Annotated in this window: 46 protein-coding genes and 1 pseudogene; 25 read left to right on the top strand and 22 right to left on the bottom strand. The window is 45.2% G+C overall.

Annotation, left to right across the window (positions count from 1 at the left end):
• Positions 1–19: 19 nt before the first annotated feature.
• Positions 20–1,765 (bottom strand): leucine-rich repeat domain-containing protein, encoded by a 1,746-nt coding sequence (locus B5D06_RS02485; RefSeq protein WP_078736456.1) that lies wholly within the window; start codon positions 1,763–1,765, stop codon positions 20–22.
• Between the two features lie 442 nt (positions 1,766–2,207).
• Between B5D06_RS02485 and B5D06_RS02480 the strand changes: the two genes are divergently transcribed.
• Positions 2,208–2,624, top strand: a complete 417-nt coding sequence (locus B5D06_RS02480; RefSeq protein WP_078736455.1) for a hypothetical protein — start codon at positions 2,208–2,210, stop codon at positions 2,622–2,624.
• 130 nt (positions 2,625–2,754) lie between these two features.
• Here the strand turns inward: B5D06_RS02480 and rhuM are convergent.
• Together rhuM and B5D06_RS02470 are read right to left on the bottom strand one after the other, a co-directional pair.
• A pseudogene (gene rhuM, locus B5D06_RS09045) lies at positions 2,755–2,898 on the bottom strand (RhuM family protein); the annotation flags it as partial.
• Positions 2,899–2,914: 16 nt separating this feature from the next.
• A complete protein-coding gene (locus tag B5D06_RS02470) occupies positions 2,915–4,201 on the bottom strand; it encodes a glycosyltransferase (RefSeq protein WP_078736453.1) in 1,287 nt (428 codons plus the stop codon).
• A gap of 554 nt (positions 4,202–4,755) precedes the next feature.
• On the opposite strand from B5D06_RS02470, the gene B5D06_RS02460 reads away from it, so the two are divergent.
• The 9 genes from B5D06_RS02460 to B5D06_RS02420 all read left to right on the top strand — a co-directional run bounded on the left by B5D06_RS02460 (position 4,756) and on the right by B5D06_RS02420 (position 16,685).
• A complete protein-coding gene (locus tag B5D06_RS02460) occupies positions 4,756–6,561 on the top strand; it encodes a hypothetical protein (RefSeq protein WP_078736451.1) in 1,806 nt (601 codons plus the stop codon).
• A gap of 273 nt (positions 6,562–6,834) precedes the next feature.
• Complete coding sequence (locus B5D06_RS02455; RefSeq protein WP_078736450.1) at positions 6,835–8,139, top strand: acetyl-CoA hydrolase/transferase family protein; 1,305 nt, start codon at positions 6,835–6,837, stop codon at positions 8,137–8,139.
• Positions 8,140–8,260: 121 nt separating this feature from the next.
• Positions 8,261–9,076: an SDR family NAD(P)-dependent oxidoreductase gene (locus B5D06_RS02450; protein WP_078736449.1), complete on the top strand. Its 816-nt coding sequence runs from the start codon at positions 8,261–8,263 to the stop codon at positions 9,074–9,076.
• A 209-nt stretch (positions 9,077–9,285) separates the two neighbouring features.
• Positions 9,286–9,945 carry a CRISPR-associated endoribonuclease Cas6 gene (gene cas6 / locus B5D06_RS02445; protein WP_078736448.1) on the top strand — a complete coding sequence of 220 codons (660 nt, stop codon included), beginning with the start codon at positions 9,286–9,288 and terminating at the stop codon, positions 9,943–9,945.
• A gap of 8 nt (positions 9,946–9,953) precedes the next feature.
• Positions 9,954–10,544, top strand: a complete 591-nt coding sequence (locus B5D06_RS02440) for a hypothetical protein (RefSeq protein ID WP_078736544.1) — start codon at positions 9,954–9,956, stop codon at positions 10,542–10,544.
• Positions 10,541–12,682, top strand: coding sequence for a CRISPR-associated helicase/endonuclease Cas3 (locus B5D06_RS02435; protein ID WP_078736447.1), 2,142 nt, complete (start codon positions 10,541–10,543; stop codon positions 12,680–12,682). The genes B5D06_RS02440 and B5D06_RS02435 overlap by 4 nt, the downstream gene beginning before the upstream one ends.
• Positions 12,679–13,998, top strand: a complete 1,320-nt coding sequence (locus B5D06_RS02430; RefSeq protein ID WP_078736446.1) for a hypothetical protein — start codon at positions 12,679–12,681, stop codon at positions 13,996–13,998. Before B5D06_RS02435 ends, B5D06_RS02430 begins: the two co-directional genes overlap by 4 nt.
• Positions 13,999–14,012: 14 nt before the next feature.
• Positions 14,013–15,068 (top strand): CRISPR-associated protein Cas7, encoded by a 1,056-nt coding sequence (locus B5D06_RS02425; protein ID WP_078736445.1) that lies wholly within the window; start codon positions 14,013–14,015, stop codon positions 15,066–15,068.
• Between the two features lie 90 nt (positions 15,069–15,158).
• Positions 15,159–16,685 (top strand): AMP-binding protein, encoded by a 1,527-nt coding sequence (locus tag B5D06_RS02420; protein ID WP_078736444.1) that lies wholly within the window; start codon positions 15,159–15,161, stop codon positions 16,683–16,685.
• 304 nt (positions 16,686–16,989) lie between these two features.
• Here B5D06_RS02420 and B5D06_RS02415 read toward each other — a convergent pair whose 3' ends face one another.
• Entirely contained in the window at positions 16,990–18,846 is a 1,857-nt protein-coding gene (locus tag B5D06_RS02415; protein ID WP_078736443.1) for a DUF2207 domain-containing protein, read from the bottom strand.
• A 37-nt stretch (positions 18,847–18,883) separates the two neighbouring features.
• Positions 18,884–19,444 carry a LemA family protein gene (locus B5D06_RS02410; RefSeq protein ID WP_184227882.1) on the bottom strand — a complete coding sequence of 187 codons (561 nt, stop codon included), beginning with the start codon at positions 19,442–19,444 and terminating at the stop codon, positions 18,884–18,886.
• 170 nt (positions 19,445–19,614) lie between these two features.
• On the opposite strand from B5D06_RS02410, the gene B5D06_RS08935 reads away from it, so the two are divergent.
• On the top strand, positions 19,615–19,782 hold the full coding sequence (locus B5D06_RS08935; RefSeq protein ID WP_159442672.1) for a hypothetical protein: 168 nt from the start codon (positions 19,615–19,617) through the stop codon (positions 19,780–19,782).
• 419 nt (positions 19,783–20,201) lie between these two features.
• Here the strand turns inward: B5D06_RS08935 and B5D06_RS02405 are convergent, their stop codons facing one another.
• The 8 genes from B5D06_RS02405 to B5D06_RS02370 all read right to left on the bottom strand — a co-directional run bounded on the left by B5D06_RS02405 (position 20,202) and on the right by B5D06_RS02370 (position 33,269).
• Complete coding sequence (locus tag B5D06_RS02405) at positions 20,202–24,170, bottom strand: choice-of-anchor J domain-containing protein (RefSeq protein ID WP_078736442.1); 3,969 nt, start codon at positions 24,168–24,170, stop codon at positions 20,202–20,204.
• 198 nt (positions 24,171–24,368) lie between these two features.
• A complete protein-coding gene (locus tag B5D06_RS02400) occupies positions 24,369–24,860 on the bottom strand; it encodes a hypothetical protein (RefSeq protein WP_078736441.1) in 492 nt (163 codons plus the stop codon).
• Between the two features lie 550 nt (positions 24,861–25,410).
• Positions 25,411–27,210 carry an outer membrane beta-barrel protein gene (locus B5D06_RS02395; protein ID WP_159442671.1) on the bottom strand — a complete coding sequence of 600 codons (1,800 nt, stop codon included), beginning with the start codon at positions 27,208–27,210 and terminating at the stop codon, positions 25,411–25,413.
• Positions 27,211–27,595: 385 nt separating this feature from the next.
• On the bottom strand, positions 27,596–28,879 hold the full coding sequence (locus B5D06_RS02390; protein ID WP_078736439.1) for a type II toxin-antitoxin system HipA family toxin: 1,284 nt from the start codon (positions 28,877–28,879) through the stop codon (positions 27,596–27,598).
• Positions 28,873–29,211, bottom strand: a complete 339-nt coding sequence (locus B5D06_RS02385) for a helix-turn-helix domain-containing protein (protein WP_078736438.1) — start codon at positions 29,209–29,211, stop codon at positions 28,873–28,875. Before B5D06_RS02385 ends, B5D06_RS02390 begins: the two co-directional genes overlap by 7 nt.
• A 938-nt stretch (positions 29,212–30,149) precedes the next feature.
• Entirely contained in the window at positions 30,150–30,953 is an 804-nt protein-coding gene (locus B5D06_RS02380) for a hypothetical protein (RefSeq protein WP_078736437.1), read from the bottom strand.
• An 18-nt stretch (positions 30,954–30,971) separates the two neighbouring features.
• Positions 30,972–32,309 carry a C10 family peptidase gene (locus B5D06_RS02375; RefSeq protein ID WP_159442670.1) on the bottom strand — a complete coding sequence of 446 codons (1,338 nt, stop codon included), beginning with the start codon at positions 32,307–32,309 and terminating at the stop codon, positions 30,972–30,974.
• Between the two features lie 159 nt (positions 32,310–32,468).
• Entirely contained in the window at positions 32,469–33,269 is an 801-nt protein-coding gene (locus B5D06_RS02370; protein ID WP_078736435.1) for a hypothetical protein, read from the bottom strand.
• Between the two features lie 847 nt (positions 33,270–34,116).
• On the opposite strand from B5D06_RS02370, the gene B5D06_RS02365 reads away from it, so the two are divergent.
• The 4 genes from B5D06_RS02365 to B5D06_RS02350 all read left to right on the top strand — a co-directional run bounded on the left by B5D06_RS02365 (position 34,117) and on the right by B5D06_RS02350 (position 40,148).
• Positions 34,117–36,528 (top strand): anaerobic ribonucleoside triphosphate reductase, encoded by a 2,412-nt coding sequence (locus B5D06_RS02365; protein WP_078736434.1) that lies wholly within the window; start codon positions 34,117–34,119, stop codon positions 36,526–36,528.
• 86 nt (positions 36,529–36,614) lie between these two features.
• The gene (gene nrdG / locus B5D06_RS02360) at positions 36,615–37,127 is read left to right on the top strand and encodes an anaerobic ribonucleoside-triphosphate reductase activating protein (protein WP_078736542.1); all 513 of its coding nucleotides are present in this window, start codon (positions 36,615–36,617) and stop codon (positions 37,125–37,127) included.
• Positions 37,128–37,228: 101 nt separating this feature from the next.
• On the top strand, positions 37,229–39,097 hold the full coding sequence (locus tag B5D06_RS02355; RefSeq protein WP_078736433.1) for a 2-oxoacid:acceptor oxidoreductase subunit alpha: 1,869 nt from the start codon (positions 37,229–37,231) through the stop codon (positions 39,095–39,097).
• Positions 39,098–39,101: 4 nt separating this feature from the next.
• A complete protein-coding gene (locus tag B5D06_RS02350) occupies positions 39,102–40,148 on the top strand; it encodes a 2-oxoacid:ferredoxin oxidoreductase subunit beta (RefSeq protein WP_078736432.1) in 1,047 nt (348 codons plus the stop codon).
• 632 nt (positions 40,149–40,780) lie between these two features.
• On the opposite strand, the gene B5D06_RS02345 is transcribed toward B5D06_RS02350, so the two are convergent.
• Both B5D06_RS02345 and B5D06_RS02340 read right to left on the bottom strand, forming a co-directional pair.
• Complete coding sequence (locus tag B5D06_RS02345) at positions 40,781–41,830, bottom strand: leucine-rich repeat domain-containing protein (RefSeq protein WP_078736431.1); 1,050 nt, start codon at positions 41,828–41,830, stop codon at positions 40,781–40,783.
• A gap of 46 nt (positions 41,831–41,876) precedes the next feature.
• The gene (locus tag B5D06_RS02340; RefSeq protein WP_143742588.1) at positions 41,877–42,731 is read right to left on the bottom strand and encodes a hypothetical protein; all 855 of its coding nucleotides are present in this window, start codon (positions 42,729–42,731) and stop codon (positions 41,877–41,879) included.
• Between the two features lie 272 nt (positions 42,732–43,003).
• Here B5D06_RS02340 and B5D06_RS02335 point away from each other — a divergent pair, with 272 nt between their 5' ends.
• Positions 43,004–43,630: a hypothetical protein gene (locus tag B5D06_RS02335; RefSeq protein WP_143742586.1), complete on the top strand. Its 627-nt coding sequence runs from the start codon at positions 43,004–43,006 to the stop codon at positions 43,628–43,630.
• A gap of 90 nt (positions 43,631–43,720) precedes the next feature.
• Here the strand turns inward: B5D06_RS02335 and B5D06_RS08930 are convergent, their stop codons facing one another.
• The 6 genes from B5D06_RS08930 to B5D06_RS09040 all read right to left on the bottom strand — a co-directional run bounded on the left by B5D06_RS08930 (position 43,721) and on the right by B5D06_RS09040 (position 47,550).
• Entirely contained in the window at positions 43,721–43,888 is a 168-nt protein-coding gene (locus tag B5D06_RS08930; protein WP_159442669.1) for a hypothetical protein, read from the bottom strand.
• A 190-nt stretch (positions 43,889–44,078) separates the two neighbouring features.
• Positions 44,079–44,777: a S24 family peptidase gene (locus B5D06_RS02330; RefSeq protein WP_078736428.1), complete on the bottom strand. Its 699-nt coding sequence runs from the start codon at positions 44,775–44,777 to the stop codon at positions 44,079–44,081.
• 9 nt (positions 44,778–44,786) lie between these two features.
• On the bottom strand, positions 44,787–45,857 hold the full coding sequence (locus B5D06_RS02325) for an HpaII family restriction endonuclease (RefSeq protein ID WP_078736427.1): 1,071 nt from the start codon (positions 45,855–45,857) through the stop codon (positions 44,787–44,789).
• Between the two features lie 5 nt (positions 45,858–45,862).
• Positions 45,863–47,098 carry a DNA cytosine methyltransferase gene (locus B5D06_RS02320; protein WP_234989542.1) on the bottom strand — a complete coding sequence of 412 codons (1,236 nt, stop codon included), beginning with the start codon at positions 47,096–47,098 and terminating at the stop codon, positions 45,863–45,865.
• A 34-nt stretch (positions 47,099–47,132) separates the two neighbouring features.
• On the bottom strand, positions 47,133–47,264 hold the full coding sequence (locus tag B5D06_RS09105; protein WP_260398608.1) for a hypothetical protein: 132 nt from the start codon (positions 47,262–47,264) through the stop codon (positions 47,133–47,135).
• 70 nt (positions 47,265–47,334) lie between these two features.
• Positions 47,335–47,550 carry a hypothetical protein gene (locus tag B5D06_RS09040; protein ID WP_143742584.1) on the bottom strand — a complete coding sequence of 72 codons (216 nt, stop codon included), beginning with the start codon at positions 47,548–47,550 and terminating at the stop codon, positions 47,335–47,337.
• Positions 47,551–47,742: 192 nt separating this feature from the next.
• Here B5D06_RS09040 and B5D06_RS02310 point away from each other — a divergent pair, with 192 nt between their 5' ends.
• The 8 genes from B5D06_RS02310 to B5D06_RS02275 all read left to right on the top strand — a co-directional run bounded on the left by B5D06_RS02310 (position 47,743) and on the right by B5D06_RS02275 (position 55,131).
• Entirely contained in the window at positions 47,743–48,684 is a 942-nt protein-coding gene (locus B5D06_RS02310; RefSeq protein ID WP_078736424.1) for a DUF4373 domain-containing protein, read from the top strand.
• Positions 48,685–48,824: 140 nt separating this feature from the next.
• On the top strand, positions 48,825–49,571 hold the full coding sequence (locus B5D06_RS02305) for a P-loop NTPase family protein (RefSeq protein WP_078736423.1): 747 nt from the start codon (positions 48,825–48,827) through the stop codon (positions 49,569–49,571).
• A gap of 335 nt (positions 49,572–49,906) precedes the next feature.
• On the top strand, positions 49,907–50,176 hold the full coding sequence (locus tag B5D06_RS02300) for a hypothetical protein (RefSeq protein ID WP_143742581.1): 270 nt from the start codon (positions 49,907–49,909) through the stop codon (positions 50,174–50,176).
• 256 nt (positions 50,177–50,432) lie between these two features.
• The gene (locus B5D06_RS02295; protein ID WP_078736421.1) at positions 50,433–52,070 is read left to right on the top strand and encodes a leucine-rich repeat domain-containing protein; all 1,638 of its coding nucleotides are present in this window, start codon (positions 50,433–50,435) and stop codon (positions 52,068–52,070) included.
• 664 nt (positions 52,071–52,734) lie between these two features.
• Positions 52,735–52,878 (top strand): hypothetical protein, encoded by a 144-nt coding sequence (locus tag B5D06_RS08925; RefSeq protein WP_159442668.1) that lies wholly within the window; start codon positions 52,735–52,737, stop codon positions 52,876–52,878.
• Positions 52,879–52,937: 59 nt separating this feature from the next.
• The gene (locus tag B5D06_RS02285) at positions 52,938–53,297 is read left to right on the top strand and encodes a hypothetical protein (protein ID WP_078736419.1); all 360 of its coding nucleotides are present in this window, start codon (positions 52,938–52,940) and stop codon (positions 53,295–53,297) included.
• 297 nt (positions 53,298–53,594) lie between these two features.
• Positions 53,595–54,320, top strand: a complete 726-nt coding sequence (locus tag B5D06_RS02280; RefSeq protein ID WP_078736418.1) for a leucine-rich repeat domain-containing protein — start codon at positions 53,595–53,597, stop codon at positions 54,318–54,320.
• Between the two features lie 121 nt (positions 54,321–54,441).
• A complete protein-coding gene (locus tag B5D06_RS02275) occupies positions 54,442–55,131 on the top strand; it encodes a hypothetical protein (protein WP_078736417.1) in 690 nt (229 codons plus the stop codon).
• 110 nt (positions 55,132–55,241) lie between these two features.
• Here the strand turns inward: B5D06_RS02275 and B5D06_RS08920 are convergent, their stop codons facing one another.
• Positions 55,242–55,397 (bottom strand): hypothetical protein, encoded by a 156-nt coding sequence (locus B5D06_RS08920; protein WP_159442667.1) that lies wholly within the window; start codon positions 55,395–55,397, stop codon positions 55,242–55,244.
• Between the two features lie 391 nt (positions 55,398–55,788).
• Here B5D06_RS08920 and B5D06_RS02270 point away from each other — a divergent pair, with 391 nt between their 5' ends.
• Complete coding sequence (locus B5D06_RS02270) at positions 55,789–57,516, top strand: leucine-rich repeat domain-containing protein (RefSeq protein WP_078736416.1); 1,728 nt, start codon at positions 55,789–55,791, stop codon at positions 57,514–57,516.
• The last annotated feature ends 155 nt before the right edge of the window (positions 57,517–57,671 follow it).

The following is a 57,671-nucleotide window of genomic DNA, read 5'->3' as shown; positions in this document are numbered from 1 at the left end:
GGTCAAGATTCAACGAGATTTACTTTTTATAAATCTTTTGTGTTCTTCCGTTCTTATATACGACAATGTTTATACCACTTTGTAGTTGGTTTAACTTGTTACCCATTACATCAAAAATAGCAACCTGTTCACCAAAAGCATCTTCGTTAGATATAGTTTCTACACCAGTACAAACACCGAACCAGGGGCGAACGGTTGCATGTTCTGTTACTGTTAGAGTTAATGATGGAAATATACTTTTATCATTCACTGTTAAGTCTACCAATTTATAATGCTTATCTGGGGTTGCCATAAATTCAACGGCTGTATTGGCTTGCACTTGACTTAGATCTATCGAGAGGTCTTTTGCTGCAAGTTTACCATTCTCTGTTTGTTCTATCTTTATCCAAAAGCTCGTTTCATCTACTTCAGATCCATTATAGAGTTTAGGAATGTCATTTTTTAAATGACGAACATCCCAGTTTTTTTCTTTCAAATATTCTACATGACGAGCGTTGCATACGTTTTGTTCACGTTCACCCTCTTCTCTAACCATAAAGAGAGTTGTGCCCGTTGGTGAAGAAAGAGAATAAATCAATCGTGTCATAGCTGCACTATTGATTTTATTGCCATAGAGTTCTATACTATTCAAATTCTTATTATTACTCAAATCAAGTTCCTGCAATTGATTATTATAAACGAACAATGTTTCCAAATCTTCAAGTGTAGACACATCTATGCTTGATATGTTATTACCACCCAAATGCAGGGTTGTTAATAATGGGGTTGGAGTTACATCAAGCTCTGTCAATAAATTGTCATACACATACAATTCTTTTAACAATGGTACTTTCGTTAAATCTATCTCTGTGAGCTTATTTTCAAATGTAGAAAGAATCTCTAAGTTGGGACTATGAGATAAATCAATTGATGTTAGTTGATTTTTATATATGAATAGCTTCTTCAATGCAGGTAAAGCACTTAGATCGATGTGTGCGATCTGGTTGTTTTCACATTGCAAATCGGTCAATATAGGATTGTCTCCAAATACGATTTCTCTCAACTTATTTCCACCTGCATGAAGCCTTACCAATGCGGAACACCCCGCAATATTCATTTCTGTGAGTTTGTTGTTGTTACATGCTAAAGAGCGAAGTTTCTTACGCCCCGTAACATTTAGTGCTCCGATGCTACTATTGAAGCATGAAATTACTTCCACAATATCTTCTTCGGGATAGGTAAGTTCTTTTAGCTTTTTATTCTTAAAACAAAATATTGCTTTAATCTTTTTGTGTTTAGAGAGATCAAGCGAGGCTATCTGATTCATGCTACAATTGATCACACTCAAGTTTGTGGCTTTATCCAGATTAAGCGTTGCAATCTTATTTTGGTAACAAAATAGAGAGTCCAAGTTGGGACACTCATTCACATCTAATGACTGTATATATATGTTTTCTGAACAGTTTATATACTTCAGATTATTACATTTTTCAAAAGCAATATCGGTAATCGAATTCTTAAGGCATTCAAAACGGGTAATATCTCCTTTGATAATGATTTGGTTTTGCCCCTCATTGTATGTGTACTCTACATCTTTTGCATTTTCAAACGTACCCGTTGCTCCTTCTATTACAACAGGGCCATTTGCTTCAATATTAAGAATTGCTCGTTGGGCATACCCTTTACTATTTGTAATGGTTATTACGCTTTCTTCTTGCCCATAAGACAAGAGAGAGATTCCAGATAAAAACAGGAACAATATAAATTGGTCAATTTTTCGCTTCATAATAAATAGTTGATTTCATACGATTATAATAAATAGCTTTCAATTGCAAAGTTCTAAAAAAGCCCAATACGACAGTAACCTGAGCTCAATGAATTATAAGTACTTATAATTTTACCGATCAATGAAATTGCCACACACTTACACTGCTGAAATACAGGGAATTAAAAACAAAAAAACACTATAATTCAGCGGGGCGAAATTACAGAAATATTTTGTACGGCAGATGCCTTTTGCAAATTTTCTTGATGCCATCATAGCAAAATACCCCCTTAAGAAACCGTGTATCCCTATTCAAAGGATATTAGACATACGGCTTGCTTTATTCTAAAATCATCGAACTCTCGCCAATATAAGTAGAGAAAATTTTCTGGCTTCACACTTTTTCTCGTTTTCTACACTATTTTTATACCTTTGCAAACAGCACAATCCAATAACAGCAAATATGGCACAAGCAATAACTCCAGTACGCATACATGCTTTGGCATGGTTAGGAACGCCTGTGGGAATGCTCCCTGGCTTGATGATATACATATTTGAATACGAACCCTTCGACCTCAACAGACTTACGGCGATGGGTATCACAGTAGGTATAGTACTTCTTTTGTGCTTTCTGGCAGCGCGTATCCTCTACCGCTTTTCGGATAAAAAGTTTCCACCTCCATCGGTAAAAGAGCTTCTCTCGGCTGTCTTCATGACCTATGTACCGAGCCTATTGTTCCTTCTTATGGACTGGAGAGCCTATTGGTTAGGCGTCATTCTCCTCGGCATTACGGTCTCGGTAAGCTTGGCTTGCAATGCTTTCTACCGAATCGGGAAGCACGAAGCCTCGGCATCTTGCCCCACAAATGGCAATGCTTAAATTCTCCACACAGCGACCCTCGCAGGGTCTGCATTGGTAGATAAACGAACAAAACACTACAAATAAAACTGCAAGAAGGGAGTCCAACATCTGTTGGCTCCTTTTTTATTACGATGAGAAGAAATTACCTTTTTAAGCGGTCATCATCGCATACAAACCCTTTGATGAAATACTTTTTTAGACGTTGGGTTGCCCAAATACGAAACTGTACTCCTTGGTAAGATCTTACGCTATATCCTACCGATATAATAACGTCAAGACTATAAAACTTTACAGGTTTGTCCGAACCACTAATGTACAAAATTGGCACATTGCCCTCCAGCGAGTAGCATTTCGTAAAGTATGCGGAAGCGTTGGCCAATCACTTTTTGGTCGTAACAAGCTACACTTTTGGCACGTGCAGCCGTTGAGAGCCTATCATGCTCCTCTCCCAACGTATAGTGTATCCCCTCGGCAAATGACGTTGCCGACTGGTACGAAGCCACGTATCCCGTTTGGCAATGCGCTATCATCTCGGGTATTCCACCCGTTGCAAAGCCGACCACGGGAAGCCCTACGCTCATTGCCTCCATAATGGTATTGGGCAGATTATCCTCCAACGAGGGGGTTACATATATATCTGCCGCACGATAAAGCTCTATCATGCGTTGCGCTTCGCGGACGAACCCGACCTGCGTAACGGGGAGCGGAATACTCTCGACAAACGAACTACCCTGATAACCGAATATAACCACGCGTACCCTCGGGTGATGCGCCCCATACTGCTCAGCAAAAAGTCGAAGCGACTCGACCAGTTCGCCCGCCCCCTTACGAGGGTCTGAGGTATTGACCGCCCCGAAAAGAATGATTTGCTCCTCTGGAGAAAAGCCCCAACTACGGCGTGCCGCCTCTTTATCGGCAGGAGAAAAACGCTCCGTATCAATCGGATTGGGAATAGAGGTTACCGCAAAATGCTTTGCCAACGGACTACGACGAGCGGCATTGGCTATCCACTCGCTACACCCCACCATAGTAAAATGCCCCACCTCGAATACCTGCGCCTTGCGCCTCATCTGACGGCGCAGCAATCCATAGGGCAACGAAAGCCCCCGCTCGGCACATCGCTCAATACCCCTTTCGTCCACCGCTCCGCCCGTGTAGTGAAGGGCAGCAGAGAAGGGCCACATATCGTGCATCGTCCATACGAGCGGTTTGCCCAAACGTGCCAACGCCTCGATTTGTCGAAGCGATAGAAACCCTTGATTGATCCAATGTAAATGAATAATATCTGCCTCTTGAATAAGCGGATGATGCACCAACGAACGTCCCGTATTCGCAAGGGAAGCCTCAAAAAGATGCGCACGATCGAAACCATTAAGCCCGTAAAGCAATGCCCGCTCTGCCACAAATGCCGTTTTATAGCAGAGATTGGCATACGCCCCGCTATCGAGTGCCACCACAGAGGGGTCTGCCGACTGTTTGGAGCGTACCAACAGATGCGCCTCGGTATCGGTAGCTCGAAGTGCCTCCATGAGACGAAACGCCGCTATGGCAGCTCCTCCTCCATGGTCGGAAGTATTCAAAAGGGCAACTTTCATGCCTGCAAAGGTAACAATAAGAGCGCGTTAAGCAGACTTCTCTCGGGTATAAATGTCGTTTACTGCACTTGCTGTTTGTATCGAAATATAGAGCCAGTATTATCACACCTATATTATATCCTATAAGGCACTGCTCTGAAAAGGGGCGAGAGGGCGTTTGTCTTTGCGACACGGTATATATCCTTAAAAGGATAGCTATATACCCTCTTTCATGCAAGATAATATCACCGCTTTGGTTACCACCTATGAGAGGGAAAGTTTACACAAGAGGAAACTCGAGTTTCCATATAAGGTTACAGCAATTTCCTCCTGTGCAAACTTTTCACCCTTCACAAGGAGACTTCGCAAACGGGATTATCGAAGCCCCGTCAAGACATAGACACCGTTTCCGTCTTCACTCTCTTTTCAACAAAACTACACCTCGCTACAAGGCTTTTTTCTATCCTAAAAGAATTGCAGAAACAAAATTATTTATAAATTTACAGCGTGAAAAGAAAATACCCACATTGTCTTTTCACACATTCCACGAGAATATTCACTTTTAAGACTATAGTATGAAAAGAATTTTTACGCACATTCATCGCCCTTTTGTAGGGTTGCTGATACTGTTACTCTTGGGGATAGCGACCGCAAGCAGTGTAGCACAGTCTACTACGGGTAACGGTGTTATCAAAATGAAAACAAACGCTCCTCTGGGTAGTAAGATAGAACTCGGAATTAAAGCCAATGGGAACGTAGAATTCGACGGATTAGCGGGCAAATTCCAAAACGACCAGTTCTTCAACTACACAGTCATTAAAAACGAAATTACCCTACGTGGAGATATCACAGTTTTTATTTGCGCCGAAGCACAAATTACTTGGCTCGATGTAAGCGGCTGCCCAACCATTGACGAGATTAACTGCTATGACAACCTCCTTTTTGGAGAGGCCACCGACGCTCTTATCGAGGGATTACCCGACCGCAGTGCACTCCCTGAACCAGGGCTACTTCTGATGATAAACACAAAAGAGCACCCCAACGATCAGAATAGATGTACCATGGCTCAAGTAGATGCCGCTCAAGCCAAAGGTTGGCATACTCAAGAGTGGGACGGAGGTTTTTGGATTCCCTTTATTGGGAGCGATGCAACTAAAGGGACAGGCATTATTTCTTTCACAACCAACAAGCCCTACAAGTCTCGTATAAGAATCGGGGGTAGAGCAAGATCGCTCGTTGAAATCAAAGGAGCACGCGGCAAATGGCTCAACGGTCGGCTCTTTGGAGTGGAGCTAAGAGACTCAGAAGTCTCTCTACATGGAGACCTGACCATGTTTGTCGCCGACTCTACGGGTATGGTGGCTCTTGATGCCTCTAAAATGCCTATGCTCGAAGAGCTCTACTGCACCCTCAACCACCTTAAAGGGAAAGCTCTCGACAACCTCATAGCCTCACTACCCGACCGCTCCGAAAAAGAGAAAAGAGGCATTTTTGCCCTCATGGATTTTACCAGCCCCAATACCATAGAGTACAGCATCTGTACCAAAGCGCAGGTAGCGGCAGCTGCAAAGAGAGGATGGGACATCGTGGAATGGCGTGAAGAACTCGATAAATTTATGCCCTACGAGGGTACAGACCCACTACCCACGCACCCCGTAACCGTCGAGTGTGGAGAAGGAGGGAAAATACGTATGGTAGGTGCCGACGACCTCAATAATGTACCAGAAGGCTCGGAGCTATGGGCTATTGTATCTCACAAGAGAGAGTACGAACTGGTCTCCTTTACAGCCAACGACATAGACCTCAGGCCTACGGACGGACGCTTTACAGTAACGGGACCTACGGTCGTAAAAGCTACTTTCAGAGAGAAGGTTTGCAACGTAACTCTCCATAGCGAAGGGCCTGGTACCATAAGCATAGAAGGCTACAATGAAGAGCAACTCAAAAAAGTTAAATACGGACAAGTACTCCGAGTGGTCGCAGAGCCTCAACAGGGCATAGGAGAGGTGAAACTCAAAACACTTACCGTAACGACAGAAGTGGCTACGGGAGACGATATCGTAACCGATATACTTATCTCTAAAGAGGTAACGACTTCCAGTCCCAAGATGCTGATAAGTGCCGTGTTTGAGAAAGTCGAATCGGTAGAGAAAGTAGCCGAGAAAGGGCTTGTGGTGCGCTTCGAAGAGGCAACTGGCTCTCTACAAATACTCCACACCACACCACTTAGCCGAGTAGAACTCTACTCAATAGAGGGCGAACTCCTCCTCACTGCTATGACCAACGAAGGGGGAACGGCACAAATAGATGTAGCACAACTTCCCGAGGCTCTCTACATTGTACGTGTAGGCGACGAGGCGACGAAGGTTAACCTCCGATAAGAGCAGGCAAAAGCTGGAGAGGATACGTCTCCTCTCCGTGGAAGTTAGATACTCGCTATACACCCGATTTTCATCGGGGAAATAAATAGTATATAAAACCTCTGCAGGAGCATCTTCCGCGCAGAGGTTTTTTATGGACTATTTTCAGGAGGTAGCACCCAATAGATATGACGTAAGCCTCTACAAGAATGCACTAAAAAAAGAAAGTGCAGTGCTATACAATAGTCCTAAATAGGTGTATCTTTGTACTCATTATATAAAGATTTATAACCAATGAATTGGCAATCGTATTACAAAGAACACTTGGTAACAGCCGCCGAAGCGGTACAGAAGTCTCTATTTGAGGGCGCAAATGTGGTAGTGGGAAGCGGAGCAGCACATATAGACTGCTTCATCGAAGAGATGTATGCTCAGCGAGACACCATTCCCTTTGTCAATCTTTTCCACGTACTCTACTTCGGAAAAGGACTATACCTAACACCCGAAATGGAGGGCAAAGTGCGCCCCATCATCAACTTTATGGAGCGTCAAGGTCGTAATGCTTTCAAAGAGGGACGCGTAGACTTTCTTCCTTGCCACTTTCACGAAGTGCCTGGGCTCTTCAAGCAAGGCTTCTATCCCGTAGACCTCGCCGTGATACAGCTCTCTACTCCCGATGCAGAGGGTATATGCTCCATGGGCGTTTCGTGCGACTATACTCGAGCTGCCATAGACCATGCACAGAAAGTGGTAGGCATCATCAACAAACAAATGCCCTACCTCTATGGCGATACACGTGTGCCTGTAAGTCGATTGGATTATATCATTGAGATAGACGCTCCGCTTGTTACCGTACCCCAAGCTCCTATTGGAGAGATTGAGGCCACGATTGGTAAGTACTGCGCCTCTCTGATTGGCGACGGAGCCACTCTCCAGCTTGGCATCGGAGCAATACCCGATGCGGTGCTCAATAACTTGGAAGATCGTAAGGACTTGGGCATCCACACCGAGATGTTCACCGATGGTGTTATGCGCTTGATGAAGTCGGGCGTTATCAACGGTCGGGCGAAAAAGCTCCACCCTGGTAAGGTCGTATCGGCCTTTACTTTTGGTTCGCAAGAGTTGTACAAGTTCTTAGATCACAATCCCGATGTGGAGATGCACCCCGTAGACTATACGAATGACCCCTTTATCATCGGTCAGCACGACAATGTAGTCTCTATCAACTCCTGTATTGAGATTGACCTCTACGGTCAAGTTACCGCAGAGAGTATCGGTTACTCGCTCTTCAGTGGGTCGGGTGGTCAGGTCGATTTCGTGCGTGGGGCTAAGCGTTCCAAGGGAGGTGTTTCGATTATCGCCATGCCTGCCACCGCCAAAGAGGGTACAGTCTCTCGCATTGTGCCCACCCTCAAAGAGGGTTCTATTGTAACCACAGGGCGTAACGAGGTGGACTATATCATCACGGAGTTCGGTATCGCTCGCATGCGAGGGTGCACTATGTCTGAGCGTGCCAAGGCACTCATCTCGATAGCGCACCCCGACTTCCGTGCCGAACTCGAGGAAGCTGCCCGCAAAATGATCGGCTACTTCAAATAAACCCACCGTTTAGAATGAATAAAAGTCGTTCCGAATGATGCCTTCAGAGACATTCTTCGGAGCGACTTTTGCTATTCCTTTGATAGATTTTCATTGATTTCTCTTAGCTGTCGACACCTCTATGCACCTGCTTTATCCCACTCCGCACAGTTCGCCCTCTCATTTGCATAAGCATTTTGCAGGGCGTTGGGTGGTCATTACAGGGGCTTCCTCGGGCATCGGAGCGGCTCTCGCCCGTCGATTGATGGCGGCAGGTGCACATCTTTTGCTTATAGCACGCCGAGAAGAGGAGCTACAAACACTCTGTCGTGAGGCAGAGCAAATAGGGTGTCGAGCCCTCTACCGAGCTTTAGACCTCCGAGAAAAGGAAGCTTTGGAGGCTCTCTGCGCAGAACTTCCTCGCTTGCTGCCAAGTGTCGATTACTTCTTTGCCAACGCAGGCAAATCTATCTGCCGACCTCTTGCGAAAAGCCTTGACCGTGCGCACGACTTCGACCGCACCATCGACCTAAACTATCGAGCCACCGTGCATCTTGCGCTGGCACTTATCCCAGCGTTGGAGCGTGCCCGAGGGTGCATCGTCTATACCTCTTCGGTGAGTTTGCTCTACCCAAAGACAGCACATTGGTCTGCCTACCACGCATCGAAAGGAGCTACCGACCTGTGGTGTAGGACGGCTCAAATGGAACTCCCCGTACGAGGCGTTCGGGTGCGTATAGCCTATATGCCGTTAGTGGCGACACCTATGTCACAGGCGAATGAAGCCTACCGACGCTTACCGAGTTACACGGCAGACGAAGCCGCTCGCCTACTGATGCGTTTGGCTATGGGCAGACGCGCCTTTTACATTCCTTGGTGGGCACGCCTTACAGCACCTTTGGCTCGCCCCTTTGCCCCACTTCTGCGATGGCTCTACCGCTACTGTCTGCTCCGCTAATCCCCCTTCCCCTCCTCTTTCCCTATCTCTACGAGCCTATAATAAGACCTTTTCAAAAGAGCCTTCCCCAGAGAAGAATCTTTTAACAACAAAGAGCATATTATACTCCTCTCACCCAAGCATGAAAGAGATTAACAGGAGACTTCTCACTTAATAAGTATTTAAGTGTATTTATTTACTACATTTGCAAAACAAAATGGAACAATCTTATGAGACTACATATAAAGACATCGGCCTCTAACCGATTCATCGATTTTAACTATCAACACCTACTCACAGGTTGCATACATAAATGGTTGGGGAAGAACAATAATGAACATGGAAAAATGAGTCTCTATTCTTTCTCATGGCTGCGCAATGTAGAGGTCTCTAAAGAAGGTATCAAAGTAGAGAATGGCTCCTACTTTACCTTGAACTTTTATGATACCGAACAGGCACGAAGGGTAGTTAAAAGTATTTTGGAAGAGCCCGATATGTTTGCAGGAGTAAGAGTAGTAGATATTCGTATCGAACAAACTCCCGAGTTTAGCGAAAAGGAGAGATTTCTCTTGGCAAGCCCTATTTTAATCAAAAGGCACAACGAAGTTAAAGAGACGCACTACACCTATCTCGACAAAGAAGCCGATACATTTATGACAGAAACCCTAAAAGCCAAAGCTCGTATAGCAGGTTTGGATGCAGGAAATGTCAAGGTATATTTCGACCGTCAATTCCCTTTCCCAAAAACCAAAGTAATCTCCTACAAAGATGTTAAGAACAAGACCTCTCTCTGCCCGATAATCATCGAGGGAAGCCCCGAAATGATAGCTTTTGCATGGAACGTAGGCATCGGCAACAGTACAGGAGTTGGATTCGGAGCATTAAAATAATGGCAACTATGAACAGGCAACTTTATGTCGTGAAATATACAGGTCCTTTTGGCTTTATCAAACCATGGACCAGCGTAAGAGATAGTGAGACATTCTCTCAACAGTTTCTGACCCCAAGCATCGTAGAGGGTATTGAGAAAAAACTCTTCCCCGAACTGCTGGATGTTTTGGGTATTCAAAAAATTGCAAGACACCGCCTCTCTTATGATCAAATCTCTCAACAACAGGAAGTAATGCAAACAAGAGGTTGGAATAGAACCAAGAAAGGCAAGGAATTCTTGTTTCAAAGAGAGAACTCCGTTATCGTTCGAGGAGTAATGGTAAACCCTGTGCTACACTTAGCTTTCAAAGAGCAAGAGGATGCAGAGAGAGCCTTTACACAGCATATATGTCTTATTCGCAATGAAGATATCATGCTTCCCCAAGAAATATTTGGGCTTTCGGAAGAGGAGTTCGACAACGAAGATGAGATGGGTGGATTTGAACTCATATTTGAAAAGGACGATCGCTCCTTTCTCGTGGGGATCAACCGAAGAACGGGAGAACAAATGTACGGTTGGCTGAAAATAGTAGGTACTCCTGTCAAGAGCTTCGAATGAATACGCTATTTGCCAAGTCAGATCCTAATTGGACCACATTGCTTGCTCATACAGAGCATGTGGTTGCTATGGCAGAACGTGTAGCGGAACATCTCTCGAAAGATAAAGTGATGGCTCGCAATGGTGCCATTCTCCATGATATAGGGAAAGCACACCACGTGTTTCAGGAACGACTAAAGCAAACCTACAATAGAAGTAATAAACCCTTTCGCCATGAAATAGCATCGCTCTTTTTTCTCTCTGCTTTCCCCAAAGAACAGTGGGAGGCTCTCATAGAAATGGTTGTAAGTCATCACAAATCGGTAAAAAAAGATATATCCAATTTGGGCTTACTCGATTTGGAAGAAGAGTATGAATACATAGACTTTCATTTGGGGCACTGGGAAGAGTGGGCCGAGAAAGCGTGGGAGGTATTAGTTGCTCTGGGCATTCCCTACAATCACATCTCGAGACAAGAGGCCGAAGAGAACTTGCAGTACGCCATCGATTACTGCGAAAAAAGGTCAAGAGAGCGGGGTGTATCGGAGTGGAAAGGCCTTCTGATGGGAGCAGATCATCTTGCCTCTGCTGTAGATGACAGAGTAGAGACTTTTCTTCCTCGGCTCTTCAAGGTGCCCGATTTATCGTTCTACAATCGTCCCAATGCTCTCTACGCCCTCTCTCTATTAGATGCCGATAGCCCCCAAAAGCACACGATAGTAGTTGCCCCTACGGGAGCAGGCAAAACGGACTATCTCTTTAGGCGATGCAGAGGAAGAGTCTTTTACACCCTACCCTTTCAAGCCTCAATCAACGCGATGTATCAAAGAGTTGCCAACGATTTGGAAAGGGACAATCCCGACTTGGACATAAGAGTACTGCACGCTACCTCACAAGTGATAAAGCGAAAAGGACACCACGACGAAGAGACAGTACTCCAGTCTCACATCGGCTCCTCTGTGAAAATCTTAACACCTCACCAACTGGCGGCTTTGGCTTTCGGGATGAAGGGATACGAGGCTATGCTCCTGGACTTAAAAGATTGCGATGTAATCTTAGACGAAGTACACACCTACTCGGGCATATCGCAAGCCATTGTACTAAAACTGGTCGAAATCTTAAAAGCAAACGGGTGCAGGATACACATCGGCACAGCAACCATGCCATCAATACTATACAACAAGATCGTAAAGATATTAGGGGATGATGTATTGGAAATAAAGCTTCCTGCCGAAATATTGGATTTGTACGATAGACACATTATCCATAAGGCTACTTCTTTCGAAAATCTTTTCCCCATTATCAAGCAAGCTATTGAAAGGGGAGATAAAGTGCTCATTGTACAAAATCGGGTAAAGAGGGCGCAGGAAGTTTTCGAACAAATCAAGGAACTCTACCCCTCCGTCCCCTCCATGCTCTTGCATAGTCGCTTCAAGCGAAAAGATCGCAACGAAAAAGAGCGAGCTTTACTCGGTAGAGATGCAGAGGGCAACGCCGTGGAGCAATTCAATACTTCAAACGAGGCTTGCATCGTGGTAGCGACACAGATTGTGGAGGTTAGTCTGGATATAAGTTTCGATGTAATGATTACCGAGTGTGCTCCGCTGGACGCTATGATACAACGCTTTGGTCGGGTCAATCGTAAAAGAACGCAAGAGACCATCGGACACTTGAAAGATATTTACGTAATAGCCCCATCGAAAAGCCAACAGGGGGCGAGACCCTATGATGTAGCCACTCTGCAAAAGTCATTTGAGGTACTCGAAGATGGAAAACCTCTGCGAGAAAGGGAGATACAATCCAAAATAGACGAAGTATTTACCTCTATCGACTTTACACAAATTGACCAGCATACCATCTTCCAGCCGAGTGGCGAGTTCACGATAGACTGCCTAACGCACCACAGCAAGGCCATTCTCTTTGAGCTACTCGACATCGAGAGCGTGGTGTGTATCGCGGCAAGCGATGAGTTTGCCTACAAAGATGGCGATCTGGCAACAAGGCTCCAGTTGGAGATACCTACCCTCTACCATGGTGTGAAAGGAAGGAGACAGCTTGATAAGGGAAGCCATCCGTTTATAATTCCCGACGAAGCCTACTCCGAAGAGATGGGCTTGGATATTAGCAAAATAGACAGCAACAAAGGAGTGATACTATGATAACTTCTGTAATTGGAAAAACGTTTTTGAAAGCCTTTAATGAGAAGGAGCAATCGAATCTCTCTGCCAGAGAGTTCTTCGATACAATATATTTTAAGTTGTTCTTCGACCACTCTAAATACATGCAGTGGGTGACCAACTCGCCCTTTGTGCAGATGAAGAGCGGACAAAAAGCTCATCTCTTAACACCCGAAGAAAGAAAGGAGAAGCTACATGACCTTCACGAAAAAGTCGAGAACGAATCTCCCGATGCCAGCTTTGCTTTAGGATTTCCTGCATCGGAAGAAAAAGAGTTCGCCAGTACTTCGGGGCTTATAACCGATATTCCCATAGAGAGTAACGAAGAAGAGATTTTCTGCTCTTGGATAGGCTCGGGACTTGGTATTGGAGTAGCAGGTGGGTATAATCTACTAATTGATGATGCAGAGTTATTGTTACTAATTTTCGAGGGTTGGGGACACTATCGAAAGTTTTTGAACGATCCTACTCTCGATAAGTTAAGAGGCAACCAAATTAACTCTTGGAATGGGCAGTGGCTTACTTACAAATTGGGCAAAAACTATCGTGACGATTTTACTTTCTTAGACCTTCAAAACGAAGAGATATTTACACTAAACGACAAACAAATAGAGGTTGCCACCGTCAATTGGTCAAACCTATTTTTCAGTCTCTCAAGGCACTATCCCAACAAAGAACTAACGGCTTACATATATAGCTTTGGTCAAACCAACAAAACCATTGGATTTATCCCCCTACACTTAAAATCGGGAACACGACTAAAGAATGTATTCAAACAGCTTTACAACAGCGGCGAAGAGTGTTTTGACAGTAAAGAGTTTCAATCTCTCTATGGAATGCACATAAAAAGAGCCTGTGAATTAGGGAGTATAGGCTTACAAGCCCTGCGCCCCAAAAATTTAGAGAAATATTTCAAAGAAGCAAAGAACCTCGCTTTCAAAAAAGAAGAAGAAATAATTACTTATCAATCCTATAAAACCTGGTTAATAGCTATGTTATCAAAAAATAAACAAGAGATTACGGACTATACCATAGAGTTGGCTCATCTAATTCTACGCTATAGAAAGGGAGCTTCGGGTACAGAAAGAAAAAATCTCATAGAGAAAGACCTTTTGGGTGCAAAATCGAAAAAACAATTTATCGAGGCCCTCACTAAAATGGTTACTGGAGTAGAAGACTCCGACTTAGAGCAATTAAAGACCCTCAAGAACGAGGTACACCTCATGACCAACGAAGAGTTTGTTTACTTCAACACTTTACTGAAATTTGATTACGCTTTTGTAGAAAAACAACAATAACGATATACACTATTATGAAGAATACGATCTATATCCGTACGCTCAAAAGGGCAGAACACACTGTATTCTGCGTTGCAGAGGGACAGAAATACTACTATGATGCTCAATTCAATCGTCGCATTCCCTTCTCCAGTGGACAGCAAGTAAAGCGGTCTATACTCGATTCCGCATGCGAAAGTTTGAATGAAACTCCAAGCCCCACGACTTTTCTCTTCGATATAACCAAACAAAAAGAGTTAAAAGAGGGGGAGGTATATGGCACCTGTGATCCTACTTACATTGATCAACTCTTTGGCGGATGGATGAAAGCAGCAAAAGGAGGTAAAGACAAAACTTTGAAAAGAAGAAGCCCCCTCTCCATCTCTGCCATGAGAGGACTTCACCCCCTTTTGGCAGGTTTGGACAACGACAACATATCATTTGACAGAAGTGACAGACCCAACAACGAAGTAATCGTAAGAGACGAGAATGGGAATAGACTATCCGATGAAGAAATAGCTGCCTTTTTGGAGGGCAAGGATCGAAGTTTAAGTAGAAAGTGGATTCCCAATAACAGCCGTGCCAGTGGGCTATTCGTTTCGGATATCGCGATTGATTTAAGAAGGCTCTTTTGCGTTTCCACCAATCCCCTCGAGCCCGAAATGTCGGATGCAACTATCGAGAAGTTGAAGAATGCAGGTTGGGTTGCCTCCAAAAATGTTTTTGGCGACTGCTTAGTAGCCCCGAAAGAGTTGCGAGAGAAGTGGATTAAAGGGTTGGCAAAGGCTATCGTGAACTGGCGCATCACCTCCAACCAGTCTCGTACTTTTAGTCTTATGGATACGCTCGCTATCTCAATAGGCGACAACGCCAACCTCATTGCAGGTAGCATCAGAGCTAAGTTATCCGAGGAGGATTCCAACAAAGCGGTACCCATCATCGACGAAAATCTAACGAACGTAGAGACTTTCGTTACCCTGCAAGCTGGAGGCTACATTGCCACCACGAAAGAGCAAGCAGATGCCCTTGAAAAAGCAGAACAAAAACTTGTCGAGCTGATGATGAACTTTGATTACGAAAATCAGAAGTAACTTCGTGCCGCACCATAAAAAGCGATAAAGAGGGGGCTTTTATACAGTGAAAGCCCTCTCTCTTTTCATCTCACACAACACCAACACCGTATGAGTACGACCGCCAAAACCCATTCCATTTTTCAAGCTCTTATCAAGTTACAATTCATCACTCCTAAGGGGCTTTATCGTTGGACGAAAAGTTTGCTTTCCGAGGGCACGACCCTCATGGCACTGCTACGCTTCTCGGCACTAACATATCCGCACCAAACAGCCATCATCTCGGACGAAAAGCAACTTTCGTACAGCGATTTATACCGAGAAGCTACACACTTAGCCCTTCAACTGCAGGCGCACTACCACCTAAGAGCAGGCCAACGCGTCGGGTTACTCTGCCGCAATCACACCATGGCAGTATTGCTCTTACCTGCCCTCTCCCGTTTGGGCGTTCACACCCACCTGCTCAATACAGAGATGGGACGGGAACAACTTGACACCCTGCTCCGCAAAGAGAAGGGATACGACCTACTCATTCTCGACGAAAATCTTCGGGAGAAAAGCCTCTCCAATACACCTCCAACCCCCACTGCAAGCATCGAATCTCTCGAAAAGTTACTGCAACAGGCTCCCCTGCCCCACGGGAAACTCCCTCGCATACGAAGGGGCGGCGAACTAACGGTCTTAACGGGCGGTTCGAGTGGTCACTATAAAGCGGCGGCACGACGTCCCTCCACGACGCAATTCCTCCCACCTCTGCTGGCTCTGCTCCGACAAATAGGCATACATCATTATCGCAATGTTTACATTGCCCTACCTCTTTACCACGGATTTGGTTTGGCAACGCTCATCACCTCACTGGTAATGGGCAAGGAAGTTCTCCTGACACGCCACTTCGACACCGAGCAAGCCCTACGAGCCATCCATCGGTACCGCATCGAAGCCATTCCGCTGGTACCCGTTATGCTCTCTCGAATGCTCCAAAGCACCCCATCGTCAGAAGCATTAAGCTCGCTCCGCTGCATCATTTGTGGAGGAGATCGACTCGAAAGAGAACTGGTACGAGAGGCACACGAACGACTGGGAAGCGTCGTTTACAACCTTTACGGCACCTCAGAAGCTGGATTTTTCCTCCTTGCAACACCCGAAGATTTAGACCGACACACAGAAACAACCCTCGGGCGACCCATACGAGGTGTACGCTGCAAACTGGAGGGCATCGCCCCCGACGGTACAGGAACTCTTTGGGTTCGTTCGGGTTGGGCAATGCAGGGACGTAGCCATCAGTGGCAAGCAACGGGCGATTTGATGCGTTGCAACGCCGAGGGCTACTATTTCTATCAAGGGCGTGCCGATCAAATGATTGTTTCTGGTGGTGAAAATGTATATCCCGAGGTGGTCGAACGCACCATCGTAGCCCACCCACAGGTCTTCACGGCGAAAGTTTTTCCCATACCCCATCCCTCTTTCGGGAAGGTCTTGGCGGCACATGTAGAGTGCTACGACAAGGAGCACCCCCTAAGCGAAGAGGAGCTAAGAGAGTGGCTACGCGTGCGATTGGCTCGTGCCGAGATGCCCCATCGTATCACCTTCGGCACGATACAACTCTTAGAAACGGGCAAAAGAAGACACAACACCTAAAAGAGATTAAAAGCCCTGCCCAACCTCCATTATGATAGAGCTATTGAGAGAGTGGGTAGTGGGCTTTCGGGCAACAACTCCTTTCAAAAGTTTAGATACGCAACAAGAAAAGTTTGCATACGAGACAACTTAAGTTTGGATATACGATAACTGGAGTTTGAATACGTGCTAAGAAAAGTTGGGACGTAGGGTAAGTAAACTTGCCTCGATGGAGTTCATTCAGGAGGAAAGTGCCGCAAAGCCCTCTCAGCACACGACGGTTTATCGGGTTGCCTCAAGAGCTTTCCTCGCTCTCCATTATCCATCACCACGAGTCGCCACCGCCACCACCGTAGCCTCCGCCGACACCCGAACTGGAAGAATAGGCTGCTTTTTCCACTTCGTACGATTGCATCTGACCGCCCAGCGTTTCGAGCGATGTGTTCAACGCACTCAAACTGTAAAACATACCTGCCGCGTGGAAAGTATCACCATACGAGCGGTACCAAGAGGGCTCTTTAATGTCGATGCTCTCAAAGGACTTAATCCACTTATCTGTCAGTCCGAAGACATAAGCATAGGGAAGAATTTGGAAGAAATAATCGGGGGTTTCCTCCACAAGCATCTTGATGCGATCCAACTCTGCTGTGCGGATAAACTCCTTGAACCCTAAGATGCGCCCCATACGAGCGGCACTCTCCTTGCTACGTGCGTACATAATCATCTCAAACAGCATCGAAAGAACGTACGAAAGCAGTATAAAGGGGAAGAGCAAAATCGAGTAAGCACTCTGCATCATCGAGAAGATACTCCAAAAGCCTAAGGCAATGGCAGAGAGCCCAAGCAAGTATCCGAAAATCCGCTTAGGAAGTTGGTGCCCATGGCGTTGCTCCCTCGTGCTCACCACCTTATAAGAACCTGCAAGAACCGCCAAAGGCGAGAGGAGGTACCATATATTAGAAGTAAACTCCCCCACATAGAGTGCTGTAATAAGGTAGGGGGCAAACAGAAGTAGTACCAGAAGAACGAAGCCAAAAGTGCGAGCTTGGCGTGAAGAGCGATTGTAGAGCCTATCGCCGATGCGATAAACTCTTTCGATACTTTCTTTAGCCTGTTTGAGCTTCTCGAAGCGTGTTGAAGAATAGTTCGATAGTTTTGGGTTTTCTCCCGTATCAAAGACTTCGAGACCATCGGGGAAGAGGAACTCGAAAAAGTCTGCCACATATTGGGGCTCTTCCTCCAGAGCACTGGGCTCTACCTGACGGTGTAACAAGAAACGCCTCTTAGCCACCTCTTCGATAGAGAGGTAGCCCTTGTGAGCAAAGTAAACGATAAGCGAGAGAAAGTCTTTCGAGTCGGCCTTTCCGCTCAATAGATAGATAGCATCAAGGGGGCCTAAACCATCGGGAGAGTAGAACTCTACCGTCTGCACGACCATAGGGTCTCTTCCCTTAAAGTACCAAAGGAGAGCCATGATTAGCGGTATAAGAACGAGGAGGGCTATCAGTAGTCCATTGACCCAGCTATTATCCTGCATGCCCTGCCAATACCCCTCTGGCAAATCGCACCACACGGTAAAGCCCTGAGCGGCGTCGATGTCGGCTGCCGTTACCACCAAGCTACGGTCGGTAGTCTCGAGGTGAAACTTCTCGTTCAACTTATCACTCCCGAAGCTCCCCGAGAAGAATTCCGCCCTGCTCCAGTCGAGCGGCTTGGGCATAGTAAGCATTAGACGGAGCGAGTCGATCGGCGTTTGCCAAAAGGGGGGCAAAAGGTCTAAGTGGAGGAAGTCGTGATTCTTCCCTCTTTGGGGCAATACGACTATGGTATAGGATATACGGTAGGTTTTCGGGCCATAAACGGTGGTAGCCTTTTCGCCAATGCGGATGCGCAGTACCTCGGTATCGTTGTCCCCCTCTGAACTGAGCGAAAAGGGCGCGCCTGCGACCCTTACATTTTCTATGCGCATCTTGCCATACACATAGGGTATATCTCGGAAGATGCCGTGACGCTCCTCGAAGAAATCTACTTGTATGGTTTCAGTTACATCGAACGTACAGTTCTCGTGCGCCTGTACATCTACATCGAAGCGACGCGTATCAAAACCGCCCTGTGCCACAGCCATTAAGGTGTGTAGAGAGCAGAGTAGAAGAAAAAGGGGTAAGCAAAGAGCTTTTTTCATACTGTTGCGGAGCGGTGCACGCTACTCAAAAAAGGAGTTAAAACTTAACTTGTACGTTCTCTCTCTTAGCCTCATCGCTCACCTCGTAGAGAGGCATCTTTTCGAAGTGGAATATCCCTGCAATAATGTTGCTGGGAAACATTTCGATGGCGTTATTGAGCATCTTCACCGTACCGTTGTAGTACTTACGAGAGTTGAGAATCTCCGATTCTACGGTTTCGAGCTGTCTTTGCAGTTGCAAGAAGTGCGCATCGGCCTTGAGTTCAGGATAGTTTTCCATCACGGCAAAAAGACTTTTGAGCGTACCACTCAACATATTCTCGCCTGCCAGCTTCTGCTCCATATTGCCCGACGCCTGCACCATGTTGCGCGCCTGAATGACCTTTTCAAAAGCTTCTGTTTCGTGCTTTGCGTATCCCTTGGCGGTCTCTACCAGATTGGGTATAAGGTCAAAGCGTTTAGTCAGGTAGGTATCCATGGTGGAGAATGCCTCTCGGGCGTTATTTCTCAAGCGGATAAAGCGGTTGTACATGCTCACTACCATTGCCACGAGGGCAATCACAAGGGCTATAACGATAGCCGTAATAATGTATCCCATATCTTTTCTATTTTTCTGTCGATGAAGTTCTTTCTATAAGTTCTCTAATAAAGACACTTACGCCACACTCTATGCACTCTACACCTCGAAGGTGTACGCTTCCCTCTGCTCTCAGATGCGTACCAAGCGTTTGTGTAAGCACAAAACCGCTACAATATTCGTAAAAAAAATTGACATCTACAAAACCCCTTTCCTCCTCTTATGCCCCATCTACCTTGCTATCGCTTATGATTGCTTCCGAGGCAGGAGGCAGCGAAGCAATACAAGCGGCAGGAGGATATATGCCCATAGAGGAGGTAGCGAGACTCTTGAAGAAATTCTTCTTGATGTATTCCTAAAAACACTCTACACGTTAACTAAAAATCATTTATACCTGTCTAAAGCTATATACTTAACCTATATATGTACATACATAGGCTATGTATGCGCATACATAAGCTGCGTATGTGTATACATAACCTACGTATAAATAATTACACGTGTGTAGAAGAGTTTTGCTACACTTCTTCAGAAGTTTATTAAGGCGTATTGAAGATTTTGAGATCGCGTTGGCTTAGGCTCCAAGCGTTAGCACCCGACTTGTTACATTGTAGCTATAACAAAGAGAGAGAAGCGCGTGTTACAAAAAGAAGTAAGAGTGCCTTCTTTAACACAAAAAACTCTGGAAGCAAAGAAACTTCCAGAGTTTTTATTGCGAGGAATGATAAAAGCTCTATAATCAGCGTGTATGCGCCTGTTCAGAGAGCAAAATCATTCTTTACCGACGTACAAATCGGTGGGTAGCCATACCGCCATCTGCCGATAGCAGACGGATGATATAGTTCCCCTCGGGTAGATGCCCTACTTCGATGGAGTGGGTCGCCCTGCCCTGCTCTATCCACGTACCATCGAGCGTGAATAGGTAGTACTCTTCATAGCTACCCTCTACATAGAGCGTACCGTTGGTAACAGTCGGATAAACCTTAGTACGGTTCAGAGCATCGGGCACCTCTACGGCGTTATCAATCTGTGCCATGAGGCGCACCAACTTAGAAGCACTCCCTCGGGTCTGTATCAAAAGTGCAGCCGCTCTTGTCTTATCATCTTTGGACTTGAAGCCTACCGCTACCTCGCCCCCCTCTTTGGGCAGACGTGCCGTAGAGACTTTGAACTGCTCGGCAAGACGGGAGGGCACCATAGTAAGGGTAATCGGGTGCTTAGGATTTTTGGCGGTAACGGTAAAGAGCTGTGGCGTACACTCCTGATCGACCTTGAAGAGGAACGAAAGCAACTCTTTATCGACACTTAACTCGGTCATATCGGTGCGCCCGAAGGTTACATCGTCTATCATAAAGGTGAGCGATGTGGCATTGCCCCCGACAGGACTGTAGAAGCTAAAGCCGACGTGGAAAATATCCTCGATGGATATGCCCTCTGCCTTTGAGAGGTCTACATAGTAATCGTACCACGTTGAGCTCTCGATGTTATCGACCAAGAGCAGTTTGGTAATGTCGAGGTATTGAGGTTCGATAGAGCCTTCTCTTTCTTTGATGATGAAGACGCCAAATTTCTCCTCGCCATTCTCGGTGGGTAACTGGTACCTTAGACGGAAAGTAAGAATCTTACTCGCTGCTTGCTGGTAGGAAAGGGCAGGCGAGATGAGCCATGCTTGATGCTCTCTTCTATCATCTTTGTTGATGGAGTTGAAGAAAGATATTTGAGCGCATTGCTCCTCTACCTCTTGCGTTGCTATGTTCTTTTGCGCCCACCCCCAGAAAGGACGATCGGCTTGTAGTGCCAGATTTTGCCATCCAGGCAGGTTCAGTCCACGGGTATGGCGTGTACCGTCGAAAGTTTCGTTAAGGAGTGCCAAAGGTTGGGCGTCGGCACCCACCAGCATTGCCTCTTCATTGAGTTGGGGGTAAGAGATCCGCGCTTCGGGAGTGCCCAAAGAGAGCTTTATCTGCTCCAAAGAGGCGGTTTCTTCGGTCTGATTTACAAGGCGGAAGCGTGTAGGCCTGTGCGTATCGATCATAGCCGAACCGCTTCTATCGAACGATTCGCCCTCTTTCCAGTGTCCTCCTCCGTCGATGCTATACTCCAATTTAAGGTGTGAAGCGAGACTAATGGGCGCAATGGTGATGCGCTCGATTCCGTTGGCAAACCACTCATCGCACTCAATGATACCGCCCGCTTTGATATCTACACGGCCAGGAGCCTGCCAAGATCCCTCTAAGAAATAGTAACCACGGTCAAAGTTGTGGTACCCCGTCCAAGGATTTCCCACAAAACGAGGGTCGAGGGGCTTGTCTGCCGTGAATTTTTCTACCCAACCCTCACTGAGTTCCTTGCCTTTACCCTTGATTTGTAGCACGAAAGGCTCCATGAGAGCGGCCGAGATAACAATCGTAGCGTTGTATTCTTTCGCTTCTTTGGGGCGGAAGGTTACCTTCACCGTACTGTTGAGTACCTTATCTTGCCCCACAGAGTAGTAGAAACTGGAAGTATTGAGCAAGAATATGCCTGCTTCCTCTTGTTGTACTGCTACGGTAGGAGAGTCGATAACGCCCGTTACATCAAAAGTGAGCGTCATTTCGTCCGTCTCGTTGGGGAAGCTCTCCATAGTGCGCACGGGCGTTGTGTCGGAGAGTTTTACCGCAGGGGGATTGGCAGCATCAATAAAAAAGGCATTGAATGCCGAGGTGGAGACGGCATTGTCTCCCATGAACTTAATAACGTATCCGTTGTAATAAGCTCCTTTTTCCGTAGGATTGATCGTAACCGAATAGTTGGCCACGCTGTTACCTGCGGGAAGTTTCTCGGGAGCAATACTCATAGTACCATTCTTGGCATTGAGTACGGGGGTCTGTGCGTAGGGCAATTTCATCCCCTGTACAAGAAGTTCTCGGGTAATGGATTTACCCTTCTCGCCCGTGATAACGGAGATATGAGGTAGTACGGCGATGAAAGCCATATTGGCATTGTCTCGTGTCAAGCGCAAGAGACCAAAGTCGTCCAACTCTACCCAACTACCTGCCTGTGTAACCACTTTGAAAAGGAAGTGGGTAGCACCCGCTGGGGCAATGGTTCTGAAAGCCACTTTATCCCAAGCCTTATGGCGGTCGAAGTAGAAAGTATTGTTGATGAATGCCTCTTCGGCAGTGGTTATCACGTTACCAGAGGCATCTAACCACTGGCACGCCAAGCGCACGGCTCCATTCTCTACTTTCGTTCCCACAGAACGGAAGTGGAATGTTCCCTCAAGCATATCGCCTGCCTTTACAGTAGCCTTATCGCTTACGAGCGGTACCTTTTGCATCACCGTACCGCCCTTTGCGCTCCCTTGGGCATCGATACTGATAGCAAAACCTGTGCTGGAGTTGTACCCTTTATCTATCTTGGTAACATTGCCCTCGAAGTCCCAGTCTTTAGGATGGTTATCTTCGTCGAAGTTGTAGAAGTAGGGGTCGGTGAGGAGTTCTATATCCTCCGAAGGTTCTGGCGTAGGTGCTGTGCCCTCGCCCTCTCCGCTCAAAGGTATTTCGAGGAGTGTTCCCCCCGTTTGTAGCTCGATAGTAGCGGACTTTGCCCCTGCCGAAGAAGGGGTGAAAGTTACGCTAAGTGCTCCGCCCGTGTGGGTGAGTTGTTCGCCTCCTGTTACTTGAAAGTCGCCCTTATTCGTACCCTTGAGGCTCATAGTAGGGGTTTGCAACGCATTTTGCGCCACGATGGTAAGCGTTTTCGCAGCCGAAGTTACACCCACGGCAACCTTACCAAAAGCGAGCGAGGAGGGAGTAGATGAGAGTTTGATTGCAGGAGCCGCTCCCGTAGCCTTGCCCGAGAGGGGCACAAGGAAAGTGGCAGTACCCGCTACAATCTGTACGTTGGCCGTTTTGTCTCCGCCACTTTTGGGCTCAAATACGATGGAGAGTTTACCTCCCGTATGCGTTAAGGCATTGCGGTCTATGATACGAAAGTCCTCTGCATTGATACCTGTCATCGTTACCTCGGGCACGCCTGTAAAGTTCTTAATAAAGATCTCTACCTCTTTGGTAGCCCCCACCTCGCCTGCTGCGGTGGTATCGAAAGAGAGCCCCTCTTTGGGCGTGCAAGATATCTCTACCTCTTTGGAGGCCTGAGCGAGCTTAAGTGCGGCCAACTTGAATTGTCGGCGGTTGCTCTTATCGCCCTTTGCAACGAAAGCGATAAACCCAACGCCCGAAAGGTCGCTCGGCATATCGACTTCCTTGGGAAAGTAAGCGGTAGACGACTGGGACAAATCGCTCACACTCATCAACTCTCGGAGCATTTCGCCCTTTTCATTGATCAAAAGCACCTTTAGGGGCGACTCTCCTGCCGAAGCCGAAGCGACCATAGAGAATGTAAGAGCTTTGCCCTCCATTTTACCTAAATCAATAGCGGGGCTGATCAAATAACTGCAATAAGGTGCCTTAACTGAAAATTTGGTCGGCGAGATGCTAAAACAGTCATCTTTGAAAGTCGTACCCCACTTCATTCCTGGGAAGGTGTTTAGGGTAACTACCTTCCAGTCGGTGGCTAAGGCATCTTTGAACCCACCTTCGTTTACCTCAAACGTTGCGACAGGGTCGCTACTCACTAATACGGAAAAATCCATATCGGCAGGAGGGGGAGTAGGCTCTCCTGCACGTAACCCGAGGATTACGCTCATTCCTACGAGGAAAAGGCATAAGCTCCTCCTCGCAAAAGAAATTCTTTCTCTTTTCATGATACTTCTCTTTTCAATTTGAATAATTATAGGAATTTTCTGGTTCCCCAAAGGTATTAAAAGAGAAATAAACTACAAAACAGGGTACAGAAGCGAGGATATCCGTTAAAAAAACAGGCAAAAAAAAAGAAACGCCCCTCAAAAGGCATCTCACCTCTCAAGGGACGTATTTTAGGATTGTAAAAAGTGTATGCTATATTACTCTTTTCCTGCCAAAAGGATATACTTCACCTCTCCCATAGAGAGATTGTGATAACCTTTGTACACGACCTCCTCGATGTTGCCGAAAGAATTACAGCGGAATAGACGTATATCATACGATCCCTCCTCCACGTCCAGTAGATCGAAGTCTATATCAATAAGGCATTGACGCTGCGATTTCTCCTGCGCAGGATAGTAGAGAATATCTATCTTATCTCCTTTCAGAGAAGCCTCTACGGTTGCTTTTTTGAAATCACTGGGCAGGGGGAGATTCAAAAGCGAGGCGTGCAAATCGAGCTTTTTGTCGAGCACCAACTTCAGTTTCGTCTCGTAGCTCTGCGGATTTTCTTCCTTACTATCGCCCGTGTAGGTAGAGACACTCGTACTCTGCACCACGATTTTAGGTTTGTAATCCTTCGTGCGGGGAACACAATTAACAAAGAGCAAAAGAGATAGCGGCAAGGCTATCCATGTTTTTAATAGTTTCATAGTGTGATGTGTTTAATAGTTATCAACAGCAAATGTATACAAAAACATTAAAAACATAGAAAAGAAAACAGCCCCCCAATAAGTACACTTTTCTCTATCCAAGCACTCTTTTAATGCTTTTATTAGTAATAACTCTCTCTTTTCATCACACACAATCCTCTATATTAAGATTGCATATACATATACGCAAGTTGAATATATATAAACGCAAGCTGAATATACATATACGTAGATTGCAAATAGAGAATTACACGTAAGGAAACTACCTTTTGCACGGGTAAAATCTACTTTCCGAAAGAGCGCAATAGATTTTTCCCAAAAAGGGAACAATAGATAAACAGCGTTATTCCTCCTCCCGTGCTAATCTTAAACTTCCAAAAGGGAAACTTGCTTTACCTTCTTTGCGAGACACTCTCCCCCTAAAAAAGTGGTTTTGATAGAGCTTCCAGCAGAGGGAAAGAGCCTTTACAAAGTAGTCCCCGATTGCATTGTCGATGCGAGCTACTCTTGTAGGGCTATAAAGAGCCAACCACCGCCCAATAAGGATAGACTAAAGGCGTATCTCTAACCCCTCGTCCTCCCCGATAAGCGGAGTTTTATGCTTCCTCTCCGCTCCAAAGCGGTAAGAGATTTTGCACCAAATAGCCCTACTCTGCGCCTTAGACTCAAATTGATACTCCAAAGAGGGCAGGCGATGTAGAATCGTCGTATCGGACGTATCGAATAAATCGGTTACTCCTACCTGTAACATGAGCCGATCCGCCCACAACGATCGACTATACGAAAGATTGACCTCGAAGCCTCCCTCCTGAAAAGCGTGCCCGTAGATGCGAGGCGTTTCAAAGTCCACATCCACGGCAAAGGCACCGAGAGGCCTCCACGTAAAGAGATTATTCCACGAAGTGATGGCTGTAAAGAGTTCCTTACGATAGTGGCTCCACGGAATACGTGTGTACATACCCGCCAGATAGAGGTTCGTCTGCCACCAAGAGAAAGGCGCACCGCTATAAGAGTAGTCGAGTGTGAGCGAATGAGTACTGCCATAGTTGAAGTGCGTACGATAGAGAGCGTAGTGGCGCACGTCGAAAAACTCTGTAATGGAGCGAGGCGTATGGCGATACTTGAGCGAAGAGGCGTGCCCGCCATACTGCACAGAGAGCGTGGCAATGTCGATAACCTCCGCTTTTAACCAAGGATTGCCCTCCTCGTAGAGGAGTTCGCTCTGACGAACAGCAAAGTTATTCATCAGCGCAAAGGGCATACGAAAAAGGCTCCGCTCATACGAAAGAGCGTACACAAACTTTTCGCTTAATCGGTGGGAGAGGGCAAAGCGAGGCAATCCATCGAAATAGGTCTGCACTACCTGTTGCGCCGCAGGCTCTTCGGCGGGTACTCTTCCGTCGATGTGCGTAACACTTCCCCGAAAGGTAAACTCGGCACGAATAGCATCGCCCCAAGTTTTTTGCACCCCCCAATAGAGTTCACCGATCTTCTCTCGAAGCTGCCACTCGGCGATGGGCAAAGGAGCATCGGAAGCTCCCCGTTGCAGGAGGTATCGGCTCGTATGGCGACTGGCGGAGTAATCGCCTCCGAAGGTAGTTTGCCATGCTCTCTCCCAATGCTTACACCCCTCCAAAGAGGCAGTAAAATTGCGGCCATCGGTAAGCGAGTGATGTACCTCCTCTGCGCGTGTGGGAGGCAGGGGGAGCAAAAGTTCAGAGGTCAATCCATTCCGAAAGTAACTCCTTTTATCAGCAAGCGTCAGTACCCCTTGTAAATAACTCTTGCGAGTGTCGAAATCCCATCGATAGTAGCCCGTAAGATGGTGAACGTTTGCGCCCCTATCGTGATACTGCTGGCTGGTTCCACTTCGTGTAGTCTCGTCGCTTGCTTTGAGGTCGAGGCGGCTCTCAATAAGATCTTTTTGAGGAACATCCTGGCTACCATAGAGCTCGAACCCAAAAGTATGCTTCGGGTACAACGTGCTCACCGCCCCCACTCGGTAGGTATGTCGTCCCAAGTGCGTGGTGTGAACGCTTTGTGTCGTATGTTCTAGCTCGGGGTCAAGATAGCGGTAGAGCGATTGGCTCTCTTGCTGGGCGCGTTCTCGCAGATAGGAATAACTACCGTAAAGGCTCCAATGGGGCGCGCCGAAAGAGAGTTGTACCGAGGGATTGAACGTATAATAGCCCCATTGAGGCGTAGCGGAGTAGAGTTCGGCACTGCCTTTAATGCTCGGAGGCTCTTGTGAGACAATGATGCGCAGGCTATCGCCCTGCGATTGAGCATACAGATTTATGTTGCCACCTATAAAAAGAAGGACTATCCACACCCATTTTATCCACTTCATATGCCCGATTTCACTCTTCATCAACTTAACGCTCGTTAGACTTTCCTGCGCCTAAATATACATCATAACACTTAACTACCTTTTATTTATCTCTTAAGCTATCGGTTTACTCCTCTCGCTCAAACGGCTCTAAATCTTCTACATTAATACAGTGGGTATCTTCGAAACTCTTTCCGAAAAAGGGATTATAACAACGAAAGGTGAAAGAATGATAAAATTCTGTCACGGCAATCCCTCCCCTATAATCACCTACGCCAAAGCGTTGTACTTGAGCGTTGCTTGAAAAGTGTCATTTTCAAAATATCTGTAAATAGAACTATTAAGAAGTTTGGGTTCCTCCGAAAAAGCTAATTCATTTCCCCCTCCCCGCCTCAGCATAGGATTTTTATATTGAAGAGTAGAGCAACGTTTGTTCGATTTTCTCGATACTCTCTTTCGGTACATCGTGCTCTTTCGCCAACCTCTGCCATAAAGAGACCGCCTCAGCAATGGCTTCTATAATCTTCTCAGGCGATTGGATGTGCATCTTACTTGCCACGGTTAGCAAGTCTGCTCTTGTGATATGCTCCCACTTGTTGTTGATGGACATTTGATGACGAGCGGTCCATTGTCCCTCTGGATTGTATGCCCACGACATATCATAAGCAGGAGATAGACGCCACTCCCCAGAGGTGTTCATAACGAAAGATATATTTTTGGTGTGGTCATCTTGGTTGCGAGCGATAACGTTAAACACCATACGCCGATACATCTGCTCGGCATCGGGATAAGGAAGTCGAAGTGCTCGCATCACTTGGAAAGCCTGTTCGTACGAATAAGCTAATGGCATCTTATAGTCGTAATGAGCTATACCGCACAGCGTTTGCGTATGTAGCTTTTTGTTGCCTCCGATGCGGTCGAAACGTCGCGTCATAAAGTGAGAGCGTCCCTGCTCTTCCTTGAGTCGGCACTCCATCATATCGATTCCTGCCTCACGTGCCAAAAGGTAGTAGACATATTCAATTTTTCCGTAGTGCTGAGGATCTCCCAACATAGCATTGTTTACGCCATCTAATTTTAGGAGCCAGTGGTCAAATCCTTCGGGGGCATCGACTTGTCCCGAGCGTACCTCTCCCGTGTTTTCATTGTAGGCAATTACAGCTTTTGCCCTCATTCCTCCAGCAGAAGTTCCTACTTTTATGATGTCGATGAGAGCTTTCTGACTATCCTCCTGAAGATTGGTGCTAAAAGAGTTTCTATTGTTTAATATCTCTGCGGCTACTTTGACGAGTGCTTCTAATTCTACCGTAGAGGATTGCTCTAAAAAAGTATCTTCTGCAGGCTCAAACTCGAGTGCCCCCATAGAACGTTTGCCTTGATAGCAGAGGCGTTCAAGAGGGTTAGCCATTGTTCTGCCCTGTGATGCTAACCATCGGTCCAACAAAGCCTTTCCGTAAGAGTCTGGCAAGGCATCGGCAAATAGCCCAGGGAGTCCCATAAAGGTCTCTTTAGAAAGTTCTGGAAAGGAATAGACACTCTGCCTTGCAATAGGCATCTGTATAGGAGACAAGTCCCACCCCTTGCTCTTAAAGGCGGGAGCATATTCAAAGGAGGCTACTTGTCTGGCATCATCCCAATATAATGCCCCCGCATATATGCCTCCTATCAATACTTTTACAATTCTTACCATCCGACGTTATCCTTTTCTTTTTTTATTTTCCCTCCCGATGCCCGATGTCGAGTTTTTTCGCCCTCCAACATCCGTGCATAAGCGATGGGGCTAATCTCGGGCTCTTGTAGGAAAGGTTCGAGCAAATGAAGGGCTTGCAGTGCTCGGAGGAGGGCAACAAGGGTTAGTAAAGAGATGCTCTTGCCTTGCTCTACACCCGCCACACTGCTAACGGCTACCCCTGCCCGCTCTGCCAACTCTTTTTGAGTGATGTTTTGCTCCAAGCGTTTTTGGCGCAGTCGCTCGCCTATTTTTGAGACGAGTGCTTTGTCTGTGAGTACGTACCAGTTCATTATATAACTACTGAAAAAGCAATTATTACGAACCAAATATAGCTATAATCATTGGAAAAGCAATAGTTATCGCTTGGGGTGAGATGGATTATTTTTCCCACGAATAGGGAAAGAGCATCGGGTTGGAAAGATAGAAAGTAGCAACTCATAGGGCAACGGGTAACGTATAGTAGCCCCACTCGGGCATAGAGAGCAACTTCTTAACAGACGAACGTTGCTCCTTTTCAGCAGAAGATTACGGAAATTATAACGAAACCCAACTCGGATTAGGACATATCCTAAAGCAAGTTACAACGAAATCGAACTCTCGTTAGGACCTATTCCACAACAGGCAACAACAATACAGGCGTTTCCATCGCCCCTCTTTTAGCCCTATTTTCAACAGAAGGTCAGAGAAGTGCACCCCGACAGGATAGAGAATGAAGCTGTTTCTATCCGCATTTTCAACAGAGAGAAGATCGCTTTTCGACAGGCTATTGTACCACTTATCTATAGGTTTTCGACATTCGCCCCTATCGGGATAAAGTGGCAAATAGGCACCTTTCAGAGCAATAATGCCCACTTATCAACACCTTGATAGTAGTTGTAGAGAAAACAACCCTGCGAAACAAAAACAGATTGCTATGCGGGATTAGAACCTCCGCACCATAATTGTTGATAAAGGGTATATAACTGTCCATAAGTTGTCGATAATCCGACTTCACGAGTTGATAAAGTAGTGTTGTCCTGTTGACAAATGGTCGAAAAGCAGTCGATAATAGCTATCAATTCGTTTATACCTTCTATTTCTTCTGCGCAAAGAGTAGATAATCCCCCCTTCCGACACACAACAAAGCACTCTCTATGTACCTACCGCCGTGCAAGAGAGCGACAACAAAGCCCTCTACCTCTACGGCAAAGGGCTTATTGAATAAGGTTAGAAGTTCTCGGCAAAAGTGCTACGCCTGCTTGTGAGGTTCTATCTTTAAGCGAATGGTGCGCGTTAGCGTTTTGCGCGCTGTCTCGGACCGCAACTTATCCACCAAGTGAAACGTGAACGTAAATACGACATCTTTATCCCTTGCCAATAGAGCTGGCTTGGGAATCCAAAACTCAAACTTCGAATCATACAGACGGCTTTTGCTCCATGCTTCGCTGTCGTCTCCCTTGACTCTATGCCTTTGATTAGGAAAAGAGACACCCTCCTGGGGTTGAAAGTTGTTTTGTATGTACTCTTCATAAGAATCAAGGACGAACTTCGAGAGGGGAGCGAGGTCTTTGCCTGCAGGATACTCTTCCCCAAAGGCATAGTTGGAGGTGATCTCCACTTTCTCCACCTTTGCCATACAGAGGTCTACATATTCGGCGCAATAGGATTCGTCGTATTTTATTTCAAATCTTGGTCGCTTTTTTTTATAGCCTGTTACATCAAAGTTTTTGAGGTAGTTCGGGTGATCGTTACGCACATCACGCAACGCAAAACAGAGCCGAACGAGCAGATTGTCCTTGCTTTCTTCAAGATCGTACTTAATGGTAAGCGTGTCGCCCTGTGACAAAGTAAGCCTTTCATCTTTGGAGAGAGGGAAATGGCTACTACGATGGCTGTCAAAAGCTACCAAACTATTGGGCTCATCACATATGTAGCCCACCTTACCAAAGATTTCGTGGCGATTAGTTACTGGCTGATAATTAAAGTTAATGCAAGAGGTTAAGCCCCCTAATAACGATAGGAATAAAAGTGTTGCTTTAATGTCTGTTTTCATCTGCTTTTATATTTTGTGTTAGTGCTTAGGTTCTACCTTGATAATATCTACATTGTAAAAGTCCCCATCTTGCTTTTTCGAAGAACGAAGAGAAGTATCATATTCAGAAAGATTTTTGCAAGGATTAAATACTTCGTAATTAAAGTATCCTTCCCATCTTTTTTTCCCCCATCCCCATACGCAGTGTACAAAGTAGTCGTAATAGGTGCGATTAAAAAACCAGTCAACTATCTCCGTAGGGCTTTTGCAAATCTTCTTATACTCATTCGTGGGCCTTGCTTTATAACCATCAACTACCCAATAATGTGCTGCTTTCTCTTTCTTATTACTCGCTTTTCCTGTTTTTGAGTCTTTTGACCATCCAAAAAGTATTACAGGTCTTTTTTCTTTTTGTAAATAACCAATCAATTCTCTATGGTTATAATCTTCTTCCTCTGTTTTAAATCCTGTATTCTTTAGATATGCCTTGAGAAGACGTTTGGTGGTTAAAGTATATTCTGTATCTCGTATCAGATAAGCATTGTTGCTTATATCTGCTATCATTTTGGCTAACTTGTCTATGAGATCATGCCTTTTGGAACGCTCTTCTGGGGTTTCTTTAGATAGTTCATCAGGATAATCTTTTCTATACTTCTCATCCTCCTTGTGTAGTAAATACACACTCTCATTAGGAGTATTGTATTTGGTAAGGAGTAAATCCCAATCAATTTGTTGCTTAGCAATACCCTGTTTTTTGTAATGGGAGAATATGGTAGCTATCGCAATCGGACCACATCCTGCGGGTATATGAACCCCCTTTTTGCCTCTATGGAGGAGATATCTATTAAAAGGTTCATCTTGGCGAAAATAACGATAACAAGAGGGTTCATAAGGAGTTATTACAGGCTGTACCTCTCTTCTATAAAATTCCTTGGGATAACGATTGGGGTCGTATTTAGGACCATCATCACCAATTAAATCGAGGTGTGCATTCCAATTGCTTAAATGCATTTGAGATTGCGCAAAAATCTCTCCTAAGAAAGAGGCTTCTATACTATCACCAAAATGAAGAGCTCCTCCTTCGGAAAATCCTATAACATTCGCTGTTTGATTGTTTTTGCCAAACAATAAGTATCCTCCTTCTGAAAAGTTTGCCAGATACAAAGGGGTAGTTGGGTCTACATTTGATAGAGAATCGATACTCTCTAATGTAGTATTGTCGCTACTCCTCAAACCATTTGTTAAAGTCTGAAAGGTCTCTATAGCAATTATCTCTGCGGTTGTGACCATAGTCTCTCGCAGTTGAGGCTCTTCTTTGTGCGAACAAGCTATTCCCAACAGGAATAGTCCGATAAATAAAAGGTGTTTTTTTAACATAGAAATAAAAGATTTATTGCGAGTAATACAACAAAGATATACATAAAAAAATAGAACAAAAAATATTTTTTTGCACATCTAACGCTTATTTATAACAAAGCCCTCTACCTCTATGGCAAAGGGCTTATTGAATAAGGTTAGAAGCTCTCGGCAAAGGTACTACGCCTGCTTGTGAGGTTCTATCTTTAAGCGAATGGTGCGCTTTAGCGTTTTACGCGCTGTCTCGGACCGCAACTTATCCACCAAGTGAAACGTGAAGGTGAATACGACATCTTTATCCCTTGCCAATAGAGCTGGCTTGGGAATCCAAAACTCAAACTTCGAATCATACAGACGGCTTTTGCTCCATGCTTCGCTGTCGTCTCCCTTGACTCTATGCCTTTGATTAGGAAAAGAGACACCCTCCTGGCGTTGAAAGTTGTTTTGTATGTACTCTTCATAAGAGTCGAGGACGAACTTCGAGAGGGGAGCAAGGTCTTTGCCCACAGGATACTCTTTCCCAAAGGCGTAGTTGGAGGTAATCTCCACTTTCTCCACCTTTGCCATACAGAAGTTTATATATCTGGCGCAATAGGATTCGTATCTTCTTTCCAATCTTGGACGCCTTTTTTTATAGCCTGTTACATCAAAGTTTTTGAGGTAGTTCGGATGATCGTTACGCACATCACGTAACGCAAAACAGAGCCGAACGAGCAGATTGTCCTTGCTTTCTTCAAGATCGTACTTAATGGTAAGCGTGTCGCCCTGTGACAAAGTAAGCCTTTCATCTTTGGAGAGAGGGAAATGGCTACTACGATGACTGTCGAAAGCTACCAAACTATTGGGCTCATCGGATATATAGCCCACCTTACCAAAGATTTCGTGGCGATTAGCTACTGTTTGATGGTCGAAGCGAATGCAAGAGGCTAAGCCTCCTAATAACAATAGGAATAAAAGTGTTGCTTTAATGTCTGTTTTCATCTGCTCTTATATTTTGTGTTAGTGCTTCTCTTCATTAAAAAGAAATATTATCTATAAGAATAGCTCGACAAATAAAAGGTATTTTTATCACAAATACAAGTATTCTGCAACAAATAAGCAGACAAAAACAAAAAAACTCCCTAACCACTATCAAAGTAGCAACCATACGCCCCTCTTTATTTATACGCGCCCTCAGACATCGGCACAAGATGTGCCTAACTCCCTTTACCTATCCCTTGTCCCTTTTTCACGAAGAAAAAAACTCTTGAACCCACTCAAAAAAATCTATCTACAAGAGCAAAAGTTGCTTTTATCCTGAGCAATTCTCTATTTGCAATCTGCGTATATGTATATTTAGATTGCGTTTATATATATTCAACCTGAATATATGTATATTTAATCTGCAAATAGAGAAAACCTCATAACAAAAGGAGAAAATGGGCATTACAAAAGCATGAAAAGAGTACCTATCCGATGGAAAATTTTGAGCGATCTCTCCCCCACCCTATTATAGGCAGGTATTTTATCTCTTTTTCTATCTTTTTATAGAGTTTATTTTAACATTCTTGCTTGGTTAAAAGTCTCTTTTATTGGAGCTTACAGGTCTCTTTTCGCTCTCTTTCACTTTCTATCGCAACGAATAGGGAGGCTTGACAGAAGAGATATATTTTTCTATATTTGCGGTAGGTTTATGCCCTCAAAGGCATAACCTCTTGGACTATACCCCTTTGTGGTTTTTTGAGCGATCCTGTGGTCTCCACAGAGAGCCGTTGGGGGTACATTATATGTTAAAATGAGAAGGAGTAACGCCCCTCATTAGTGTTAAAATAATTAAAATAGCCTCTTTATGGTTACAACTCGTGAGCAATTATTCATCCTAAAAAGGGATGGTAGCAAACAGCCTTTCGAGGCTGAGAAGATACGTTCGGCCATCATCAAAGCCTACCGTGCAGGGGGTGTAAATCCCGACCCTGCCAAAATCTCTAACATCGTAGCCATTATCGAAACAGCCGTGCAGGCCAACGAACAGCGTATAATGGCCGTGGAGGATATACAAGATATGGTAGAGCGTGAGCTCATGGCGGTAGACCCTTTCATCGCCAAGAAATACATCATTTACAGAGAGTGGCGCACCGTAGAGCGTGATAAGCGCACCCGCCTAAAGCATACCATGGACGGCATCGTAACCATCGAAAAGAACGATACCAACCTGAGCAATGCCAACATGAGTGCCTACACGCCATCGGGACAGATGATGACTTTCGCATCGGAGGTTACCAAAGATTACGCGCGCAAATACTTACTCTCCAACATCTACTCTCGGGCGCATGAGTCGGGCGACATTCACATCCACGATTTGGATTACTACCCCACGAAGACCTCTACCTGTGTGCAGTACGATTTGGAAGACCTCTACGAGCGCGGCTTTTTCACTAAAAACGGCAGTGTACGCACGCCACAGAGCATTCAGTCGTACGCTACGCTCGCGACCATCGTTTTCCAAACCAATCAGAATGAACAGCATGGAGGGCAGGCGATACCCGCTTTTGACTTTTTCATGGCTCCTGGCGTGCGCAAGACTTTTCTCAAACGTCTCGCCACCACGCTCAGCTATTCGCTCCGTTTGGTAGACCCATCGCTGCAGAATACACTCTCGGACGAGGATTTGAGCGACAAAATCAAAGCCCTCTCACCACGTCTGACCGATACCGACAAGGAGGCAATACGCCTCTACGAAGCCCTTAAGGAACAACTCCCCGCCCTTACCCAGTCCATGGTAAAGCTGGCACTGAGCGAGGCATTCCGTCTGACCCGCAAGGATACGCATCAGGCAATGGAGGGCTTCATTCACAACCTCAACACGATGCACTCTCGTGGAGGAAATCAGGTGGTATTCAGCTCTATCAACTATGGAACCGACACCAGTGAAGAGGGGCGTATGGTAATTCGCGAACTGCTCCAAGCCACTGTCGAGGGGTTAGGGCACGGCGAAGTACCCATCTTCCCGATTCAAATCTTCAAGGTAAAAGATGGGATAAATTATTCCGATGAGGATATTACCCTCGCCATGTCGGACTTCGACAAAGCCCTCAATGGCGAATTGAAATTCAAAACGCCCAACTTCGACCTCCTTTTGGAGTCTTGCTATACGAGTGCCAAGGCACTCTTCCCGAACTTTGTCTTCTTAGACACCGAGTTCAACAAAAATGACCTTTGGAAAGCCGACGACCCCAAACGCTACCTCTACGAATTGGCAACGATGGGCTGTCGCACGCGCGTGTATGAAAATGTGCGTGGAGAGAAATCGTCCGTCGGGCGAGGCAACCTCTCTTTTACCTCTATCAATATGCCCCGCTTGGCTATCGAGGCACGCCGTGAGGCGGAGGAACTCTTCCCCGATGGCGATAAGCATACAATACGTATAGAGGCGCGCAGACGCTTTTTGGACGCAGTGCGGCGCATGTCGGAGTTGGTAGCCGACCAGTTGTACGAGCGGTACAGCTACCAACGCACCGCTCTGGCACGCCAATATCCCTTTATGATGGGGAACAATGTTTGGAAAGGTGGCTCCTCGCTGGCTGTGGACGAAGAGGTGGGCGATGTAATCGCTTCGGGAACACTCGGCATCGGGTTTATCGGTGGCCACAATGCCATGGTAGCCATCTACGGAGAGGGACACTCGCACAACAAAGAGGCATGGCAAACGCTCTACGATGCCATTGAGGTAATGAACAGCGTGGCAGAGGACTACAAGCGTAAATACCGCCTCAACTACTCGGTGCTTGCTACTCCTGCCGAGGGGCTTTCGGGACGCTTCACCCGTTTAGACCGCAAGCGTTACGGCATCATACAGGGGGTAAATGATTTGGACTACTATGTAAACTCCTTCCACGTAGATGTGCGTGACCAAGTTACTATCGCAGAGAAGATTCATTTAGAAGCTCCCTTCCATGCCATCACACGGGGCGGACACATCACCTATGTAGAGCTGGACGGCGAAGCGAAAAAGAATCCCGCCGTACTCCTCAAGATTGTGAAGATGATGCACGACGAAGGCATCGGTTACGGCTCTATCAACCACCCCGTAGACACGTGTCGCAGTTGTGGTTACAAGGGGGTAATCTTCGACAAGTGTCCCGTATGCAGCAGCGACAAGATAGCACGCCTAAGGCGTATTACGGGGTATCTGACGGGAAGTCTGGAGTGCTGGAACAGTGCCAAACAAGCCGAGGAACATGATCGTGTGAAGCATCACTAAGAAATATGGTTTTATGAGCATGCCTCCGGTGTCCATCCTTTTTAGGGAGTATGGAAATCGGAGGCTTTTTCAGCCCCTTTACCGAGATGCACCTTTTATATCGTTACCAAGAAACCATAAGCGATGGGCCAGGACTGCGCTACAGTATCTACTTAGCGGGGTGCTCGCACCATTGTCCTGGGTGCCACAATCCGAGTAGCCACGACCCGATGGGGGGCATCGAACTGACCGAGGAGGTGCTGCGAGATATCATTGCCGAGATCAACAGCAACCCTCTTTTAGACGGCATCACTCTTTCCGGTGGCGACCCCTTTTTCAATCCTGCCGAGCTGACCGTACTCTTGCGTCGGTTGCGAGCAGAAACTCAATTACCTATACTTTGTTATACGGGCTACACACTCGAAGAATTGCTCGAAAAGGAGGAGTGTCGGGAGGCACTAACCCTAATAGATACACTGATTGACGGCCGTTTTGTACGCGAGCTGTATGACCCCAATTTACCCTTTCGAGGAAGTAGTAATCAACGGATTATTCATCTTTCTGATGAAAAATACCAATTAATTGTAAGAAAGGGTCTATCTTTGCCGAAGAAAAATTGAGGACGTACAAAAAAACGTAATTAGTTAGAGATAAAAAGAGAGCTAAAACTCTCTCTTACAATAGTACAATACGCAAATCATTTTTTAGTTAAACATTAATCATGAAGGAATCCAAAGATGTAAGACGTCTTGAGGAGGTTGTTATCAGATTTTCTGGAGACTCTGGAGATGGAATGCAGCTGACTGGGACCATCTTTTCGGACCTTTCGGCCGTTTATGGTAACTCTATTGCCACTTTTCCCGACTACCCGGCCGAAATTAGAGCACCACAAGGTACCCTCGGAGGCGTGTCGGGTTTTCAAGTACACATCGGTACCAACCCCGTTTACACCCCAGGAGACTTTGCCGACGTACTCGTGGCAATGAACCCCGCTGCTCTTAAAGTAAACTTGCCGCACATCCGCAAAGACTCTCTGATCATTATCGATACCGATTCGTTTGGAGAGAAAGACCTCGAGAAGGCAGAGTTCAAAACCTTAGATCCCATCGCAGAGCTGGGACTCAATGCCGACCGTGTGGTAGCGGCAGCCATTTCTTCTATGGTTAAAGAGTCGCTTCAAGAGCTACAGCTCGACAATAAGGCAGCCTTGCGTTGCAAGAACATGTTTGCCTTAGGATTGGTATGCTGGCTCTTCGATCGTACACTCGATCATGCGCAAGACTTTATCAACAAGAAGTTTAGCAAGAAAGAAGTAATCCGTCAGGCTAATATCAAAGCTCTCAACGATGGATACAACTATGGTGCGAATACACACGCCCATGCAGGTACTCCTTTTGAGATGCCTTACCGTGTAGAGGGTCAGAAGCAAGAGCCTGGTATATACATGGATATGAACGGTAACAAAGCCACAGCATTGGGGCTTATCGCAGCATCTGAGCGTTCGGGCTTACCCCTCTTCTTGGGTAGTTATCCTATTACGCCCGCAACGGATATTCTTCATGAATTATCAAAACATAAATCTTTAGGTGTCAAGACTGTACAGGCAGAAGACGAGATCGCAGGTATCTGTACCGCTATCGGTGCCTCTTTTGCAGGAGACTTGGCGGTAACCACCACTTCTGGTCCTGGTATTGCTCTTAAGGGCGAGGCTTTGGGCTTGGCTGTGATGGCAGAGCTTCCTTTGGTTATTGTAGACGTACAGCGTGGAGGTCCCTCTACGGGTATGCCTACCAAGAGTGAGCAAACCGACCTTTTGCAAGCCCTCTACGGCCGTAACGGAGAGTCTCCTTTGGTAGTGCTCTCGGCTCAATCGGCTGGCGACTGCTTCCATCAGGCATACTGGGCAGCTAAGATTGCTTTGGAGCATATGACGCCTGTTATCCTCTTGACCGATGCTTACATTGCCAATGGTTCTATGGCATGGCGCATCCCTGAGTACGAAAAGTTCCCCGAAATCAAACCTAACTACGTAGCCAACTATAAGAGCGAAGAGCCTTGGAAGCCTTACCGTCGTAATATGGATAACTTGGTGCGCTATTGGGCTATCCCTGGTATGGAAGGATTCCAACACCGTTTGGGTGGTTTGGAAAAAGACCACAAAACCAGTGCCATCAGCACCAACCCTGACAACCATCAATTGATGGTAGGCTATCGTCAGGCTAAGATTGAGGCTATCTCTCGCGTTATACCTCCGCTCAAAGTAGAGGGCGACCAAGATGCAGACCTGCTCATCGTAGGTTGGGGTGGTACTTACGGACACCTCTATGAGGCTATGCAACGTATGCGCAAAGAGGGTCGTAAGGTGGCACACGCTCACTTTAGCTTTATCAATCCGCTCCCTGCCAACACCAAAGAGGTACTTATGAAGTACAAAAAGGTAGTGATAGCAGAGCAAAACTTGGGTCAGTTGGCATTCTACCTCCGCGGTAGCATCCCTGGCTTCCAACCTTTACAATTCAATCGTGTTAAGGGACAACCCTTCAACGTGGGTCGTTTAGTAGAAGAATTTACCAAAATGATGGAGGCATAAGAGTATGGCACAAGTAGATCAAAATACTCCTCTTACATACACTCCAGTAGTGTACACGGCGAAAGATTTTAAGAGCGACCAGTACGTACGTTGGTGCCCCGGTTGTGGAGACCACGGTGTAGTGTTGGCGTTGCAAAAAGCGATGGCAGAGTTGGGTATCAAACCTCACGAAACAGCCGTTATCTCAGGTATCGGATGCTCTTCTCGTCTTCCTTACTATATGAATACCTATGGCTTCCACACAATCCATGGTCGTGGAGCTGCCATTGCAACAGGTGTTAAGACAGCTCGTCCCGACCTCAGCGTATGGCTCGCCAGTGGCGACGGAGACAGCTTGGCTATCGGTGGTAACCACTTTATCCACGCTTTGCGTCGTAATGTAGATATCAACATTCTCCTCTTCAACAACCGCATCTACGGTTTGACCAAAGGACAGTATTCGCCTACATCTCCCCGCGGATTCGTTTCTAAGAGCTCGCCCTACGGTACAGTAGAAGATCCATTCATACCTGCCGAACTCGTATTCGGTGCTCGTGGACGCTTCTTCGCTCGTAGTTTGGATGTAGACCAGCCTACACTTGTCAACTGCTTGAAGGCAGGAGCACGTCACAAGGGAGCTGCCGTAACCGAAATTTTGGTGAACTGCGTAATCTTCAACGACGGTACCCACAAGCACCTTGCCAACAAGGAAGCACGTGCCGATAAGACCATCCTTTTGGAGCATGGCAAGCGCATGATCTTCGGCAAGAACCTCAATAGGGGTATTGTACAAGATGGTTTTACCCTCAAAGCGGTAACGATCGGCGAAGATGGCTATAAGTTGGAAGATGTGTTGATACACGATGCTCACACGCCCAGCCCCGTGTTGCACACTATGTTGGCGATGATGGACGGCGAGGAGTTGCCTATGGCTATGGGAGTTATCCGTGATGTTCAAGAGCCTTGCTACGACGAATCGGTAGAGCGACAAATTGCAGAAGTACAGGCTACGAACTCTACCCGCACGCTCCGTGAGCTCTTCCTCAAGAGCGACATTTGGGAAGTGAAGTAAGCCCACCCTTTCGGATTAACGGAGAGACTATCCTAACCTATTCACCACGGGGAAGCCCTTGATAAGAGGATACCTTGCCTTGTGGAAGTAAGTAGAAAGGAGATTCGCTCCACCACAAATACAACGAATCTATCTATTGGCACCTCGACCCTCTCGGTCGGGGTGCTTTCTTTTGAGGGAATGCCCTATCTCTCTCCCTCTTGTCCCCATCAAATATTCATAATACTTTTGTAACCACCAGCGGTTACAGGATCTTCTTTGCTGATTCACAGCCACTAACAAAACCATTTCGTCTCTCTTATTCTACCCATCTGCCCCAAAAAGTTCTACCGAGAGGCAAGCTTTCTGAACATAAGAAGCCCCCTAAAAGCGCGACAAAGAAGCTCTTCGGGGGGAATGTTCTGCATTTCTGTATTATGGTACTTTTTTGCTCTCCGAGAGAAACGAAGTTCACGCATACAGGTTTTCTCCTTTTAAGATTAGCTCTCTTAAGAAAGAAAAATCCGTATGCGTGAATGTTAGGGTTACTTATAGCCTAAACCTATATGGAGGGAGAAGTGCTCTCCAATCGTTTTCCCTCTCGGGTTGAGAGATGTAACTATCCTTGATAAGGCTTTAACTGCTATAGATTATTAATTTCCAATAACTACTTTGCGTACCTCCCCATTAGTTAAACGAATAAGGTTGACACCTTTCTGCAATCTATCTAATCGATAACCTTCGATACTATAAATCTCTTCAATATCAGCCGAGTCAAACTCTAAAACTTCTTGTATTGCATTGGGGCTACCAGCATATTCTTTCCACTTATCGTCCCCCACCTTTTCATTGGCAATCCAACCTAAGGCCAAAGCCTTTCTCACTTGATCTACGGTACACACATTACCATCTGGAGGAGCAATAGTATTATCTATAACGGCAAACATAGCTCTTCCATCTGGATTTTGACTATGATCAGGAAGCCCCTCAATAAGTTTATCCATAGCAGTCCCCTTTATATTATTGCGAGAACAATTAACCTCAATAAGAAATCCATTATTGCTTAAATCCAATTCTGTTAATTGATTACCTTCACATCGCATAGTTTGCAATTGTTCATTTTCACGAACATTTAACTCCTTTAGATTGTTATTGCCACAGGTTAAAAGCCACAGGTTTACATTATTTGTTATGTCTAATTCACTTATTTCATTATCTGCTACAGCAAGAGCCTGCAAAAGCCCATTCTGACTAACATTAATCTTTTTAATGCTATTTTTAGATACTGTTAAGGCTTTTAACCTCCTATTTTGAGAAACGTCTATTTCTGTTATTAGATTTTCATGGCAACTAAATATCTCTAAGTTTGTTGCTTGGGAAATATCAATATGAGTTAAGTGTGAAAAAAAACAATACAACACTTTTATATCACCCTTGATAGTAATATTTCCCTCTTCGTCCAACACTGTATAATAAATAAAACCATTGGGTTTATCCTTCCCTCTTAAGGTGGCTCCTTCTACTGTAAAGTTCGCTTTCTCCTCATCTGTTGTTCCTACAGCCTCGATCTCCAAGATGATATCTTGTCCCTTCTTTTGGGTCGTTTTCATGGTGATAACTCCCTCGTTTTGAGCATTAGCAACTCCCAAGCAAGCCATAAATAAGGTTGCGAACAAAGTCGAATAAAGTAATATTCTTTTCATATTTAAAATCTGGATTAATAATTTATGTACACAAATGGATCTTTTTCTACTTCACTATAACCTTACGTACAGCACCATTACTTAAGCAAATAAGGTTGACACCCGGCTCTAATTGTTGCATACGCTCTCCACGCAGATTATAGATTGTAACTATGTCTGCCTGCTCTTGATTTAAGATTTCTTGAAGAGACACATCATCAGATCCATTGTAAGGCATTTCCATACTGTCGTATACAATCCATCCTTTCTCAAAAGCATCTGCAACCTGTTTTTTAGTGCAAATGTTACCATCTTCTTGGGCGTCAACAAACATCAATACACCAGGCTCTTCCATTCCTTTGCGGCTGGGCAACTGTTTGACTATATCATCTACAGGCTCTCCTTTAAGCAGATTGCCGTAGCAAATAAGCCCTGCGAACTCAGCATTATCTTGAGGACAAACAATCTTCGTTAATTGATTATTATTACAGAATATCAATTTAAGGTTGGGTTGTTGCGACAAATCTAACTCCTTTATCTCATTTTCAAAACAGACAATTTCCTCCAACAAAGGATTTTTCGACACATCAAGCTCAGTTAATTTATTCCCATTACAAGTTAACAACTCTAAGGAAGAAGCCTGAGACAAATCAATCTTGGAGATTTCTCCCCTTTCACACATAAATGAGAGTATTTCACCTTTTAGAGTAATTGTTTGAGCGTCTACAATATAGACATTGGTTTTCTTTTTGGTAGCACCCTCTATGGTTACCTTGCCATTGCTTTTAAGGACAAGATTTAACTCCGCTCCTTTTTCCAGCCCAGTAGTGAAAGAAATCTGCTGTTGTGCTAAAAGCACACTCCCTGCAAAGATTAGATTCGTGAGTAGTAAAACACTCGACAATAGTAGTTTTTTATTCATGCTCATAAAAGTATTTGTTTGTATCATCTATATATCATAAAAAATTATCGCAAAAAGCCGTTTTATTAGTAATGCCACATGCCTTTACTTCGCATTTTCAATACTATTTGTCGCTAAGATATAGATTTAATACAAAACAAGCAAAAAACAAAGAAAAAATTTATACTAACATCTGTATACAAACAAAGTATTGCATATATATATATATATCTTTGCGCACGAGGCATGCGAAAAAACATATAAATAAAGTCAGAGCTAAAAATACTCTATCTATGAAAAAAGTATCCATCTTAATTATTGCCATCATTGCATTGGTAACGTCTTATGCACAAGCGCAAAACAAACAATCTTCAAACTGGAATATATCCTTAGGCGTGGGAGCGTCTTCAAGTGAAGCTATGAATCTTGGATTTGCCCAAGGTGCGCAAATCGGATATAGTGTAGGTGTATTTGAGTTTGGAGCATCTTTCAGCCACGCTTTTGCTCAAACCCCCTCTTCTACAAAGAGACACGGACTTGGGTATTGGAATGAAGGGCGAGAAGCGAGTGTACAGATTTCTCAAGGCTCAGAGAATCAAAAGAGAGAGTTTTCTTCTGCCAATACATCTTCTTTCAATCTTTATGTGGGTATCAATCCTCTGAAATGGATTAAAGACAACAAAAGAAACAATCTTACGCTTGCCCTATTGGCGGGTATTGGAGCTTATGATAGTTCCTTTATGATTGATGACCCGAAAGGGCAGACAGTTGATGTTCGTTATGGTACACTTTGGAGCTATGGCGCAAGATGTTCGTACGAGTATATGCTCACCTCTCGCGTAGGTTTAGGCCTCTCTGCCACTTACGATATGGCTCAGCAAAATTTCTATGGATTGACCAATGTGAGTGTGCATTTCTAATCTGTAATTTCGGCGCATGCTTTAGAGGGGGAGAGGGTGCTATTTTATACCCTCTCCTCTTTCTTTTTAGTCGTATTTATCTCTCGCCTTTTATTCACCAAATGGGCAGAGAGCATAGCGGTAGACTTTTCGCACCTCTTGATATTCCAACTTTGCTCTGTGAACCCATCGCTTCTGTGTGCGATGCACAGCCCTTTCTCTCTCGTGGATTCTTTTACGAGGAGGTGATTCGTGATGGGTCGATGTCACGTTGCCCATTACGATTTCCCCCTCTTGGCGAACTCATAAGGATTCCTTATAAGTTCGATTTTGCTCCAATTCGCCATCTACCGTCTACTTCCTGTTTCGTTGGTGTTCGATAGAAGTTGGGCGTGCCTCGTCCCTCTTGTGAGGCGATGGGGTTGCCATGAGGTGCTCGGTGCTCCCTCCGTTTCTACTACTGCCCACATTATGCCAGCAGGGTGTTCGAGATAAATCCTTTCACACGGAAGATGTTGTGGATATTGGCACCGAAAATTTCAAACGGAGCATAGAGCGTTTGGTTCTCATTGTCCGAAATACAACGAATGATGGGCCCGCTCTCCTCATCCTGCCCCACGATGCAGAGACGTTTTATCATGCGTTGTCCATCTCGGGTTACCACCAAGTAGACCTCGCCATTGATGATGGTGTCGACACGTTCGGGCGAAACGACTACTATATCTTTCTCTTTGGCTGTGGGATACATGCTATCGCCCGTCACATTGAAACCGACACACCCCTCATAACCGGGGAAGTTGATGCGCGTGTAAGGCTGTTGCTGTTCGCTATCTTCGATGCCCTCGATGTTGCTTGCCGTGGCGGACATCAAGTAATAGTATTTGAGGCTGTTTTGATCGGTAAGCAGTGCCGATCCCTCTCCCGCCTCCTCCTGCTGGCTCAGGAGCATTCTTCCCTCGCCGTAGAGCAACCATCGGCGGTTCAAATCGGGGTAATGGCGTAAAATATCGTCTAACTTTTCGGAACCAATACCGACCCGCATAGAGGAGATGTAGCCGTTGGAGAGACCACACTGCCCCTCGAAGGCTTTGATAGAAATGCCTATATGGCGGATGAACTGCAAAAGGCGCAGTTTTACGGGACTTATTTCAATGGGAGTAGGTGTCATATTTTTAATTTATTTAAAACGGACTTGAAGGTTGAGCTTTAGCAAGAAGTTTCCATATTGCTCGTATATGTAGCCAAAATCGTGTCTACTGGTGCTTGGAGTTTCAAAGCGAGTATTAAAAAACAAATAGTCCTCTAAATCATTTCGATCAAAGAAGTGATAACAAATAATTTCTCCATCTTCTTTCACTACAATGTAACCTCCATTAGCATGAAATCTTCCATACCAAGGTGAAGAACTCGTCATACCAAGGGCAAAAGCAAGGAGCCACTGTTTAATTTTATAGGTATACATAGGTTGCCCAGATGGAGGCATAATACCCAAGGGATCTTTTCGAGAAATAGTATCACAAATTTCTTCAAGGGTACGACCCGCACCAGAGTAATACTCCAATAGGCTTATGGCTATAATTTTTTCAATCCCTAAATCTAACAGCATTAGATTATTGTGTAACGTCTCATTTGCAACCCCTTGAAAAGAGATTCTTGCCCCAACAGAATGCAAATAGTCAAATTTTCTTCTGAAATTGGGTAAGGCATTACAGTTGTTTTTTTGCTCTTCATTAAACCCATCTATTTTGAAGATGAAATTAGTACCATCTTTATTGGCATTGATAAGAGTAGATGCCGCTCCTAACCTCGATTTTATACTGTACCCTAACTCTGGTTTAGCTCCCGTGTGAAGATTATGAATCACAATACGAATATCTGCCTTATCGGAAGATTTTGCCTTGACTGTTGTATTGTGAATCAAATCCATAAAAGGGTGCAAGTGTGGAAATTCTGCTGTTCCACTCATAGCCTTTATACCCTCCAACAAAAGTCCTGCTTGGCTCCTAAAGACTTCTTGAGGCACTGTTACACTCGCCTCTGCTCCTGTAATTAAAATAGAATCGTCTTCTCTTTGTATTTTATAACTGGTTCTATTAGGAGCATCGTCTCTAAAAACCTCCAGTATAGGGTAGCACCTATCTTCATAGCGATTAAGACGTCCATCTGCAGAGAAAATTACCCCCTCAGAAAGTAACTTGAGGAATGCGTAAAATTCACTCCACTCTCCTTTGTTTCCCGAAAAGCCCATAGTAGCTAAAGATTTAATTTGTTTAGTATTTCCTGAGCTGTTGCTCGAATGGCCGGCACGGCAACAGAGTTACCAAATTGTTTGTATGCAGACGCATCGGCAACATCGATGACAAAACTATCTGGAAAGCCTTGTAACCTTGCCCACTCCCTTGGGGTCATTCGTCTAATTCCTAATCTATTTATTTCTCCTTTTATATGAGTAACAGGGGTAAAGTCTTCTAATCTCTTGTCTACGACTAAATTGCGTTCTCTTCCCATCCCCCCTACTACAATGGCATTGGCAATCCCTGTATCAGGAATTATCTGGTAACCAAATCCATTACCTTTAGAGGCATGTCGTTCTTTATGCTCGATAAGTGTTTTTAGATATTGTGTAGAAAGATAGTATTTGGCCGATACAACTTTTTCTTCCCTTATGTCTGCAAAAGTCTTTCTAATATTCATAGGCAAAGGGTAGGAAAAATCTGTTATATTTTGATCTCCTCTAAAGCCTACAATATAAATTCTCTCTCGCTGTTGTGGAAGCCCAAAATCTTTTGCATTTAAAACTTCTGGATTAGGGACATAATAGCCTAAATCTTCTCTCAAGATTTTTAGCATTGTTTTAAGGGTAGTGCCTCTATTGTGAGAGATTAAACCTTTTACATTTTCCAGAAAAAATGCCCGAGGACGCTTCCTATCAATTATTTCGGCTACATCAAAAAAAAGAGTTCCTCTTGCCTCGGCAAAACCGAGTCTTCTGCCTGCTAAAGAAAACGATTGACATGGAAAACCAGCACACAACAAATCGAACCCATCTGGAATAAAACTTTTCGTTACTTCCTCTGTTATGTCTCCAAAGGGATACTCTCCATAATTTAGGAAATATGTTTTTTGAGCCTGCTTATCCCATTCAGAAGAAAAGACGCATTTCCCCCCCAACTGCTGCAAAGCCATTCTAAAACCTCCAATACCCGCAAAAAGATCCACAAAAGTGAACTTGTAGTCTTTAATAGGAAGAAATGGAGCAGATTGCATTTCATGCCCAAAAGAGAGAATTTCCTGCTCTTTATAATCACTTATTATTTTCTCCACATAAGCCTGATAGTACTTTTCAAAGGGAGTTCCTCTATTTTGCAAATAGTGTGAAAAAAGAGAGAACTTGTACTCTGGAATAGAGTTCAAAGCCAGACTATTTGCCCCCTTTTTTTCTTTCTCCATTACAGCAAACTCTTTCTCTGCTATGAGTAAATTATTCATACACATTTGAATGCCTATCCTCCTGTTCCCAAAGTTAAGGTAATGTTTTTATCAAACCATACAGACCACACTGCCCCTCGAAGGCTTTAATAGAAATGCCTACATGGCGGATGAACTGCAAAAGGCGCAGTTTTACGGGACTTATTTCAATGGGAGTAGGTGTCATATTTTTCTCTTTTTTGTTTTTCTATTTTTCTCTTCGCCCCACCCTCGGTACATGGGCGACTATAAAGTCTCTATTCGGTTGTTCTATTCTTCGGAACATTCTCTATCACCTCTCGGAACTTGTTCCGAACAATAGAGCAGCATCGAGCGTGGCTTTTCCCCTCCCTCTTGTCTCTTCCTCGAGAGGAGCCAGCATAGCCCCATGCGGCCACATCGGCAGGGAAACAATCCACATAATACACTCTATTACAACAGCCTTTCTCTCCTATACAAACTCGAGTTTGCATAGGAGGAAACGCCACTTTACATAGGTCATAACGAGTTATTCGACAGATGCAAAGGCTCAATAGAGCTTGCTCTAATAAATAGAACATTATTAGAAAATGTTCTATATTTGCATAGAGAATGCTCCTACACCTGTAAAAGTACTACTTTTCACCTAAAGCACAAAGGAGCTCCACAAAAAGACGAAAATTTCTATGAAAGAAGCCTACTATTTTTCGCACGACAGCAATGCTTCGCGCGACCCCAAAATGATAGCCGTGCGACGGAGATTTGGCGCTATGGGCTATGGTGTTTACTTCATGATTATCGAGCGACTTCGAGAGGAGGGCGACTACACCTACAGTTGCAACTATGCCGATTTGGCATACGACATACAGGTAGAAGAAGAGGTGGTGCGTGCCATCGTGGAGGAGTTTGACCTCTTTGCCTTCACCGAGTGTGGCGAGCGTTTCTACTCGCCCAGTCTGCTCCGCCGTATGGAATTGATGGAGGCAGCACTGCAAGAAAAGGGCAAAAACGGTGCCAGTAGGAGCAGGCGGACGGGCATCCCCCGAGGCAACCCCAACTTCCAACTAGGACGCTCTAACCCCTACAAAGATAAAATCGAAGAAAATAGAGAGAACCCCGATAAAATCAATAATTCCGATAATTCGGTAGATAATTCTCTAACCATAATTCCGAATTATGACAACGATGCAGCAATAGCAAAAGATAATTCTGCACCGAATTATGAACGAATTATGCCCCCTATAAAAGAAAAGAAAGAAAAGGAAAGCAAACCTAATGAAACTCAAGAGGGAGGGGATGCGCCCGAGGCATGCCACTCCGCGACACGCTTCGTAGCCCCCACCGAGGGGGAGGTAGCATTGTTCGTTAGGGAGGGTGGTTATGAGGTGGATGCCGAGCGGTTTGTTTCGTTCTATGCCTCCAAGGGCTGGATGGTAGGGCGCAACAAGATGAAAGACTGGCGGGCTGCCGTACGCAACTGGAACCGCCGTGAAAAGCAGACGGAGCGCAATGCACTGCCCCTCGAAGTGCGCACAAGGGGAGTCCCCACGGCACGGTCGGCAACAGGAGGGCGAGAGGCGGAGCTTGGGATGCGATTCAACCGAGATGCCAATACCGAGTGGGAGTAAAGGTGCGCATCCTGCCCCATGGTTGGGCTTGCTGTAAAGCTCTTGGCGAGGAATAGCCGCAGCGATACGATGGAAATTGGGACAAAAAGCTCTGAGCGACAAGCAATTTCCACAAAAAAAGACAAGAACAAGATCATATCATGAACAAAAACGAAACGAGAAAGCACGGCATCCGAGTAGATCGGCTCCTCCAAATGGTGCGAGAGCGGGGCCTCTTCCCCCTTATCGAGCGTCACGCCATGAACATCAGCCAAGCCAGTTACGAGACTGCTTTTCTGGAGGTGGCTCGCCTACTACTTCCGCACGGCTTCACCATCGATGAGCACAACAGAAGCGCGATTTTTTACCTCCTGCAGTGGCTGGAGGGAAGCCCCAATGCTCAGCAACAAGACCCCGAGAGCGGAGTGCAATGCCCTGCCAACCTAAGCAAAGGGTTCTATGTGTGTGGCCCTACGGGAACGGGTAAAACACTGGTAATGAACATCCTATCGGAGCTTTGTGCCAATCTGGGCATCACGTATCGTATGGGTGATCAACGCTTTCCTCTCTCGTGGCAGAGCATCCGAGCAAGTACCATTTGCATGCAGTATGTGCGGGAGGGTCGGCTGGACGCCTTTATCGAGCCGCGCGTACTTTGCATACAAGATCTGGGGGCCGAACCGAGAGAGGTGCTCTACATGGGCAATCGGGTGGAACTACTCCGCACCATCATCGAGGAGCGTGGCGATCGGCACGACTGCATAACGCACTTCACGAGCAATTACCGTCTGGCAGGCCAACAGCTCCTGCAATGCTACGGAATACGGGCTGTATCGCGCCTCTTCGAGATGTGTAACTATGTGGAAATGAAAGGCGATGACCGACGAAAAAGAGGGCGGGAAAAATAAAAACAGTTCCTTGTTTCCCAACAAAGAACTGTAATGGTTTATTTTCTTGTATTCTTGTCTCTAATGAGATACGGCAAAGATAGTATTTTTTACAATAAACAAACAAGCGAAAAACACCTTTAGAGAGAATTTTAAGAAAATATAACGACACCTATAAGTTAAAGGATGAGCAAACAGCTTTCGCAAGGGCTATTTCTTGCCCCAAAAAGTATTTAACAAAACTCATCACAGAAAAGAAAAAAGATAGGACAAATAGCAAATAAAAGCGAGCAAAAAATCCCCAAAAGACAAAACAACCCGAATTTCAACAAGAAACTTTAATGGAGAAGAACACTATGACAAAGAGTAAATGGCTGCCAGAGCCAATAAAAACAGCAATAAGTAATACCTTTGAAAAAGTCCGCACGTCGGGCGAGTTCAAACACCTCTGCATACAAAACGCCGTGCGTCAGCTGGGAGGTTATGGCCGTACCATGCAACTGCTGGACTATCTGCAAGTGCAGGGGCGTATGAGCAAACAGGAAAAAAGCGACATACGCAAGCTTATCAACACCGCTTTCTCTGAAATCGAAGATCGGGAGAACCGTCGCCATGGCATCGAGTAGTACAATTTAAACTGCGTGCATAAAATTGGACTATAAGCTTTTGAAAATGCAATCGAATCGCACTTTGGACAAATACAAAGATTTGATTATTTTTGCCATTATTTGACAAGCAAGCTCAGGATAAAGGACTTGAACCTTGCTACATCATTAAAAATCGTTTTCATATTTATCGGTAAGTAATAAGGTTCGGTCTTTCGTTCAATAAAGAAAAAAACAACAAAAACAATGTATAAACCCCTCAATAATTAATTGATTCATGAAAAAAAGACATTTACTAATAGGTTTCATTTCTGGCCTTGTGGCACTCTTCACTGCCACCTCCGCCATGGCGCAAAGCCAAATCACGATGAAAACGAAGAAAGCCGTGGGCGCAACCGTCCAATTAGAGATTAAAGCCGAGGGAGACTTCACCGTAGAGGGAGCTACCTTAAAAGGGGAAAATCAGTACGAACTCTCCGATGTAGAGGGTAACATCGTTATCAAGGGCGATATACAGAGCTTGGTCTGCGCAAGCTTAGAGCTTACTGAGCTCGACGTTACCCAAGCTCCCAACCTGACGTCGCTTGACTGCAAGAGCAATAGGCTCTACTCTCTCAACCTTAGTGAGAACAAAAAGCTGAGAAACCTATCTTGCTCCAGTAACAAAATAGGACGCCTCGAACTGGCAACGGATGGTAACTTGGAGACTATAGACTGCTCGAAAAACGAGTTGAAAGGGGGAGGTATGCAACTATTTTTGGGTACGCTTCCCGAGCGTGAGAATACAGAAGTCAAGGGCAAATTTATGGTAATAAACAATGAAGAAGCTCCCGATGGTAATATCCTCACTCAATATCAAGTAAATGCCACCAAGAAGAAAGGATGGTTGCCTCAAGAGTGGAATAAGGCGCAGAATAAATGGATTGACTATGCGGGTACGGAGCATGTAGTGGGCAAAGGAGTTATGACGCTAACTACTACCAAAAAGAAAGGAGAGACGTTCACCTTGACAATAGGCTTTATGGATTGTGTACATCCAGAACACTACGAAGTAGAAGGTGGCGAAGTGGTCGATGCGATAAATAGCGTTGTAACCTACCGATTGACCAACGAGCAGGGACGCATTACCATCAAGGGCGACTTGAGTTACTTAATCTGTATGGACAATCAAATTACCGCTTTGGATGTGAGCAATAACCCCCAATTAAAGCGTCTTATCTGTGGAAAGAATCTGCTGAAAACACTCGATGTAAGTGCCTTACCCTATTTAGAGGATTTGGATTGTTGTAGCAACGAACTCTCCACGTTGGACGTAAGTCATAACCCTCTTTTGAGTTCTCTTCATTGCGACAATAATAATCTCTCGTCGTTAGATGTGCGTGCCAATAAGGAGTTAAGATCTCTCTCCTGCTATAACAATCGCCTATCAACGATAGACCTCTCGCGTAACCCCAAACTTTATTTTCTTATATGCAGTCGTAATCAAATCTCTACCTTAGACTTTAGCCACAATCCCAATATGGAATATGTAGATTGCTCTCAAAACAATATCAACGGAGAGGCTATGGATGCTCTTATCGCTTCACTTGTCGACCGTGTCCAAGAGAGCCAAAAAGGAGAGTTTAGGGTGGTAAACACAAAGCGAGGAGACGAAAAAAATATCTGCACTAAAAAGCAGGTAGCTGCACTAAAAGCTCGTGGATGGATTGCCAAGGCATACAAAAAGGAAGGGGACAGCTGGGTCGAGTATCCTGGCAACGATGTAGCTATCGACGAAGTATTGGCGAGCGAAGGGGCAACCATCGTGGCGATATACAGCGTGGATGGGCGTCGCCTTGCCGAATTGCAACAAGGCGTGAACATCGTCTGCCTAAGCAATGGAAAAACCCGTAAAATACTCGTATCCAACAAGTAATAAGCGGTAATATAGATACTATACTTGTAAAAGGAGTTCCCTATTGGGAGCTCTTTTTTTATTTCCTGAATGCTGTGCCCAAACTCTGAAAAGAAAAGTTATGACCTTATGGGAAGAAGAGTTTAGACCCACGGAAACTTTTCCTTCCTCTTATAGCTCAAAAGTAGCCCCCTTAGCAAAGAGAAAGCAGGTATAAACATCATCGGGATAAGCAATCGCAAGGAGTGCAAAATACTCCCTATACCCCTCTTCATTATCCAAAAGAGAAAGACAATAGCAGGGGGAAACCACTCGCTAAATGTTAAAACGACAAGCTCCTCGCCCCAACTTCGATTCCCTCAGAAAAGGCAGAAGAGGCTCAAAATTCTTTTCAGGGCGATAGTGAAAAATCGGACATCAAAAATAGCACCTTACAAACTGTCTAACAACAGGTTATAAAGAACCGATGTCCGAATATGACGATTTTAACGCTCTGTTACATGTCCGAATTTGACTGTTTTTTGGCAGAAATTGATAAATAACCTCCCAAGAAAAAGTACGAATTTTGCGATCTAATTGAAAGCATAGTTTTTCTCTCCACAGAGGAAATGTTAAAAACAAAGAGCTTCGAAGAGTGCCTCCGAAAAGGCTCGCAGCAATAACAATACAACCAAATAAAGACAAAATGAGAAAAAAACATTTACTCACGGGCATACTCTTTGCCCTCTTGGCATTATTAACCGCCACCACCACTATGGCGCAAAGCCAAATCACAATGAAGACGACAAAAACCCGAGGCGAAACCATCAACTTACGCAACTCGAAGTAAACTCTTGTGAGTTACTGACCCTACTGTCCTGCGCACAAAACAAGATAAAAGGAGGAAACATGGACGCCCTTATCGCCTCGCTGCCTGACCGAAGTAGTCAAGAGCAAAAAGGGGAGTTCCAAGTAGTAAACTTTTTAAACCCCCAGTATCCAGAGGGAAATGTTTGTACTAAAAAGCAGGTGGCTGCGGCAAAAGCGCGTGGTTGGACACCCCTCAAGTACATAAGCGATGAGGAAATAGTAGACTACGAGCGTAGCGAAGAGGTTGCCATCGATGCAATCTTAACTCAAGAGGAGGCTACCATCATCGCCATTTACAGTGTCGATGGGCGTCGCCTTGCCGAATTGCAACAAGGTGTGAACATCGTGCGCCTAAGCAATGGACAAACACGCAAAGTACTCATCACCGACAAGCAATAAACCAACTACTCTACTACTACAAAAATATATCCAGTAGTATGCTCTACGGGATAGAACTAAAATATTCTTGTCTTTGGCTCTGCCCTTTAGCTTACCTACACAATGGGACGCTATGAGGGCGGAGCATAGAGATAGAAAGATAGCAATAGGATGCTTGACTATTTTTTGAAAGATAAAATATTGAATACAAAACGGACATAAAAGATTATGAAGCACAAACAATTATTACAGGGCTTATTCATAGCCCTTATGGTACTACTTTCCTTTACAGGAATAGAGGCACAATAGCAAATCACGATGACCACAAGCAAGGCTGCAGGTGAGGAGATAAGAATGGATTTAAAGTGTCATACAAACTTTGAGGTGGAGGGGGCAATCCATAAGGAAGGCATTTACTACACGGTAACTGCAACTGATGGGCGCATTATCCTCAAAGGCGATATATTTTCGCTCACTTGCTCCGACAATCAGCTTACTCAACTTGATATAAGTAAAAACTCCTATATGCAGGCACTCTACTGCCATAACAATAAGCTTACCCAACTCGATCTGAGTAAGAACCTCTATATACAGGTACTCCACTGCCATAACAATCAGCTCTCCCAACTCAACGTGAGCCAAAATACCAAGTTACAAGAACTCGACTGCTCTGAGAACCAAATCAAAAAAGAGGCAATGGATGCCCTTATCGCCTCCCTACCCGACCGTAGCAAAGAGGAAGAAAAGGGAGACTTTATAGTTATAGATACCGACGGAATAGAAGCGAACGTTTGCACCGAAAAACAGGTGGCTAATGCACACGCCAAGGGATGGATACCCAAAAAGTGGGAGAACGGAGATCGCGTAGACTACGAGGGCAGCGAAGATGTGGCTATTGATGCAATCTTAGCACAAGAGGAGGCTACCATCATCGCCATTTACAGTGTCGATGGGCGTCGCCTTGCCGAATTGCAACAGGGCGTGAACATCGTCCGCCTAAGTAATGGAAAAACGCACAAAGTACTCATCACCGACAAGCAATAAACCACAACAATGCCTTTCCTCTCACATGCAGAGGAGGGGCATTGCTCCGCATTAAACAGAAAGTAACTCAACAAAATAATCGTATTTTAGCCCTCTCAATAGAGGGGCTCAAGAAAACAAAATGATGAAAAGTAAAATATTACTATCCCTACTCACAGTAGGCTTACTTGCAGCATACAGTACAGGTCAGACAACGGCTCAAGTCGACAAGCAGCCTCAACTGGCAGAGAAAGGACGTAACATCGAAGAGATTGTCCCTAAAGGTTGGAAGGAACAACACGCAATAGGAGACCTCAACAAAGATGGTATCAAGGATATTGTCTTGGTGGCTCTCCCCAACAACCCTAACCACATCAAAACAAGAGAAGACGGCTATCAGTACAACTTCAACCCTAAACTTCTGGCTATCTATTTCGGCTCCTCTTCGGGCGTCTATAAGCGTTTCAAAGTCTGGGATAAGGCACTACCTGCCCGTGCAGATGAGTATGCAGACTGCGAGGCCGACCTCTCCATAACACCCAAAGGTGCACTTGACATCACGGTCTCTTTCTGGACAAGCATGGGCACAGCCGATGCGGGTAATACGACGTACAGATATAGATTTCAGTCGGGCGACTTCTATCTCATCGGCCAAGAGGATACCAGTTTTAGCCGCATGACTGGAAAGGGAGAGACGGTTAGCATCAACTATCTTACGGGCGACCAAATCACCACCACGGGCAATATAATGGAGAATAAGGGCCTGAAAACCCGAAAAACGAAGCTCAAGAAAGAGCCTTTAGCTCGCTTAGGCTCGTTCTATATGGAATAATGCAACAGGCTATTATGATAGGGCAAGATGCCCGCAATCCTCGCAGAGACTATCTTTTATAAAACTTGACTGCTACCCCTGAGTAACCATGCTCTTGGGTAGCTTTCTTTTTAGCAAGTTACCCTCCTCCCCGAGTAGGGCGAACCGCCACCTCCGCTCAAGTCTCCTCCATAAAAGAACTCGCGTCGGAGGGTTACCCCCTGTCTTGTAAAAAGTTGCCTCCTATGCCAACTCAACTTTCCTCCTGTGCCAACTTCGGTTTCCATATATCTAAACTTTGGTTCCCTCCTATGCAAACTTGTGTTCGCTTGCCCCACCCCCAAGTATCATGACACAACGGAGCCTCTCAAATACCTCGCCCAACGTGGATAAATAGCGGCTTTCAGCATGAGAGCGACCCTCATCTGCAAGAGCAAAAATAGGGCAAGTGGAGAGCGATGAATCAAAGTTTTAGTATTTATTAATAGCCAGATTCAAATAAAATCTCCAATTTTGTGTTTCGAAAAACATATACTATTGCCAACCTTAACTATAAAAATAGGTCAAAAAAGAAACGGAAACAGTGTATTATCTCCCTTTTTGAGACGAATACCACTAACTCTAAAATCAACAACTATCTAATAATACGTATAACCACAAACCAAAATAAATATGTCAATGAAAAGACTTTTAACCACCACATTTATTGCATTTATAGCTTTGCTCTCAGCAATATCGGCTATAGCACAGGAACAGATTACCCTAACAACCACAAGAAAAGCGGGCGAAACGCTAAAACTATACATCTTTGGTACAGGCCCTACGACCGTAGAGGGTGCCACTCTCGCCAGCGGAGTAACCTACAGAATTACGGCAACCGATGGCATCATAACGATAAAAGGCATGCTGAGCGAACTTAATTGTAGCGAAAATGAAATCGTTGCCATAGATTTATCGAAGAGTACCCATCTAAATAACCTCGACTGCTCTTCCAACAACCTTGTAGCTCTGGATGTATCTACTAACAAGCAACTTAAACGCCTCTTTATACATCGTAATAAGCTATCGGCTGGAGCTATGGATAAGCTTATCGCCTCCCTACCCGACCGTAAGGGGCAAGAACCGCAAGGATTTTTTGGAGTAGTAGACGGTAACAGTGCCAACGAAAACAATGTCTGCTCCAAAGCACACGTGGCAGCCGCTCATGCTCGTGGGTGGGACAGCAAAATATGGAATGGGAACAGTTTTAATGCCTTTGAAGGACGTGATTTAGAGATCGGGAAAGGCATCATCACGATGCGTACTTCTCTCCCCAAGGGGCAAATGGTAAGGTTCTCCCTAAAGGCCTCTAAGGACTTTTCCGTAGAGGGTGCTATCTGGGAAGCCCCCGAAAAGTATAAGATTACAAGCGACGACGGTACGATAACCCTCAGGGGAGATATCACAAACTTTACGTGTGAAAGCAATAAGCTCACAATGCTTGATGTAAGCCAAAATAGCACGTTGAAAACACTCCACTGCAATGGGAATGACCTCACCGAGTTGAACCTCACAAACAACACCGAGTTGGAAGAGCTTAAATGCTTTAGCAACAACCTTACCGCTTTGAACATTAGTCAGAACTCAAAGCTCAAAAGGCTCTACTGCTCGTACAACCGACTCACACAACTCGATGTTACGAAAAACGAACTCTTAGAGGAGTTTCACTGCTACAACAACCAACTCTCGGAGCTCAATGTTACGATGAATAAAAAGCTGCGAGAACTCGGTTGCCTCTCCAACAAAATCAGCTCTTTAGATTTGAGCCAAAACGGCGAACTGTTAGAGCTTTACTGCTCCGAGAACCAACTCACCGAACTCAACGTGTCAAAAAACACCCAACTTCTACGTCTCAGTTGCTCTCAAAATGCCCTTACACTCTTAGATTTGAGCCAAAACATTGCCTTGCACGCCCTATACTGCACTGACAATAAATTCACGCAAATAGATCTTAAGGCTAATATAAACTTGAGAGAACTCAACTGCTCTCAAAACTCTATCAAAGGCGAGGCGATGGATGCTCTCATCGCATCTCTCCCAGACCTTCACGAGAAGAGCGAAGAGGAGGGCGATGTCTTCTTCGGAGTAATCAATCACCAAGCAGGCGGTGAAGGCAACGTTTGCACCAAAAAGCAGGTGGCTGCAGCTCGCGCTCGTGGCTGGATAGCCCAAGAGTATAAAGGCTCTGAATGGGTAGATTACGAGGGTAGCGAAGAGGTTGCTATCGACGAAGTACTCGCCAATGAGGAGGCTACCATCATGGCCATCTACAGTATCGAGGGGCATCGTCTCAACGAATTGCAAGAGGGGATAAATATCATCCGCCTAAGCAACGGTCAAACCCGTAAAATATTTGTAGGACGCTAATCGCAAGGTACGCTACACGTTACCGTAAGCGCGTAGCATAAATCTAAATATCTACGAAAGGAGGGCTGTGGCGAATTCAGTTTTGCCACAGCCCTCTTTTTTCTCTTTAGGATTTTACTTACTTCTTAAACACTTTCACGCCATCTACAATGTAG

Source organism: Porphyromonas circumdentaria, from assembly GCF_900167105.1.
Taxonomy (GTDB): Bacteria; Bacteroidota; Bacteroidia; order Bacteroidales; family Porphyromonadaceae; genus Porphyromonas; species Porphyromonas circumdentaria.
The sequence above is the reverse complement of the archived record's forward strand: the minus strand, read 5'-3'. Positions and strand labels throughout refer to the sequence as shown.

Bases quoted from the DNA above. Each gene is read 5' to 3' on its own strand.
- B5D06_RS02485 (WP_078736456.1), bottom strand. From the start codon at position 1,765: ATGAAGCGAAAAATTGACCAATTTATATTGTTCCTGTTTTTATCTGGA.
- B5D06_RS02480 (WP_078736455.1), top strand. From the start codon at position 2,208: ATGGCACAAGCAATAACTCCAGTACGCATACATGCTTTGGCATGGTTA.
- B5D06_RS02470 (WP_078736453.1), bottom strand. From the start codon at position 4,201: ATGAAAGTTGCCCTTTTGAATACTTCCGACCATGGAGGAGGAGCTGCC.
- B5D06_RS02460 (WP_078736451.1), top strand. From the start codon at position 4,756: ATGAAAAGAATTTTTACGCACATTCATCGCCCTTTTGTAGGGTTGCTG.
- B5D06_RS02455 (WP_078736450.1), top strand. From the start codon at position 6,835: ATGAATTGGCAATCGTATTACAAAGAACACTTGGTAACAGCCGCCGAA.
- B5D06_RS02450 (WP_078736449.1), top strand. From the start codon at position 8,261: ATGCACCTGCTTTATCCCACTCCGCACAGTTCGCCCTCTCATTTGCAT.
- cas6 (WP_078736448.1), top strand. From the start codon at position 9,286: ATGAGACTACATATAAAGACATCGGCCTCTAACCGATTCATCGATTTT.
- B5D06_RS02440 (WP_078736544.1), top strand. From the start codon at position 9,954: ATGAACAGGCAACTTTATGTCGTGAAATATACAGGTCCTTTTGGCTTT.
- B5D06_RS02435 (WP_078736447.1), top strand. From the start codon at position 10,541: ATGAATACGCTATTTGCCAAGTCAGATCCTAATTGGACCACATTGCTT.
- B5D06_RS02430 (WP_078736446.1), top strand. From the start codon at position 12,679: ATGATAACTTCTGTAATTGGAAAAACGTTTTTGAAAGCCTTTAATGAG.
- B5D06_RS02425 (WP_078736445.1), top strand. From the start codon at position 14,013: ATGAAGAATACGATCTATATCCGTACGCTCAAAAGGGCAGAACACACT.
- B5D06_RS02420 (WP_078736444.1), top strand. From the start codon at position 15,159: ATGAGTACGACCGCCAAAACCCATTCCATTTTTCAAGCTCTTATCAAG.
- B5D06_RS02415 (WP_078736443.1), bottom strand. From the start codon at position 18,846: ATGAAAAAAGCTCTTTGCTTACCCCTTTTTCTTCTACTCTGCTCTCTA.
- B5D06_RS02410 (WP_184227882.1), bottom strand. From the start codon at position 19,444: ATGGGATACATTATTACGGCTATCGTTATAGCCCTTGTGATTGCCCTC.
- B5D06_RS02405 (WP_078736442.1), bottom strand. From the start codon at position 24,170: ATGAAAAGAGAAAGAATTTCTTTTGCGAGGAGGAGCTTATGCCTTTTC.
- B5D06_RS02400 (WP_078736441.1), bottom strand. From the start codon at position 24,860: ATGAAACTATTAAAAACATGGATAGCCTTGCCGCTATCTCTTTTGCTC.
- B5D06_RS02395 (WP_159442671.1), bottom strand. From the start codon at position 27,210: ATGAAGTGGATAAAATGGGTGTGGATAGTCCTTCTTTTTATAGGTGGC.
- B5D06_RS02390 (WP_078736439.1), bottom strand. From the start codon at position 28,879: ATGGTAAGAATTGTAAAAGTATTGATAGGAGGCATATATGCGGGGGCA.
- B5D06_RS02385 (WP_078736438.1), bottom strand. From the start codon at position 29,211: ATGAACTGGTACGTACTCACAGACAAAGCACTCGTCTCAAAAATAGGC.
- B5D06_RS02380 (WP_078736437.1), bottom strand. From the start codon at position 30,953: ATGAAAACAGACATTAAAGCAACACTTTTATTCCTATCGTTATTAGGG.
- B5D06_RS02375 (WP_159442670.1), bottom strand. From the start codon at position 32,309: ATGTTAAAAAAACACCTTTTATTTATCGGACTATTCCTGTTGGGAATA.
- B5D06_RS02370 (WP_078736435.1), bottom strand. From the start codon at position 33,269: ATGAAAACAGACATTAAAGCAACACTTTTATTCCTATTGTTATTAGGA.
- B5D06_RS02365 (WP_078736434.1), top strand. From the start codon at position 34,117: ATGGTTACAACTCGTGAGCAATTATTCATCCTAAAAAGGGATGGTAGC.
- nrdG (WP_078736542.1), top strand. From the start codon at position 36,615: ATGCACCTTTTATATCGTTACCAAGAAACCATAAGCGATGGGCCAGGA.
- B5D06_RS02355 (WP_078736433.1), top strand. From the start codon at position 37,229: ATGAAGGAATCCAAAGATGTAAGACGTCTTGAGGAGGTTGTTATCAGA.
- B5D06_RS02350 (WP_078736432.1), top strand. From the start codon at position 39,102: ATGGCACAAGTAGATCAAAATACTCCTCTTACATACACTCCAGTAGTG.
- B5D06_RS02345 (WP_078736431.1), bottom strand. From the start codon at position 41,830: ATGAAAAGAATATTACTTTATTCGACTTTGTTCGCAACCTTATTTATG.
- B5D06_RS02340 (WP_143742588.1), bottom strand. From the start codon at position 42,731: ATGAATAAAAAACTACTATTGTCGAGTGTTTTACTACTCACGAATCTA.
- B5D06_RS02335 (WP_143742586.1), top strand. From the start codon at position 43,004: ATGAAAAAAGTATCCATCTTAATTATTGCCATCATTGCATTGGTAACG.
- B5D06_RS08930 (WP_159442669.1), bottom strand. From the start codon at position 43,888: ATGGGCAACGTGACATCGACCCATCACGAATCACCTCCTCGTAAAAGA.
- B5D06_RS02330 (WP_078736428.1), bottom strand. From the start codon at position 44,777: ATGACACCTACTCCCATTGAAATAAGTCCCGTAAAACTGCGCCTTTTG.
- B5D06_RS02325 (WP_078736427.1), bottom strand. From the start codon at position 45,857: ATGGGCTTTTCGGGAAACAAAGGAGAGTGGAGTGAATTTTACGCATTC.
- B5D06_RS02320 (WP_234989542.1), bottom strand. From the start codon at position 47,098: ATGAATAATTTACTCATAGCAGAGAAAGAGTTTGCTGTAATGGAGAAA.
- B5D06_RS09105 (WP_260398608.1), bottom strand. From the start codon at position 47,264: ATGACACCTACTCCCATTGAAATAAGTCCCGTAAAACTGCGCCTTTTG.
- B5D06_RS09040 (WP_143742584.1), bottom strand. From the start codon at position 47,550: ATGCAAACTCGAGTTTGTATAGGAGAGAAAGGCTGTTGTAATAGAGTG.
- B5D06_RS02310 (WP_078736424.1), top strand. From the start codon at position 47,743: ATGAAAGAAGCCTACTATTTTTCGCACGACAGCAATGCTTCGCGCGAC.
- B5D06_RS02305 (WP_078736423.1), top strand. From the start codon at position 48,825: ATGAACAAAAACGAAACGAGAAAGCACGGCATCCGAGTAGATCGGCTC.
- B5D06_RS02300 (WP_143742581.1), top strand. From the start codon at position 49,907: ATGACAAAGAGTAAATGGCTGCCAGAGCCAATAAAAACAGCAATAAGT.
- B5D06_RS02295 (WP_078736421.1), top strand. From the start codon at position 50,433: ATGAAAAAAAGACATTTACTAATAGGTTTCATTTCTGGCCTTGTGGCA.
- B5D06_RS08925 (WP_159442668.1), top strand. From the start codon at position 52,735: ATGAGAAAAAAACATTTACTCACGGGCATACTCTTTGCCCTCTTGGCA.
- B5D06_RS02285 (WP_078736419.1), top strand. From the start codon at position 52,938: ATGGACGCCCTTATCGCCTCGCTGCCTGACCGAAGTAGTCAAGAGCAA.
- B5D06_RS02280 (WP_078736418.1), top strand. From the start codon at position 53,595: ATGACCACAAGCAAGGCTGCAGGTGAGGAGATAAGAATGGATTTAAAG.
- B5D06_RS02275 (WP_078736417.1), top strand. From the start codon at position 54,442: ATGATGAAAAGTAAAATATTACTATCCCTACTCACAGTAGGCTTACTT.
- B5D06_RS08920 (WP_159442667.1), bottom strand. From the start codon at position 55,397: ATGGAAACCGAAGTTGGCACAGGAGGAAAGTTGAGTTGGCATAGGAGG.
- B5D06_RS02270 (WP_078736416.1), top strand. From the start codon at position 55,789: ATGAAAAGACTTTTAACCACCACATTTATTGCATTTATAGCTTTGCTC.